47 protein-coding genes and 1 riboswitch (2 of these 48 cut by a window edge) are annotated in these 56,987 nt (G+C 70.3%); of the genes, 14 read left to right on the forward strand and 33 right to left on the reverse strand.

What is annotated here, in order from left to right; genetic code table 11:
- On the reverse strand, positions 1 to 1,922 hold the 5' portion of the coding sequence (locus tag ACZ6ZQ_RS14250; RefSeq protein ID WP_469768821.1) for a phosphocholine-specific phospholipase C. 172 nt of this gene lie to the left of the window's left edge; the window shows 1,922 of its 2,094 coding nt (coding positions 1-1,922); its start codon is at positions 1,920 to 1,922; the stop codon falls past the left edge of the window.
- A 193-nt stretch (positions 1,923 to 2,115) separates the two neighbouring features.
- Here ACZ6ZQ_RS14250 and ACZ6ZQ_RS14255 point away from each other — a divergent pair, with 193 nt between their 5' ends.
- The gene (locus ACZ6ZQ_RS14255; RefSeq protein WP_469768822.1) at positions 2,116 to 3,036 is read left to right on the forward strand and encodes a hypothetical protein; all 921 of its coding nucleotides are present in this window, start codon (positions 2,116 to 2,118) and stop codon (positions 3,034 to 3,036) included.
- 197 nt (positions 3,037 to 3,233) lie between these two features.
- Here ACZ6ZQ_RS14255 and gatB read toward each other — a convergent pair whose 3' ends face one another.
- The 4 genes from gatB to gatC are packed head-to-tail and all read right to left on the reverse strand — an operon-like array spanning position 3,234 to position 6,803.
- Positions 3,234 to 4,748, reverse strand: coding sequence for an Asp-tRNA(Asn)/Glu-tRNA(Gln) amidotransferase subunit GatB (gene gatB / locus ACZ6ZQ_RS14260; protein ID WP_469768823.1), 1,515 nt, complete (start codon positions 4,746 to 4,748; stop codon positions 3,234 to 3,236).
- 16 nt (positions 4,749 to 4,764) lie between these two features.
- Complete coding sequence (locus ACZ6ZQ_RS14265) at positions 4,765 to 5,004, reverse strand: hypothetical protein (RefSeq protein ID WP_469768824.1); 240 nt, start codon at positions 5,002 to 5,004, stop codon at positions 4,765 to 4,767.
- Positions 5,001 to 6,500, reverse strand: a complete 1,500-nt coding sequence (gene gatA / locus ACZ6ZQ_RS14270; RefSeq protein WP_469768825.1) for an Asp-tRNA(Asn)/Glu-tRNA(Gln) amidotransferase subunit GatA — start codon at positions 6,498 to 6,500, stop codon at positions 5,001 to 5,003. The genes ACZ6ZQ_RS14265 and gatA overlap by 4 nt, the downstream gene beginning before the upstream one ends.
- A 6-nt stretch (positions 6,501 to 6,506) precedes the next feature.
- On the reverse strand, positions 6,507 to 6,803 hold the full coding sequence (gene gatC / locus ACZ6ZQ_RS14275) for an Asp-tRNA(Asn)/Glu-tRNA(Gln) amidotransferase subunit GatC (RefSeq protein ID WP_016642027.1): 297 nt from the start codon (positions 6,801 to 6,803) through the stop codon (positions 6,507 to 6,509).
- A 264-nt stretch (positions 6,804 to 7,067) separates the two neighbouring features.
- Here gatC and ACZ6ZQ_RS14280 point away from each other — a divergent pair, with 264 nt between their 5' ends.
- A complete protein-coding gene (locus ACZ6ZQ_RS14280) occupies positions 7,068 to 7,925 on the forward strand; it encodes a phospholipase domain-containing protein (RefSeq protein ID WP_469768826.1) in 858 nt (285 codons plus the stop codon).
- A 62-nt stretch (positions 7,926 to 7,987) separates the two neighbouring features.
- Here the strand turns inward: ACZ6ZQ_RS14280 and ACZ6ZQ_RS14285 are convergent, their stop codons facing one another.
- From ACZ6ZQ_RS14285 to mnmA, 6 genes are all read right to left on the reverse strand, one after another.
- On the reverse strand, positions 7,988 to 10,120 hold the full coding sequence (locus tag ACZ6ZQ_RS14285; RefSeq protein ID WP_469768827.1) for a putative bifunctional diguanylate cyclase/phosphodiesterase: 2,133 nt from the start codon (positions 10,118 to 10,120) through the stop codon (positions 7,988 to 7,990).
- 240 nt (positions 10,121 to 10,360) lie between these two features.
- Positions 10,361 to 12,544: an NAD-dependent DNA ligase LigA gene (gene ligA, locus ACZ6ZQ_RS14290; RefSeq protein ID WP_469768828.1), complete on the reverse strand. Its 2,184-nt coding sequence runs from the start codon at positions 12,542 to 12,544 to the stop codon at positions 10,361 to 10,363.
- Positions 12,545 to 12,576: 32 nt separating this feature from the next.
- Positions 12,577 to 13,572: a methionine synthase gene (locus ACZ6ZQ_RS14295; protein ID WP_469768829.1), complete on the reverse strand. Its 996-nt coding sequence runs from the start codon at positions 13,570 to 13,572 to the stop codon at positions 12,577 to 12,579.
- Positions 13,569 to 14,258, reverse strand: coding sequence for an SDR family oxidoreductase (locus ACZ6ZQ_RS14300; RefSeq protein WP_469768830.1), 690 nt, complete (start codon positions 14,256 to 14,258; stop codon positions 13,569 to 13,571). The genes ACZ6ZQ_RS14295 and ACZ6ZQ_RS14300 overlap by 4 nt, the downstream gene beginning before the upstream one ends.
- Before the next feature lie 16 nt (positions 14,259 to 14,274).
- A complete protein-coding gene (locus ACZ6ZQ_RS14305) occupies positions 14,275 to 14,814 on the reverse strand; it encodes an LOG family protein (RefSeq protein WP_469768831.1) in 540 nt (179 codons plus the stop codon).
- Between the two features lie 242 nt (positions 14,815 to 15,056).
- Positions 15,057 to 16,193: a tRNA 2-thiouridine(34) synthase MnmA gene (mnmA, locus tag ACZ6ZQ_RS14310; protein WP_469768832.1), complete on the reverse strand. Its 1,137-nt coding sequence runs from the start codon at positions 16,191 to 16,193 to the stop codon at positions 15,057 to 15,059.
- A gap of 61 nt (positions 16,194 to 16,254) precedes the next feature.
- On the opposite strand from mnmA, the gene ACZ6ZQ_RS14315 reads away from it, so the two are divergent.
- Positions 16,255 to 16,932: an N-acetylmuramoyl-L-alanine amidase gene (locus tag ACZ6ZQ_RS14315; protein ID WP_469768833.1), complete on the forward strand. Its 678-nt coding sequence runs from the start codon at positions 16,255 to 16,257 to the stop codon at positions 16,930 to 16,932.
- 77 nt (positions 16,933 to 17,009) lie between these two features.
- Here the strand turns inward: ACZ6ZQ_RS14315 and ACZ6ZQ_RS14320 are convergent, their stop codons facing one another.
- From ACZ6ZQ_RS14320 to ACZ6ZQ_RS14330, 3 genes are all read right to left on the reverse strand, one after another.
- Complete coding sequence (locus ACZ6ZQ_RS14320) at positions 17,010 to 18,173, reverse strand: cysteine desulfurase family protein (RefSeq protein ID WP_469768834.1); 1,164 nt, start codon at positions 18,171 to 18,173, stop codon at positions 17,010 to 17,012.
- Positions 18,174 to 18,241: 68 nt separating this feature from the next.
- Positions 18,242 to 18,514, reverse strand: coding sequence for a DUF4190 domain-containing protein (locus tag ACZ6ZQ_RS14325; protein ID WP_469768835.1), 273 nt, complete (start codon positions 18,512 to 18,514; stop codon positions 18,242 to 18,244).
- 17 nt (positions 18,515 to 18,531) lie between these two features.
- On the reverse strand, positions 18,532 to 18,690 hold the full coding sequence (locus ACZ6ZQ_RS14330) for a hypothetical protein (protein WP_453660869.1): 159 nt from the start codon (positions 18,688 to 18,690) through the stop codon (positions 18,532 to 18,534).
- 93 nt (positions 18,691 to 18,783) lie between these two features.
- Between ACZ6ZQ_RS14330 and ACZ6ZQ_RS14335 the strand changes: the two genes are divergently transcribed.
- On the forward strand, positions 18,784 to 19,446 hold the full coding sequence (locus ACZ6ZQ_RS14335) for a TetR family transcriptional regulator (RefSeq protein WP_469768836.1): 663 nt from the start codon (positions 18,784 to 18,786) through the stop codon (positions 19,444 to 19,446).
- Positions 19,447 to 19,701: 255 nt separating this feature from the next.
- On the opposite strand, the gene ACZ6ZQ_RS14340 is transcribed toward ACZ6ZQ_RS14335, so the two are convergent.
- The 10 genes from ACZ6ZQ_RS14340 to ACZ6ZQ_RS14385 form a co-directional block, all read right to left on the reverse strand.
- A complete protein-coding gene (locus tag ACZ6ZQ_RS14340) occupies positions 19,702 to 20,562 on the reverse strand; it encodes a thioesterase family protein (RefSeq protein WP_469768837.1) in 861 nt (286 codons plus the stop codon).
- Between the two features lie 58 nt (positions 20,563 to 20,620).
- On the reverse strand, positions 20,621 to 21,280 hold the full coding sequence (locus tag ACZ6ZQ_RS14345) for a trimeric intracellular cation channel family protein (RefSeq protein WP_469768838.1): 660 nt from the start codon (positions 21,278 to 21,280) through the stop codon (positions 20,621 to 20,623).
- 79 nt (positions 21,281 to 21,359) lie between these two features.
- Entirely contained in the window at positions 21,360 to 22,619 is a 1,260-nt protein-coding gene (locus ACZ6ZQ_RS14350; RefSeq protein WP_469768839.1) for an ABC transporter ATP-binding protein, read from the reverse strand.
- The gene (locus ACZ6ZQ_RS14355) at positions 22,616 to 23,608 is read right to left on the reverse strand and encodes an ABC transporter ATP-binding protein (RefSeq protein WP_453668440.1); all 993 of its coding nucleotides are present in this window, start codon (positions 23,606 to 23,608) and stop codon (positions 22,616 to 22,618) included. The genes ACZ6ZQ_RS14350 and ACZ6ZQ_RS14355 overlap by 4 nt, the downstream gene beginning before the upstream one ends.
- Positions 23,609 to 23,612: 4 nt before the next feature.
- Entirely contained in the window at positions 23,613 to 24,575 is a 963-nt protein-coding gene (locus ACZ6ZQ_RS14360) for an ABC transporter permease (RefSeq protein WP_469768840.1), read from the reverse strand.
- A complete protein-coding gene (locus ACZ6ZQ_RS14365; RefSeq protein ID WP_469768841.1) occupies positions 24,575 to 25,579 on the reverse strand; it encodes an ABC transporter permease in 1,005 nt (334 codons plus the stop codon). Before ACZ6ZQ_RS14365 ends, ACZ6ZQ_RS14360 begins: the two co-directional genes overlap by 1 nt.
- A 93-nt stretch (positions 25,580 to 25,672) precedes the next feature.
- The gene (locus ACZ6ZQ_RS14370) at positions 25,673 to 27,343 is read right to left on the reverse strand and encodes an ABC transporter substrate-binding protein (RefSeq protein ID WP_469768842.1); all 1,671 of its coding nucleotides are present in this window, start codon (positions 27,341 to 27,343) and stop codon (positions 25,673 to 25,675) included.
- A 323-nt stretch (positions 27,344 to 27,666) separates the two neighbouring features.
- Positions 27,667 to 28,446, reverse strand: a complete 780-nt coding sequence (locus tag ACZ6ZQ_RS14375) for an enhanced serine sensitivity protein SseB C-terminal domain-containing protein (RefSeq protein ID WP_453668736.1) — start codon at positions 28,444 to 28,446, stop codon at positions 27,667 to 27,669.
- A 115-nt stretch (positions 28,447 to 28,561) separates the two neighbouring features.
- Positions 28,562 to 29,302, reverse strand: a complete 741-nt coding sequence (locus ACZ6ZQ_RS14380) for an enhanced serine sensitivity protein SseB (protein WP_469768843.1) — start codon at positions 29,300 to 29,302, stop codon at positions 28,562 to 28,564.
- A gap of 607 nt (positions 29,303 to 29,909) precedes the next feature.
- A complete protein-coding gene (locus tag ACZ6ZQ_RS14385) occupies positions 29,910 to 30,590 on the reverse strand; it encodes an AAA family ATPase (protein WP_469768844.1) in 681 nt (226 codons plus the stop codon).
- A gap of 127 nt (positions 30,591 to 30,717) precedes the next feature.
- Positions 30,718 to 30,815, forward strand: a riboswitch (glycine riboswitch).
- A 150-nt stretch (positions 30,816 to 30,965) separates the two neighbouring features.
- Between ACZ6ZQ_RS14385 and gcvT the strand changes: the two genes are divergently transcribed.
- The 4 genes from gcvT (at position 30,966) to ACZ6ZQ_RS14405 (ending at position 35,329) form a co-directional block, all read left to right on the forward strand.
- Positions 30,966 to 32,081, forward strand: coding sequence for a glycine cleavage system aminomethyltransferase GcvT (gene gcvT, locus ACZ6ZQ_RS14390; protein WP_469768845.1), 1,116 nt, complete (start codon positions 30,966 to 30,968; stop codon positions 32,079 to 32,081).
- Between the two features lie 56 nt (positions 32,082 to 32,137).
- On the forward strand, positions 32,138 to 32,512 hold the full coding sequence (gcvH, locus tag ACZ6ZQ_RS14395; protein ID WP_469768846.1) for a glycine cleavage system protein GcvH: 375 nt from the start codon (positions 32,138 to 32,140) through the stop codon (positions 32,510 to 32,512).
- Between the two features lie 23 nt (positions 32,513 to 32,535).
- On the forward strand, positions 32,536 to 33,795 hold the full coding sequence (gene glyA / locus ACZ6ZQ_RS14400) for a serine hydroxymethyltransferase (protein WP_469768847.1): 1,260 nt from the start codon (positions 32,536 to 32,538) through the stop codon (positions 33,793 to 33,795).
- A gap of 166 nt (positions 33,796 to 33,961) precedes the next feature.
- The gene (locus tag ACZ6ZQ_RS14405) at positions 33,962 to 35,329 is read left to right on the forward strand and encodes an L-serine ammonia-lyase (protein ID WP_469768848.1); all 1,368 of its coding nucleotides are present in this window, start codon (positions 33,962 to 33,964) and stop codon (positions 35,327 to 35,329) included.
- A 126-nt stretch (positions 35,330 to 35,455) separates the two neighbouring features.
- Here ACZ6ZQ_RS14405 and ACZ6ZQ_RS14410 read toward each other — a convergent pair whose 3' ends face one another.
- Complete coding sequence (locus ACZ6ZQ_RS14410; protein WP_469768849.1) at positions 35,456 to 35,671, reverse strand: EF-hand domain-containing protein; 216 nt, start codon at positions 35,669 to 35,671, stop codon at positions 35,456 to 35,458.
- Positions 35,672 to 35,786: 115 nt separating this feature from the next.
- Here ACZ6ZQ_RS14410 and ACZ6ZQ_RS14415 point away from each other — a divergent pair, with 115 nt between their 5' ends.
- The 3 genes from ACZ6ZQ_RS14415 (at position 35,787) to ACZ6ZQ_RS14425 (ending at position 38,570) form a co-directional block, all read left to right on the forward strand.
- Entirely contained in the window at positions 35,787 to 36,425 is a 639-nt protein-coding gene (locus ACZ6ZQ_RS14415; RefSeq protein WP_469768850.1) for a GNAT family N-acetyltransferase, read from the forward strand.
- Between the two features lie 200 nt (positions 36,426 to 36,625).
- On the forward strand, positions 36,626 to 37,402 hold the full coding sequence (locus ACZ6ZQ_RS14420; protein ID WP_469768851.1) for a tRNA-dependent cyclodipeptide synthase: 777 nt from the start codon (positions 36,626 to 36,628) through the stop codon (positions 37,400 to 37,402).
- Complete coding sequence (locus ACZ6ZQ_RS14425) at positions 37,383 to 38,570, forward strand: cytochrome P450 (protein WP_469768852.1); 1,188 nt, start codon at positions 37,383 to 37,385, stop codon at positions 38,568 to 38,570. The genes ACZ6ZQ_RS14420 and ACZ6ZQ_RS14425 overlap by 20 nt, the downstream gene beginning before the upstream one ends.
- Before the next feature lie 103 nt (positions 38,571 to 38,673).
- On the opposite strand, the gene ACZ6ZQ_RS14430 is transcribed toward ACZ6ZQ_RS14425, so the two are convergent.
- The 6 genes from ACZ6ZQ_RS14430 to ACZ6ZQ_RS14455 form a co-directional block, all read right to left on the reverse strand.
- Entirely contained in the window at positions 38,674 to 39,846 is a 1,173-nt protein-coding gene (locus ACZ6ZQ_RS14430; protein WP_469768853.1) for a YncE family protein, read from the reverse strand.
- On the reverse strand, positions 39,846 to 40,574 hold the full coding sequence (locus ACZ6ZQ_RS14435) for a polysaccharide deacetylase family protein (protein WP_469768988.1): 729 nt from the start codon (positions 40,572 to 40,574) through the stop codon (positions 39,846 to 39,848). The genes ACZ6ZQ_RS14430 and ACZ6ZQ_RS14435 overlap by 1 nt, the downstream gene beginning before the upstream one ends.
- Positions 40,575 to 41,044: 470 nt before the next feature.
- Entirely contained in the window at positions 41,045 to 41,560 is a 516-nt protein-coding gene (locus ACZ6ZQ_RS14440; RefSeq protein WP_469768854.1) for an ATP-binding protein, read from the reverse strand.
- A gap of 262 nt (positions 41,561 to 41,822) precedes the next feature.
- Positions 41,823 to 42,590 (reverse strand): enoyl-CoA hydratase/isomerase family protein, encoded by a 768-nt coding sequence (locus ACZ6ZQ_RS14445; protein ID WP_469768855.1) that lies wholly within the window; start codon positions 42,588 to 42,590, stop codon positions 41,823 to 41,825.
- A 153-nt stretch (positions 42,591 to 42,743) separates the two neighbouring features.
- Positions 42,744 to 43,991, reverse strand: coding sequence for a L,D-transpeptidase (locus ACZ6ZQ_RS14450; RefSeq protein ID WP_469768856.1), 1,248 nt, complete (start codon positions 43,989 to 43,991; stop codon positions 42,744 to 42,746).
- A 207-nt stretch (positions 43,992 to 44,198) separates the two neighbouring features.
- Positions 44,199 to 45,425 (reverse strand): L,D-transpeptidase, encoded by a 1,227-nt coding sequence (locus ACZ6ZQ_RS14455; RefSeq protein WP_469768857.1) that lies wholly within the window; start codon positions 45,423 to 45,425, stop codon positions 44,199 to 44,201.
- A gap of 200 nt (positions 45,426 to 45,625) precedes the next feature.
- Here ACZ6ZQ_RS14455 and glgX point away from each other — a divergent pair, with 200 nt between their 5' ends.
- From glgX to ACZ6ZQ_RS14470, 3 genes are all read left to right on the forward strand, one after another.
- Positions 45,626 to 47,950, forward strand: coding sequence for a glycogen debranching protein GlgX (gene glgX, locus ACZ6ZQ_RS14460; RefSeq protein WP_469768858.1), 2,325 nt, complete (start codon positions 45,626 to 45,628; stop codon positions 47,948 to 47,950).
- A gap of 107 nt (positions 47,951 to 48,057) precedes the next feature.
- The gene (locus ACZ6ZQ_RS14465) at positions 48,058 to 50,034 is read left to right on the forward strand and encodes an ABC transporter ATP-binding protein (RefSeq protein ID WP_469768859.1); all 1,977 of its coding nucleotides are present in this window, start codon (positions 48,058 to 48,060) and stop codon (positions 50,032 to 50,034) included.
- Positions 50,031 to 51,896, forward strand: coding sequence for an ABC transporter ATP-binding protein (locus ACZ6ZQ_RS14470; protein WP_469768860.1), 1,866 nt, complete (start codon positions 50,031 to 50,033; stop codon positions 51,894 to 51,896). Before ACZ6ZQ_RS14465 ends, ACZ6ZQ_RS14470 begins: the two co-directional genes overlap by 4 nt.
- Positions 51,897 to 51,969: 73 nt before the next feature.
- On the opposite strand, the gene ACZ6ZQ_RS14475 is transcribed toward ACZ6ZQ_RS14470, so the two are convergent.
- Positions 51,970 to 56,469, reverse strand: a complete 4,500-nt coding sequence (locus ACZ6ZQ_RS14475; protein ID WP_469768861.1) for a caspase, EACC1-associated type — start codon at positions 56,467 to 56,469, stop codon at positions 51,970 to 51,972.
- Positions 56,470 to 56,472: 3 nt separating this feature from the next.
- Positions 56,473 to 56,987, reverse strand: the 3' portion of a protein-coding gene (locus tag ACZ6ZQ_RS14480; protein ID WP_469768862.1) for an effector-associated constant component EACC1. 4 nt of this gene lie beyond the right edge of the window; 515 of the gene's 519 nt are visible here — the last part of the coding sequence; the start codon falls outside the window, past its right edge; its stop codon occupies positions 56,473 to 56,475.

The following is a 56,987-nucleotide window of genomic DNA, read 5'->3' on the forward strand; positions in this document are numbered from 1 at the left end:
CGGAGGTCCTCCTCGTCGACGTACCCGAGGGGGCGGACGGTGAAGGTGACGGCCCGGTCCCCGTTGTTGCGGAGCGTGAGATGCAGATCGCGGTCGTGGTGGTCGATGCGCGAGACGACCTCGGCGCCGCCCCTGACCGGGCCGGCGAACTCGCGTCGGAAGCCGTTCGGCCCGGTGATCGTGAACCGGTAGGCGCCCCCGGTAAGGGGCACGCTCCATTGCGCCGTGCCCCTTACGTCCTTGTGCTGCGGGACAGGGAACTCACCGGCGTACGGGTAGAGCGCGAAGTGTGCGCTCGCGCGCCCCGTGTTGCTGAGCGCGACTGTCAGCGCGTCGTCGCCGAGCTTCGCGAAGGCGTCCGGCTGGTACGGCAGCGGGCGCGCGGGCCGGGTACCCGGCTCCTGCACGGGCGTGTGCTGCACCAGCGGCGGCTGCGGCCGCCAGCGGCCCGTGAACGGCGGGATCGCGCCGGGCTGCTCGACCTCGGGCTGCGGCCGGCCGCGCCGGAAGTCGAAGGCGGAGGTCAGATCGCCGGTGACGGCGCGCCGCCAGGCGGTGATGTTGGGCTCCTCGACACCCGTCCACTTCTCCAGGAACCGGACCACCGAGCTGTGGTCGAAGACCTCGGAGCAGACGTAGCCGCCGACGGTCCACGGCGAGACCACGAGCAGCGGGACGCGGATGCCGAGGCCCGTGGGCCTGCCCTGCCAGTGCTCCTCGGTGTTGTCGGCGGGCGGCACCGGCGGCGGCACGTGGTCGAAGAAGCCGTCGTTCTCGTCGTAGTTGATCAGGACGACGGTGTGCCGCCACACGTCGGGGTGCGAGCCGAGGGCGTCCAGCACCTTGTAGACGAGGGTGGCGGAGGCGATCGGCGACGAGGAGCCCGGATGCTCGGAGTCGACCGCGGACGGCACCAGGTACGACACTTCGGGGAGCGTGCCAGCGGCCACGTCCGCGCGGAACTGGTCGGCGAGGCTGCCGGTCTCACCGCGCCGCAGCCCGCGCTCGAAGAGCGAGCGCTCCTCCTTGGTGAGCGTGGCCACTCCCTCCTCCAGCGCGGCCAGCAGCCGGGCCCGCTCGGCGGCGTCGGAGGTGTCGCGGACCTTCGCGTAGAAGGCCTCCATGAAGGTGAAGTCGCCGGCCTTCGCGAGAGCCTTCCGGGCGATCTTCTTGAAGCTGGTGAAGAACTCGATGTTGTTGTCGGTGAAGTTCTCCCACTCCTGGTACGTCTTCCAGCTGCGGCCCGCCTTCTCCAGCCGCTCGGCGTAGGTGGGCCACGGGTATCCGGGGTGGCTGCCCTCGGCGTACGCGGCGTTCGTCACCGCGCGGCTGCCGTCGGCCTCGAAGCCGGTCCAGCCGCTCCACAGATGGTTGCGGTTGGGGCTCGTCGACGTATGGATCGACGAGTGGTACGCGTCGCAGATGGTGAACGTGTCGGCGAGCTCGTAGTGCAGCGGGATGTCACGACGGTCGTAGTACGCCATGGTCGCCGCGGTTTTGGCCGAAACCCAGCCGTCCATCCAGCCGTCGTGCCAGGCCTTGGCTCCGCCGCCCCAGGAGTGATCGAGGTCGCCGATGTACTGGAGGTCCTTCTTCTGCGTCTCGGCGGCGCCGCGCACCGGGAAGGGCAGCACGGCGCCCAGGGGACCGGGCTGCTCGAAGACCGGCTTGCCGGAGGGCAGTTCGACGGCATTGCGGTCACCGAAGCCACGGACGCCGCGCAGGGTGCCGAAGTAGTGATCGAAGGAACGGTTCTCCTGCATCAGGATCACCACGTGCTTGATCGCGTGCAGCCCCCCGGAGGGCGGCTGGGCGGCGAGCGCCTCCTGCAGGGACGGCGGCAGCAGGGACCCGGCCGCCGCGGCACCGAGGGCGCCCCCGCCGAGTGCGAACAGCCGTCGACGTGAGATGTCCGTGGCCAAGTGATCCTCCCGAGTCGCGCGTTACCGCCCGGAAGCTAGTGAGAGCAGATGGCGGAGGAAAGTCCCGGGGACGTCAGCGGAATGAACGTCCAAGGGGCCCATCGGAGAGTCCAGGCGAAATCTCGCCACCGGACGGCCGGTCGGCGGCGCCTGACATGGCAGCGTTGTCACTGACGCCTGCCACCATGAGTACATGACCAATACGGGGGCATCCACGGAGGCATCCAAGACCGCCGGAGTCACCACGCCGGCCGCGGCGGCAGAAGTCGCGCAGCAGCTGCACGACGCCCCGGAGGGACACTTCGGCCGGCCGCCGGTCGAGGTCGTGTCGTACCGGCCGGGGGCGGCGTCGGTGGAACGGCGCGAGGCGTTCCGGGAGGTGTACGACGCGCTGGTGGCCAGGATCGGCGAGCCGACGCTGTACGGGGGATCGGCGCGGGGGCCCAGTGTCCGGTGGCGCGACGACAGCCGGCTGGTGCTGCTGTCCGGCGACCGCTTCGGCGCCCGGCTGTCGGTGCACCGTCCGGAGGAGCTGGAGGACGATGAGCGCCGGCGCTTCGAATGGGGCGGCGCCTGGTCGGTGGACGAGCCGGAGGACTTCGATCTCCTGCCGTACAGCTGGCAGTTGTACCGGAACGGGCCGGGTGCGCGACCCGTGGCACGTCCCGGCGCCCGGCTCGCGAGCCGCTGGGACCATCTGGAGACCGCGCTGGAGCTGATGCTCGCGGCCTGGGCCGAGCAGCTCCCGGTGCAGGTGCCGGGCGACTGGGCGGGCTTCACCATCCGTTGCAGCCGGGACTGGGGGCGTGATCTGGTCGTCTCGTACAGCCCGGGCGAGGGGCTGGGGGTGGCGGTCGACGACCGGGACGCGGAACAGGGCCCGGAGCGGGAGCGGCAGATGCGGGAGCGTGGCTGGCAGACCCGCGACAAGGGCTGGTGGCAGTCGGCCTTCCCGGATTCGGAGGAGGGCGCGGCGGCCGCGGCGGCGCGGCTGGCGGTCGGTGAGCTGCGGGTGCGCGGGGCGGTCACTCCGGACGAGCTGGTGGCCCGGGACGTCGGTGTGAACGACCGCGGCGAGCTGTCGCTCCCGGGCCTGGGGATACGGACACACTGAGGCCCCTCCCTCCCCGGACAGCTTCCGTACGGGCCATCGGGAGCGCTTCGCCGACAGCCGAAGTGCCGCCGGGAACGCCAGTGCCATCAGCGCCTGCACCGCCGCGGCCGCCGCGCACAGCAGAGCGGAACGGCGGACAAGCGGAAGGGCGGGACACCGCGCTCGGTGTCCCACCCTTCCGTCCGTACAGCTGCGGATCAGCCCTCGGTCACGCCGAGCTTCTCCAGGATCAGCTCCTTGACACGGGCAGCGTCGGCCTGGCCACGGGTGGCCTTCATGACCGCGCCGACCAGCGCGCCGACCGCCGCGACCTTGCCGCCGCGGATCTTGTCCGCGATGGCCGCGTTGCCGGCGATCGCCTCGTCGACAGCGGTGCCCAGCGCACCCTCGTCGGAGACGACCTTGAGGCCGCGCTTCTCGACCACGGCGTCCGGGTCGCCCTCGCCCGCGAGGACACCCTCGATGACCTGGCGCGCCAGCTTGTCGTTGAGCGAGCCGTCGGCGACCAGGGCGGTCACCCGGGCTACCTGCTTCGGGGTGATGGCCAGCGCGTCGAGGGAGACGCCCGACTCGTTGGCGTTACGGGACAGCTCGCCCATCCACCACTTGCGGGCGGAGACGGAGTCGGCGCCCGCCTCGATCGTGGCGACGATCAGGTCGACCGCGCCCGCGTTGAGGATCGACTGCATGTCGTGCTCCGAGATGCCCCACTCCTCGCGGAGCCGGTTGCGGCGCACGCGCGGCAGCTCGGGAAGTCCCGCGCGGAGCTCCTCGACCCACTCACGGGACGGGGCGACGGGAACGAGGTCGGGCTCCGGGAAGTACCGGTAGTCCTCGGCCTCCTCCTTGACCCGGCCGGACGTCGTCGAACCGTCCTCCTCGTGGAAGTGACGGGTCTCCTGGACGATCGTGCCGCCCGAGGAGAGCACCGCCGCGTGGCGCATGACCTCGTAGCGCACCGCACGCTCGACGGAACGCAGCGAGTTGACGTTCTTCGTCTCGGAGCGGGTGCCGAACTTCTCGGTGCCGTTCGGCCGCAGCGAGAGGTTCACGTCGCAGCGCATCTGGCCCATTTCCATACGGGCCTCGGAGACGTCGAGAGCACGGATGAGCTCGCGCAGTTCGGCGACGTACGCCTTCGCGACCTCGGGAGCGCGCTCACCGGCGCCGACGATCGGCTTGGTGACGATCTCGATCAGCGGGATGCCTGCGCGGTTGTAGTCCAGCAGGGAGTGGGACGCGCCGTGGATACGGCCGGTGGCGCCGCCGACGTGGGTCGACTTGCCGGTGTCCTCCTCCATGTGGGCGCGCTCGATCTCCACGCGGAAGACCTCGCCGTCCTCCAGCTGGACGTCCAGATAGCCGTCGAAGGCGATCGGCTCGTCGTACTGCGAGGTCTGGAAGTTCTTCGGCATGTCCGGATAGAAGTAGTTCTTCCGGGCGAAACGGCACCACTCGGCGATCTCGCAGTTGAGCGCGAGACCGATCTTGATGGCGGACTCGACGCCCACGGCGTTCATCACCGGCAGCGAGCCGGGCAGGCCGAGGCAGGTGGGGCAGGTCTGCGAGTTGGGCTCGGCGCCCAGCTCGGTCGAGCAGCCACAGAACATCTTGGTCCTGGTGCCGAGTTCGACATGGACCTCAAGGCCCATGACGGGGTCGTACGACGCGAGAGCGTCCTCGTACGACACCAGGTCAGTCGTGACGGTCACGGTGAAACTTTCCCTCTCAGCCGAGCAGGACGTCGTCGTCGCCCAGCCGCTTCAACTCGCGGTAGAGCAGGGCGATGCCGGTCACAATGGCGGCGGCGGACACGGCAGCGTCGATCAGCCGGAGCGTGTCGTGCTCCAGGCGGGCCTTCTTGACCTGCTTGGCGACGCTGATCGCACCGAAGGCGGTGGTGCCGATGGACAGGTAGGTGCCGGTCTTGGACTTCTTGAAGCCCTTGGCCTTCTGCAACGTGCTCACAGTGACGGTGCCTCCTCCAGCAGCGGGTGGCCCCACTTTTCCACGAAGGCGGCCTCGACGGCCGCACCCACCTTGTAAAGGCGGTCGTCCTTCATGGCGGGGGCGATGATCTGCAGACCGACCGGGAGGTTGTCCTCCGGAGCCAGGCCGCAGGGCAGCGACATCGCCGCGTTGCCGGCCAGGTTGGTCGGGATGGTGCACAGGTCGGCGAGGTACATCGCCATCGGGTCGTCGGCACGCTCGCCGATCGGGAAGGCGGTGGTCGGGGTCGTCGGGGAGACGATCACGTCGACCTGCTCGAAGGCCTTCTCGAAGTCCTGCTTGATGAGCGTGCGGACCTTCTGGGCGCTGCCGTAGTACGCGTCGTAGTAGCCGGACGACAGGGCGTACGTGCCGAGCATGATGCGGCGCTTGACCTCGTCGCCGAAGCCGGCCTCACGGGTGAGGGCGGTGACGTCCTCGGCGGACTTCGTGCCGTCGTCGCCGACGCGCAGGCCGTAGCGCATGGCGTCGAAGCGCGCGAGGTTCGAGGAGCACTCGGACGGCGCGATCAGGTAGTACGCGGAGAGCGCGAGGTCGAAGGACGGGCAGTCCAGCTCGACGATCTCGGCGCCCAGCTCGCGCAGCAGCTCGACGGACTCGTCGAAGCGCTGGACGACGCCGGCCTGGTAGCCCTCGCCGCGGAACTGCTTGACCACGCCGACGCGCATGCCGCTGACGCTGCCGTTGCGGGCCGCCTCCACGACCGGCGGGACCGGCGCGTCGATCGAGGTCGAGTCCAGCGGGTCGTGCCCGGCGATGACCTCGTGCAGCAGCGCCGCGTCCAGGACCGTACGGGCACACGGGCCGCCCTGGTCGAGGGACGAGGAGAAGGCGACCATGCCGAAGCGGGAGACACCGCCGTAGGTCGGCTTGACGCCGACGGTGCCGGTGACGGCGGCGGGCTGGCGGATCGAGCCGCCGGTGTCCGTGCCGATGGCGAGCGGGGCCTGGTACGAGGCGAGGGCGGCGGACGAGCCGCCGCCGGAGCCGCCGGGGATCCGGGTCAGGTCCCAGGGGTTGCCGGTCGGACCGTACGCGCTGTTCTCGGTCGAGGACCCCATGGCGAACTCGTCCATGTTGGTCTTGCCGAGGATCACGACGTCGGCGGCCTTGAGACGCTTGGTGAGCGTGGCGTCGTACGGCGGGATCCAGCCCTCGAGGATCTTCGAACCGACCGTGGTCGGGATGCCCTCGGTGGTGAAGATGTCCTTCAGCGCGAGCGGGACGCCGGCCAGCGGGCCCAGCTTCTCGCCGCGCTCGCGCTTGGCGTCGACGGCGCGCGCCTGCGCGAGAGCGCCCTCACGGTCGATATACAAAAAGGCGTTGACCTTCTCGTCCACGGCCTCGATCCGGGCGAGGTGCGCCTCGGTGACCTCGACGGCCGTGAGCTCACCGGCGGCGATCTTCGCGGCGATCCCGGCCGCTGTGAGCTTGATGATGGTGCTGTCCGTCATGACTGTTTAGTCCTCCCCCAGGATCTGCGGCACCTTGAAACGCTGCTGCTCCTGTGCCGGGGCGCCGGAGAGCGCCTGCTCGGGGGTGAGCGACGGACGGACCTCGTCCGCGCGCATGACATTGGTCAGCGGCAGCGGGTGGGAGGTCGGCGGTACGTCTTGGTCGGCGACCTCGGAGACGCGGGCGACCGCGCCGATGATGTCGTCGAGCTGTCCGGCGAAGTGGTCGAGCTCTTCGTCCTTCAGCTCCAGACGTGCCAGCCGGGCGAGGTGAGCGACCTCCTCGCGCGTGATGCCAGGCATGCAGCGATCCTCAGGGGTGAGTGTGATGGTTTTGGCCCAATCCTATGGGCCAGGCGCCGGTGCCCGCGAAACGCTTTCCCCCGCCGCACCGGCACACGCCCTCTCGGGCCGCCGCCCGCCCGCCGCACAGCCGCGTTCCGCCGTTCTCCCGTCACTGGTCATGTCCCGTTCATTTGGCGCTGAGGACTGGCTCACTGGCTCAAGTTGTCCAAACAACTTCTGGCACCGGGGTCCGCCTCCCGGGCGGAGAGGACCTTCAGTCCGGTGTCCCCAGTCATCACCGCCGCCGCGTCCGGCAACGCCCTGTCGTTGATCTCGCCCACGAGCCCGCGCGAGGGGGACCGGCTGACCTTCCGCTGGTCCACCGACGCGCCCCACGCCAGGAACTGGATCGGGATCTACGACGGCGACCGCAAGCCGGGCGTCGGGTCCTCGCTGGTCTGGTCGTACGTCACCGAGGCGTCCGGCGACATCACCCTCGACACCACCGGCCTCGGCGAGGGCACCTACACGGCCTATCTGCTCGCCAAGGACGGGTACGGCATCCTCGCCAGGACGGGGCGACAGCCACGAGAAGCTGCTGCGGCTGATCCTCGCCCAGGGGCTCGACGCCGTGGCCCTCCAGGAGACCGGCGGCACCGCTGCCGGGCCGCTCGCCGACGCCCTGGGGTGGCACGCCCACGACACCCCGGCCGGGGTCGGGCTGATCAGCCGCTTCCCGCTCGCCGCCATATCGGCGCCGCTGGCACCTCGGAGACCGATGGCCGGTACGACTTCACCGTGATGGGCGCGGACGGCATCGTACGCCGCTTCTCCGGCACGGTCGTACGCAAGGGGCGCGAGGCGGGCGCCCCCGTGCCGTCGGTGACGGCTTCGCTGCACGGCCGCCGTCCCGAACGGGCCACGGTGGAACTGCGCTTCACCAATCAGGGTGCCACGCAGGTCTCCTTCACCGTCACTGCGGACGGCGATCCGAAGGCGGCCCGTACGGTGTGGGTGGGGCTGGGTGGCCGGTCCTCGGTGAGCTTGCAGGTGCGCGACGGACGCTACGACCTGGAGGTGACGGCGGCGAGCGGAACCCGTTTCCGGCAGCGCTACGCGGGAACGGTGCACGCCGGCTGACCACTGCCCCCGCCCGGACCTCCCGGTCCATCGGGACTCCCTGGCCTACCGGGACCTTCTGGTCACTGCACGACGTGGCCCGACGGGCTGTCGGCTTCCACCGTGGAGCCGGCGGGGAGCTCCGCGGCGGGGCGGCGCCAGCCGTGCTCGCCGCGGGCCCTCAGCCAGGCGGTGGTCTCCTGCGGGGGCATCGCCGCGGCGACGAGCCAGCCCTGGACCGCGTCGCAGCCGAGGTCACGCAGCCGCTCCCAGGTCTCGTCGTCCTCGACACCCTCCGCGACCACGAGCAGCCCGAGCGAGTGGGCGAGATCGACGGTGCAGCGGACGATCTCGGCGTCCTCGTTGTCGACCGCCAGCCGGGCCACGAACGACCGGTCGATCTTCAGCTCGCTGACGGGCAGCCGGCGCAGATGGACGAGCGACGAGTAGCCGGTACCGAAGTCGTCCAGCGACATTTTCACGCCGTGACCGGTCAGCCCGGCGAGGGTGTCGGCGGCGCGCTGGGGATCCTCCAGCAGCACGTGCTCCGTTATCTCCAGCTGCAGCGCCCCGGCCGGGACGCCGTGCCGGGCGAGCCGGGCCGCGACCGCGCCCGCGAAGCCCGGAGTGTGGACGTCACGCGGCGACACGTTGACGGCGACCGGCACGAAGAGGCCCTGGGCGCGCCATTTGGCGACCTGGCCGAGGGCCGTCTCCAGGACGTACTCCGTCAGATGGGGCATCAGCCCGGAGGACTCGGCGATGGCGATGAACTCGTCGGGAGGGACCCGGCCGCGCTCCGGGTGCACCCAGCGCACCAGCGCCTCAAGACCCGCGACATGACCGTCGAAGCCGACTTTGGGCTGGTAGTGCAGCTCCACATCGCCCGCGTCCAGCGCCCGGCGCAGATCGCCGAGCAGTCCGAGCCTGTCCGGCGTGTTCGAATCGCGTTTGGATTCGTACACCTCGACGCCCGTGCGATCGCGCTTGGCCTGGTACATCGCCACATCGGCGCGCCTGAGCAGCCCTTCGGCGTCCAGGGCGTGATCGGGGAAGACCGCGAGACCGGCGCTCGCCTCCAGGACGAGTGTCAGTCCGTCGAGGTCGAGGGGCGAGGAGAGTTCGGCGACGAGATGGCGGGCCACGCGCTGGGCGCTGGTGGTGGAGTCGGCCCTCGGCAGGAGCACGGCGAACTCGTCGCCGCCGAGCCGCGCGGCCTCCGCGCCCCGCGGCAGCGCCAGCTTGAGCCGTTCGGCTATCTGGAGGAGCAGCCGGTCACCCGCGAGATGCCCGAGCGTGTCATTGACCGAACGGAATCGGTCGAGGTCGATCAGAACGAGAGCGGACCGGGCGCCGACGCCCTCGGCCTCCTCCAGCGCCGCCCAGGTGCGCTCCAGCAGCCACTGACGGTTGGGCAGTCCGGTGAGCGGGTCGCGCAGCTGCTCCTCGGCCCGGGCGCGGGCGATCCACAGCGTGGAGTCGAGGGCGATCAACGGCACCGCGAACAGCGGCAGCAGGATCGGCAGGGCGGTCGCGACCACGCAGATCAGCGGGGCGATGCCGAACAGTGCGACGGCGACGAGCCCCTGACGCAGCAGGGCCGTACGGGCGACGGTGGGCAGTCCGCCGCCCTGCGGTGCCAGCACGTACCAGAGCAGCACACGGGTCACACCGAGATACGCCGCTGCCGCGAGCACCACCTCGGGGACGACGTCGAACCCCCATTCCAGGGGTTGCCACGGCTGTTCGACCGTCGGTGCCTCGCCGAACGCGACGAGGACCAGCGCGGCGGCTCCGATGCCCAGGATGTCGGCCGCGCCGTGCAGAATGCCCTGCCTCCAGCGGTGCCGGCGGGCGGTGCCGACGAGCATCACGACGGCCAGGCTGACCAGGCCTGCGGGCACCCAGCCGTACAGCAGCAGCACGGCGACGGTGAGGGCGGCACCGGAGCCGGTGCCGCCCCACCATCGGTCGCGGCCGAGCGCGACCAGATGGCCGACGATGATGCCGGTGAGCACGGCGAGGGACCAGCCCTCGGTGCCGCCGGGGAACAGCGCGTTTCCGTCCCGTAGGGCCATGAACAGACCGGTCGCCAGGACAAGGGCGGCGAGTCCGGTCACGACGAAGGGCAGCGTCGAGGCGATGCCCGCGACGAACGCGAACCCCGCGATACCACGCGGCCGTGAGACCGGGGCGGCACTCTCGGTCGGTTTCATTCCGTCCCTCTCACAGCCGGCGGTGCCGATGCCACGCGGTGGCCTCTGCTGTCATGCCAACACGGCTGGAACCTCACCACGCAGGCAGGCACGACAGGCGCACACCTCAACAGTAGGCCGCAGATGGCTCTGACGGGCAGCGCTCTACAGCTCTTGCCCGAATGCGACCCGGCCACCCTTATCCATCTGGTATGCGCCAAACGGGTGACCCTCGTGGGGAGTTCAGCTCGCGCATTCGTGCTATTCGGTGACCGGAACCGCGGCGTCGCGAGCGGCCTCCGGGCCCTGATCAAGCAGCACAGCGAAGCCTTCCTCGTCCAGTACGGGCACCTTCAGCTGCATGGCCTTGTCGTACTTCGAACCGGGGTTGTCACCGACCACCACGAATCCGGTCTTCTTCGAAACGGAACCCGTCACTTTCGCGCCGAGGCTCTGGAGCGCTTCTTTTGCGCCATCCCGCGTGTGGTTCTGGAGCGTTCCGGTGACAACGACAGTGAGGCCTTCCAGCGGTCGCGGCCCTTCGTCCTCACCGGCGCCCTCCTCCTCCATCCGGACGCCCGCAGCCCGCCACTTGCGCAGGATCTCCCGGTGCCAGTCCTCCTCGAACCACTGCTTGAGCGAGGCCGCGATGGTCGGCCCGACGCCCTCGACGGCTGCCAGCTCCTCCTCGGTGGCCTGTTCGATCCGTTCGATGGACCGGAATTCGCGGGCGAGGGCCTCGGCCGCCACCGGTCCGACATGGCGGATGGAGAGGCCGGTGATGATGCGGGCGAGCGGGCGCTCCTTGGCCGCCGCGACGTTCTCCAGCATCGTCAGAGTGTTCTTCTTCGGCTCACCCTGCTGGTTGGCGAAGACCGTGACGATCTTCTCCTCGCCGGTCTTGGGGTCACGCTTGGGCAGTCCGCTGTCCTGGTCGAGCACATACGCCTTGATGGGCAGCAGCTGGTCGACGGTCAGATCGAACAGATCGCCCTCGTCCACCAGCGGCGGGTCGGCGGGCTCCAGCGGCTTGGTCAGCGCCGCGGCCGCCACATACCCGAACGCCTCGATGTCCAGGCACTTGCGGCCCGCGAGATAGAAGAGACGCTCACGCAACTGGGCCGGGCAGGTCCGGGCGTTGGGGCAGCGGAGGTCGATGTCCCCCTCCTTCATGGGCCGCAGCCCCGTGCCGCACTCGGGGCACTCGGCCGGCATCACGAACTCCTGCTCGCTGCCGTCCCGCAGATCGACGACCGGCCCGAGGATCTCCGGGATGACGTCGCCGGCCTTGCGGAGCACCACCGTGTCGCCGATGAGGACGCCCTTGGCCTTCACCACGTCCTGGTTGTGCAGCGTGGCGAACTCGACCTCGGAGCCCGCGACCGTGACCGGCTCCACCTGCGCGTACGGAGTGACGCGGCCCGTACGGCCCACGCCCACCCGGATGTTGACCAGCTTGGTGTTGACCTCCTCCGGCGCGTACTTCCACGCGATGGCCCAGCGGGGCGCCCGGGAGGTCGAGCCGAGACGGCCCTGGAGCGGGATCTCGTCGAGCTTGACGACGACGCCGTCGATCTCGTGCTCCACGGAGTGGCGGTTCTCACCGAAGTACGCGATGAACTCGCGGACCTCGTCGAGCGATTTCACCACCTTGTTGTGCCGGGCGGTCGGCAGGCCCCATTCGCGGAGCAGCTCGTACGCCTGCGAGAGCCGGTCGATCTCCAGGCCCTTGCGCGCGCCGATGCCGTGCACCACCATGTGCAGCGGAAGGGTCGCCGTGACCCTGGGGTCCTTCTGCCGCAGCGAACCCGAGGCGGAGTTGCGGGGGTTGGCATACGGCTGCTCGCCGGACGCCACCCGGCGCGCGTTGAGCTCCTCGAAGGCCTCCATCGGGAAGTAGACCTCGCCGCGGATCTCGACGAGATCCGGGACACGGTCACCGCTCAGCCGGTCCGGAATATCCTTGATCGTCCGCACGTTCGGGGTGATGTCCTCGCCGGTGCGGCCGTCGCCCCGGGTCGCGGCCCGGGTCAGGCGGCCCTTCTCGTAGGTCAGATTGACCGCGAGGCCGTCGACCTTCAGCTCGCACAGGAAGTGGTACTCCGACGTCCCGACCTCTTTGGCGATGCGGTCCGCCCAGGCAGCCAGCTCGGCCTCGTCGAAGGCGTTGTCGAGCGAGAGCATCCGCTCGCGGTGGTCGACCTTGGCGAGCTCCGTCTCGTACGCCCCCGCGACCTTCTGGGTCGGCGAGTCTGGCGTGCGCAGCTCCGGATACTCCTCCTCCAGCGCCTCCAGCGACCGCAGCAGTTTGTCGAACTCGGCGTCGCTGATGACCGGCTGGTCCTTCACGTAGTACCGGAAGCGGTGCTCCTCGACCTGCTCGGCCAGCTGGGCATGCTTCTCCCGTGCCTCGGCGGGCACCGGCCCCTGCTGTTCGACAGCCACCTTCGTCCTCCGTTACCTCAGCCCTCAGTCCATTACTCAGGGTTGTCCGCGAGCGATCTCGCCGCCCGGACACAGTGCGCGAGAGCCGCACGCGCGTAGGCAGGCGAAGCACCGGCCAGCCCGCATGACGGGGTGACCACCACGGACTCGGCGAGAGTCCCCGGATTCAGCCCCAGCCTGCGCCACAACGTCCTGACACCCATGACGCTACCGGCAGGGTCTGACAATGGACCGTCGGTGGATGCCACAACTCCCGCGAAGAGCTTCGTGCCGCCCTCCACGGCCTCACCGATCGCTTCCTCGTCACGCTCGGTGAGCAGGCCGAAATCGAACGAGATGCCCGCGGCTCCGGCCCGGCGCAGCAGCGCGAACGGCACGTCAGGCGCGCAGGAATGCACGGTCACCGGACCCTCGGCGACGCCCGTCACGTCCCGCAGCGTGCTCTCGACGATCTGCCGGTCGACCGCGCGGTGGGTCCGGTATCCGCTGGCGGTCCTGATCTGCCCACGCAGGACGGCCGTGAGGGACGGCTCGTCGAGCTGCAGCACCACCTGGGCGCCGGGGACACGCCGCCGCACCTCCGCGAGATGGGTACGCAGGCCCTCGGCGAGCGAGGCGGCGAGGTCACGGCACGCGCCGGGGTCCGCCAGGGCGGCCTCGCCGTTCCTCAGCTCCAGGGCGGCCGCGAGCGTCCACGGGCCGACGGCCTGGACCTTCAGCGGCCCCTCGTACCCCTGGGTGAACTCCTCCAGGGCGTCCAGGTCCTCCCCGAGCCAGGACCTGGCGCGCCGGGTGTCCCGGCCCGGCCGGTCGCTCACACGCCAGCCGCTGGGCTCGACGTGCGCGTACAACTCGACGAGCAGGCCGATGGTCCGCCCGATCATGTCGGCGCCGGGCCCGCGGGCCGGCAGCTCGGGCAGGTACGGGAAGTCCTCGAAGGACCCGGTGACGGTCTTGGCCGCCTCGCGCGCGTCGCCGCCGGGCATGGAGCCGACCCCGGTCGCGGGCCCCCAGACGTAGTCGCTCATCGCCCCGGCCGGACCGTCAAGTCGTTGACCTCCGCGTCGCGCGGGAGGTCCAGGGCCATCAGGATCGTCGTCGCCACCGACCCCGGATCGATCCACTTCGACGCGTCGTACTCCTTGCCCTCCTGCTGATGCACCTTGGCCTGCATGGGGCTGGCCGTCCGGCCCGGGTAGACGGAGGTGACCCGCACTCCGTTGGCCTTCTCCTCCTGCCGCAGCGCGTCGGCGAGCGCCTTGAGGCCGTGCTTGGAGGCGGCGTACGCGCCCCACTCGGCATGGGCGTTGAGACCCGCGCCGGAGTTGACGAAGACCACCGTGCCCTGGGACACCCGGAGTTGGGGCAGGACCAGCCGGGTCAGCTCCGCAGGCGCCACCAGATTCACATTGAGCTGGGCCTGCCAGGTCTTCGGCGTGAGATCGCCGACCCGGCCCAGGTCCACGATGCCCGCGATGTGCAGCAGCGAGTCGAGGCGCTCGGGCATGGTCTGGTGGGAGAACGCCCAGGAGAGCCGGTCGGGCGTGCCGAGGTCGCCGACGAGGGTGCGAGAGCCCGGATAGGCCGCGGCGAGCTCCTTGGCGCGCCCGGCGTCGCGGGCCAGCAGGACGAGCTCGTCGCCTCGCTCGTGCAGCCTGCGCGCGACGGCCGCGCCGATGCCGGAGCCCGCTCCGGTGATCAGATGTGTAGCCATGCCAGCAATGCTCGCACTACCGGATACCTGCCGACTCCTCGAGGTAGGCGAGCGCCCCGACGCCGTCGTCGGCGAAGAAGACCAGGTCGGTGAGGGGAAGGGGCAGGAAGCCCTCGTCCTCCATACGGCGGAACTGCTGCTTCAGGCCGTCGTAGAACCCCGCCGTGTTGAGCAGCACCACCGGCTTGGTCGTCCTGCCGTGCTTCTTCAGCTCCAGGATCTCGGTCGCCTCGTCCAGCGTGCCCGTACCCCCGACCATGATCACGACCGCGTCGGACTTGGCCAGCAGCAGTGCCTTGCGCTCGGCGAGGTCCCGGGCGATCACCATCTCGTCGGCGCCAGGCCTGACCTTGTCCGCCAGGAACTCCACCGAGACACCTATGAGGCGTCCGCCCGCCTCCTGCACACCGTCCGCGACGATCTTCATCAGACCGACGTCGGAGCCTCCCCAGACCAGGGTGTGTCCGCCCTTGCCGAGCAGCTCGGCGAACTCGCGCGCGGGCCGGGTGTAGCGGTCGTCGAGGTCTGCGGCGGAGAGGAAGACGCAAATATTCATGCGGCCACGGTACGGGCAGCCTCTGACAATCCCCCTGCGGTCGGGCCGCCGGAGAAGTCCTGGGGAAATCCCGTCCGTCGCCGATGAGTTCGGGAGGCGACACCGGTCCGGGAGCCGTGGACAGCTCGAACGATGAGCAAACGATGAGCAAGAGTGGGACGACGATGCCGAAGGACAGCGCCGCCCCCGCCGGCGGTGCGTGTGCCTGCGGGGGTGCATGTACCGGTGCCGGCGCCGGAGGACTACTTCGCGGCGTAGTCCGCCGTCGCGTGCCGCGCCGTCGTGGCGATCGTCGCCGAGCCCACCACGCGCGCGCCGTCGTACAGGACGATCGCCTGGCCGGGCGCCACGCCACGGACCGGCTCCGTGAAGGTGACGCGGAGCTCCGAGCCGTCGACGAGCTCGGCCGTCACCTCGGTCTCGCCACCGTGGGCCCGGAGCTGCGCCGTGTACGTACCGGGGCCGGAGGGGGCCGTTCCGCACCAGCGGGGCTTGATCGCGGTGAGTGCGCCGACCTCGAGGGCCTCGGCGGGGCCCACCGTCACCGTGTTGTCGACGGGTGAGATGTCCAGGACGTAGCGCGGCTTGCCGTCGGGGGCGGGGTGGCCGATGCGCAGCCCCTTGCGCTGGCCGATGGTGAAGCCGTACGCCCCGTCGTGGGTGCCCAGCTTCGCGCCGGACTCGTCGACGATGTCGCCCTCCGACTTGCCGAGGCGGGAGGCGAGGAACCCCTGGGTGTCGCCGTCGGCGATGAAGCAGATGTCGTGACTGTCGGGCTTCTTCGCCACCGCGAGGCCGCGGCGCTCGGCCTCCGCGCGGATCTCGTCCTTGGTGGTGAGGGTGTCGCCGAGCGGGAACATCGCGTGGGCGAGCTGCTTCTCGTCCAGCACGCCGAGGACGTAGGACTGGTCCTTGGCCATGTCGCTGGCCCGGTGCAGCTCGCGGGTGCCGTCGTCCCGTACGACCACCGTCGCGTAGTGACCCGTGCACACCGCGTCGAAGCCCAGGGCCAGGGCCTTGTCCAGCAGGGCGGCGAACTTGATCTTCTCGTTGCACCGCAGGCACGGGTTCGGGGTGCGGCCCGCCTCGTACTCCGCGATGAAGTCCTCCACGACGTCCTCGCGGAACCGCTCGGCGAGGTCCCAGACGTAGAAGGGGATGCCGATGACGTCCGCGGCGCGGCGGGCGTCGCGCGAGTCCTCGATGGTGCAGCAGCCGCGCGCGCCGGTACGGAACGACTGCGGGTTCGCCGAGAGCGCCAGGTGCACCCCGGTGACATCGTGCCCGGCTTCGGCGGCGCGGGCGGCGGCGACGGCGGAGTCCACACCGCCGGACATGGCGGCGAGCACACGGAGGGGGCGCTGGGGTGTCTGAGTCATAGCCCTACCAGAGTACGGGTCGGCGGGAACCGAAGGCCTGCGAGTGGACGTTCTGGAGATCATGGGGAGCGAAGAGGGGCGGCGCGGCGTCGGCCGGCGGACCGTGCTGATCAGCGGCGGAGCCCTGCTCGTCGGGGCGGGTGTGGTGGCCCGGGACGAGCTGAGTCGTCTCTGGTGGCGGCTGCCGGGCATGGAGAAGAAGCGCGTGGAGGGTGAGCTGGACCACGCGGGCGCGGTGTGGACGGCGGCCGCCCGGGCGAACTGGCGGCGCGCGGACCGGCCCGCGGACTACACGATCGACCGGGTCGTGATCCATGTCGTCCAGGGCAGCTATCCGACCGCCCTGAAGGTCTTCAAGGACCCCGGGCACGGCGCCGCCGCGCACTATGTGGTGGGCAAGGACGGGCGCGTCGCCCAGATGATCCGCGAGCTCGACGTCGCCTTCCACGCCGGGAACCGGGATGTGAACGAGCGGAGCGTCGGCATCGAGCACGAAGGCTTCGTCGACCGGCCGCAGGACTTCACGGACGCCATGTACGCGGCGTCGGCCCGGCTGACCGCGGGGATATGCGAGCGGTACGGGATACCGGTGGACCGGGAGCACATCATCGGCCATGTCGAGGTGCCGGGCACGGACCACACCGACCCCGGTCCGCACTGGGACTGGGACCGGTACATACGACTGGTACGGGAGGCCGCGGCCGCTCCTCCGAAGCCCAGGACGACGACCGCCGGCTGAGTCCCGCCGCGGGGAAGCCCCGCCGCCGGCCCAGGCCCCGTCGGCGGGGGAAGCCTGCCGCCGGCCGCGCCCTGTTCTCAGCTGAGCCCTGCCGTACGGGCCCGCTCGACCGCCGGGCCGATCGCCTTCGCGACGGCCTCGACATCTTCCTCGGTGGAGGTGTGGCCGAGGCTGAAGCGGAGCGTGCCGCGGGCCAGGTCCGGGTCGGTGCCGGTGGCGAGCAGGACATGGCTGGGCTGGGCGATGCCGGCCGTGCACGCGGAGCCGGTGGAGCACTCGATGCCCTGCGCGTCCAGGAGCAGGAGCAGCGAGTCGCCCTCACAACCGGGGAACGTGAAATGGGCATTGGCCGGGAGCCGGTTCTCGGGGTCGCCGCCGAGGATCGCGTCCGGTACGGAAGTCCGTACGGCATCGATGAGCTTGTCGCGCAGTCCGCCGATCTCGCGGGCGAAGTCCGCACGGCGCTCGGCGGCGAGCCGCCCCGCCACGGCGAAGGCGGCGACGGCGGGGACGTCGAGGGTTCCGGAGCGTACGTGACGCTCCTGGCCACCGCCGTGCAGGACGGGCACCGGGCTGTACTCGCGGCCGAGCAGCAGTGCGCCGATGCCGTAGGGGCCGCCGATCTTGTGGCTGCTCACGGTCATCGCGGCGAGGCCGGACGCGCCGAAGTCGACGTCGAGCTGGCCGAGGGCCTGGACCGCGTCGGAGTGCAGCGGAATGCCGAACTCCGCAGCTGTCGCGGCCAGTTCACGGACCGGCAAAACGGTGCCGATCTCGTTGTTGGCCCACATCACGGTGGCGAACGCCACATCGTCCGGGTCGCGTTCGATGGCCTCGCGCAGCACCTCGGGGTGGACGCGTCCGTACCTGTCGACGGGCAGATACTCGACGTTCGCGCCCTCGTGCTCGCCGAGCCAGTGCACGGCATCGAGGACGGCGTGGTGCTCGACGGGACTGGCGAGAATGCGGATGCGGCGCGGGTCGGCGGCGCGGCGGGCCCAGTACAGGCCCTTCACGGCGAGGTTGTCGGCCTCGGTGCCGCCGGAGGTGAGGACGACCTCGCTGGGGCGCGCCCCGAGCGCCTCGGCGAGGGTCTCGCGGGCCTCCTCGACGGTACGGCGGGCCCGCCGGCCCGCGGCGTGCAACGAGGAGGCGTTGCCGGTGACGGCGAGCTGGGCAGTCATCGCCTCGATCGCCTCCGGAATCATCGGAGTGGTCGCGGCGTGGTCGAGGTAGGCCATGGTGAACACGATTCTACGAGCCGCCCGGCGGCCGGCTCTCGCCCCGGGTGGCCTTACCGCCCAGCCGGTCAGCCGGCCAGGTTCCAGGTGACCATGCCACTGCCGGTGACGAGCGTGACGAGGACGACGAGGTCGGCGGCGCCGAGAGCCAGGCCGAGCAGGGCGCGTCCGCGCCGGGCGGTGCCACGCCACAGGGCGAGGCCGGCCAGGACGATGGCGACGGGTCCGAGCACGGCGTTCATCACTAGCAGTCCGACCAGGCCGAGCACGAACGACGCGACGGCCATGCCGTCGGCGTCGCGCGTTCCGGTGAACCGGCGGGCGGGGGTGGCGAGTTCCATGGTTCCCTTCCTCGGAGTCACCGGGCCGCGCGGCGCGCGAGACGTTCACGCACGGCGAACCCGAGCAGCCAGGCGCCGATGACGGCGGCAGCCACGGTGGACGCGGACAGCGGGATCTGGGCCACGGCGCCCAGAACGATGCCCAGTAAGGCGACAGCGGCGACGAGGGCGATCATGTTCGTTCCCTCCCCTTCATTCGGAGTACGAGTGTTTACTGACTTCCCAGTCTAGTCTTCCGAATACCAGAGAACGGTTGTTTACTGAATGGCATGAGTCACACCGTCGGCATCCGCCAGGCCCAGAAGTTGAAAACCCGTCAGGCCCTCCTGGACGCGGCCCTCGGGCTGCTGGAGCACCAGAGCCTGAGCAGCCTCGGACTGCGCGAGGTGACACGGGCCGTCGGGGTGGCGCCGACCGCGTTCTACCGGCATTTCGCGGACCTGCCGGAGCTCGGCGTGGCGCTGGTCGAGGAGACGCTGGGCAGTCTGCACGGAATGATCGGCGAGATCCTCGCGGATACCGGCGACAGTGAGGTGCGGATCGACCGCACTGTGGACCTCATCGCCCGTCATGTCCGTGAGCAGCCCGCCCACTTCCGCTTCATCGCACGCGAGCGGCACGGCGGGGTGGCTCCGGTGCGCGCGGCCATCGCGGCCCAGCTCCACCGCTTCACGGAAGAGGTGGCGGCGGCACTCGCGCGTGAGCCGGCGTCGGAGGGCTGGAGCGAGGAGGATCTGCGGATGCTGGCCGGGGTCTATGTCGAGCACATGGTGATGACCGCGTCGGCGTTCCTGTCGGCGCAGGAGCCCGGACCGCCCGGCTCTCCCGGCGAGCCCGACGAGCAGCAGGTCGCGCGCACGGCCCGAAACCGCCTGCGCCTGGTCTCGCTGGGCCGCCGCCACTGGCTGCAGGCGGGCTCCCGTACGGACTGAGCCGCGCTCGTCGGCGTCCCCGCACTCGTCGGCGTCCGCGCGCGCATCCGGTCGGTGTCCGCGCCCCCCTCAGGGGAGCGCGGGTCTGCCGCAGCAACAGGACGAAGAGGAGACGGTCGGACTTCACGCGGCCGGCATGCCGTCAGGCGGCCGGACGGGGTGATACCCGTCTGATTGTTACGGGCGGCCCGGATCGGAGGTCCGGGAGGAGACCTCCGGTTCCGCCTGCCCCGACGGAACCCGACGCAACACGCCCTAGGCGCGCCGCAGCGGCGCCTTCGCCAGTTGGCGGGACTGGGCGACCAGGCGGTCGGCGCTGTCCCAGACCTCGGCGTCCTCCTCCAGGAAGCCTCCCGCGAGGTTGCGCGTCGTGATGGCGACGCGCAGCGGGCCCGGCGCCGGGCGGCAGCGGATGTGGGTGGTGAGTTCCACGGTGGGGGTCCAGCCCTTGAGGCCCAGCTCGAACGAGGTCGGCGGCAGCGCGTCGACCGTCAGCAGAAGCGAGAGCGGGTCGGCGTCGCGGCCGTCGGCGAGGCCGAACCAGCCGCGCATCTCGCCCTTGCCGGACGGCGCGCCGACGGCCCAGCCGATGGTCGCCGGGTCGAGCTTGATGGTCAGCCGCTCGGTGATCGCGGAGGAGCCGGGGATCGGCGCGGGGCCGTCGGACGGGCCGAGGCAGTGCTCGTACGGCGGGATGGCCGGCGGCGTCGCGGTCGTACGGACGTCGTCGGGCAGCCGGTCCAGGTCGCCGTACGTGGCGAGGACACGGATGCGCTCGATCTCGGTGCCGTCCTCCGCGTACTGGAACAGGGAGGCCTGACCGGTGGAGAGGGTGCGTCCGGCGCGGATGATCTCGGTGCGGACCACGGCGGGGCCGGGTACCGAGGGGCTGAGGTAGTGCGCCGAGACTGTGAACGGGTCGGGGTGCGGCAGCGCCTCCCCGAGGGCGCGGCCGAGGAGCGCCAGCAGATAGCCGCCGTTGACGGCGCTGATGATCGTCCAGCCCGCGGAGAGCTCCGCGTCGTAGACGCCGGGTACGTCCGGATCCCGGAGAGTGACAGCGGTGTCGCGGTCGAACTCGCTGTTACCGATGGTTGCCTGTGCCACCTGTGCCATACCTGAACCGTACAGCAGGAAACTACTAAGCGGTAGCTTTGGCTGGATTACGGGATTCTCACGCTTCTTCGGCGGCGGCCGAGCGGCGGTTCCAGGCGCGGGGCGCACGCCAGTGGAGGCGCATCGCGAGCAGGCGGAGGAGGAACGCGGTCACCACGGCGAGTCCGCTGGTGAGCGCGTTCAGCACGTCGAAGCGGATGCAGAGGACGACCATCGTGGCTCCGACGATGGCGGGGACGGCATACAGATCGCGGTCCCAGCGCAGCAGCGACGGCACCTCGTTGGCGAGTATGTCGCGCAGGACACCGCCGCCGACGGCGGTGGCGAGACCGAGGGTCGCCGAGGCGGTCAGACCCAGGCCGTACTCGTACGCCTTGGTCGTCCCGGTGACGGCGAAGAGGCCCAGGCCGGCGGCGTCGAAGACATTGACCGAGCCCTGGATGCGTTCGACCTCGGGGTGCAGGAAGAAGACGAGCGCGGCCGCGACGAGCGGCATCACGAAGTACCCCAGATCCGTGAACGCGGCGGGCGGTACGGCCCCGATGACCAGATCACGGAACAGTCCACCGCCCAGCGCGGTGGCCTCGGCGAGGACGGCGATGCCGAAGACGTCGAAGTTCTTGCGTACGGCGAGGAGTGCGCCGGAGATCGCGAAGACGAAGATCCCGGCGAGGTCGAGCGCATGCTGAACGGAGGGCGTGAACAGTTCGTGGAGCACCGCCCAATTGTGCCGCCTCCGCATCGGGGGCCTGGCACGCCCCCGGGGCCCGGGCCCCGGGGGCGTGCCAGGCTGCGGCTCAGCTCGGCTGCTTCGCCGGCGCCTGGGACGCCTCCCCCGAGTCGTCGGACTCCCCGGAGTCCCCAGGCTCCCCGGAGGCGTCGGAGTCCCCGGAGCCGGAGTCGGAATCGGAGACGGAATCGGGCCCGGAGTCGGAGTCGGAGCCGTCTGGGGCCGCCTCGTCGCGGGGCGCCGGGACCGCGTCCGCCGTCGCGACAACGTCCACCTCCGCGTCCTCGACGCCCTCGCGGACCGCCGGGACGACCTCGCCCGATGTCCGCGCGATCTCGCCGGACGCGATCTCCACCGCGAAGTGGCACGCAACCTTGTGGCCGGAGCCGAGGTCCTTCAGCTCGGGGCGTTCCGTGGCGCACAGCGTGTCCTGCTTCCACGGGCAGCGCGTGTGGAAGCGGCAACCCGCGGGCGGGTTCGCGGGGGACGGGAGGTCCCCGCGCAGCAGGATGCGTTCGCGGTGGTCCTCGACCTCCGGGTCGGGGACCGGGACGGCCGACATCAGCGCCTTGGTGTACGGGTGCTTGGGCTCGGCGTACAGCGCGTCGCTCGGGGCCTCCTCCACCAGGGAGCCGAGGTACATGACCCCGATGACGTCCGAGATGTGCCGTACGACCGCGAGGTCATGGGCGATGACGAGATACGTCAGGCCCATCGACTCCTGGAGCTCCTCCAGCAGGTTGATGACCTGCGCCTGGATGGAGACGTCCAGCGCGGAGACCGGCTCGTCGCAGATGATCACGTCCGGTTCGAGCACCAGCGCCCGCGCGATCCCGATGCGCTGACGCTGTCCGCCGGAGAACTCGTGCGGGTAGCGGGACAGGGCGTTCGCCGGCAGCCCCACCCTCGCCAGGATCTCCTTGATCTTCTCCCGGCGCTCCTCCTGGTTCGCGCCGATGCCGTGCGCGGCCATGCCCTCGGACAGGATCGACTCGATGTTCTGTCGCGGGTTCAGGCTGCCCAGCGGGTCCTGGAAGACCATCTGCAGCCGCCGTCTGAACGACCGCATCTCCTTCTCGGGGAGCTTCGCCAGGTCGGTGCCGTCCAGCACCACCTCGCCGTCGGTGATGTCGACAAGGCGCAGCACCGCCCGCCCGAGCGTGGTCTTGCCGCAGCCGGACTCGCCCACGAGGCCGTACGTCTGGCCCGCCTCGACCGACAGCGAAACGCCGTCGACGGCGTAGACATGGCCGACCGTACGGTCGAAGAGGATGCCCTTCTTGACGGGGAAGTGGACCTTCACTCCGTCGAGTTCGAGCAGGCTCATGCCGGGACCTCCGTTTTGGGCAGGACCGGGTTGACGCAGCGGGCCTGGTGTCCGGCTTCGCGTGGTTCGGTCAGTTCGGGCGTGCCGGTCAGGCAGCCCATCTCGTAACGGTCGCAGCGCGGCGCAAAGGCACAGCCCTCGGCCCAGGCGATCTGGTCGTTGATGGACCCGCGGATGGGGTTGAGCGGCTCGCCGCGCGGCGCGTCGAGCCGCGGGATGGAGCCGAGCAGCCCGTGCGTGTACGGATGCGTCGGGTGCGCGAACAACTCGCGCCGGCCCGACGATTCGACGACCTTGCCCGCGTACAGCACGTTGACCTGGTCGCACAGCCCCGCGACGACCCCCAGGTCATGGGTGATCATCAGCAGCGCGGTGCCCTCCTCGTCCACCAGCTCCTTGAGCAGCTCCAGGATCTGCGCCTGGATGGTGACGTCGAGCGCGGTGGTCGGCTCGTCGGCGATGAGCAGCCGCGGCGCGCAGGCCACCGCCATGGCGATGAGGGCGCGCTGCCGCATTCCGCCGGAGAGCTGGTGCGGGTACTCCTTGAGCCGCCGCGTCGGGTCGGGGATACCGACCCGGTCGAGCAGGTGCGCGGCCTCCTTGCGGGCGGCCTCGCCCTTCAGGCCCCGGTGGCGCTGGAGGATCTCGGTGACCTGCACGCCGATCGGGACGACCGGGTTCAGCGAGGACAGCGGGTCCTGGAAGATCATCGCGAGCTTGCTGCCGCGCAGATCACGGATCTTCGAGGGGCTCATCGACAGCAGGTCCGCGCCGTCGAAGTCGGCGCGTCCACCGAGGGTGACGCCCTTGCGCGGAAGCAGGCCCATGAGCGCCAGCGACGTCACGGACTTTCCGCAGCCCGATTCGCCGACCAGGCCGACGACCTGGCCCTCGTCGACGGAGAAGGAGACTCCGTTGACGGCCTTGGAGTCCTTGCGGCCGCGTCCGCCGAAGGTGACGGTGAGTTCGTCCACGTTGAGCAGTGGCATGACATCAACCTCGCAGCTTCGGGTCGAGGGCTTCGCGCATGGCCTCGCCGAGCAGGGTGAAGCCGAGTGCGGTGATGATGATGCCGACCGCCGGATACATGGACATCATCGGCTCGTTGTCGAAGAAGCGCTGGGCCTGGGAGAGCATGACCCCCCACTCCGGGACGGCAGGGTCGGGGTTGCCGAGACCGAGGTAGGACAGCGCAGCGGCCTCGATGATGGCGGTGGCGAGGCTGAGGGTCGCCTGGACGATCACCGGGCTCAGCGAGTTGGGAATGATCTGCGTGAGCACGATGCGCCGCTTGCGGATGCCGAGGGCGCGCGCGGCCAGCACATAGTCGCTGCCGCCCTGTGCGAGCATCGAACCGCGCAGCAGCCGGGCGAAGATGGGAATCTGCACCACGCCGACGGCGATCATCACGGTGGTCAGCGACTGTCCCATCACCGCGGCGATGGACACGGCGAGCAGCAGCGAGGGCAGCGCCAGCATGATGTCGGTGACGCGCATGATGGCGTCGTCGAACCGCTGTCCCGCGCGGCCGCCAAGGGTGGCCGCCGCGCCCGACACGGCGCCGATCACGGCACCGATGACCAGGCCGATGAGCATGGAGACCACACCGACCAGCAGGGTCTGGCGGGCGCCCACGAGCATCCGGGAGAACAGGTCGCGGCCCAGGTGGTCGAGCCCGAACCAGTTCTCGCCGCGTGCGCCGACGAACTTGCCCTGGTTGGGGAAGACCTCACCGCGCCAGGCCTGGTCGGTCGGTGTGTGGGGGGCGACCCACGGGCCGACGACCGCGACCACGACGAACGCCGCGATGATCACCGCCCCGATGATCGCCATCTTGCTGCCGCGCAGCCGGCGGAACGCCTCACGCCACAGGCTCGCGCCGGTGGAGGACTCGGTCTTCGCGGTGAGTTCCGCGAGCCGGTCGATCTTTGACGTCTTGGTGGTTGCCAGGCTCATCAGTGCACCCGCACCCTCGGATCAATGACGCTGTAGGCGAGATCGACCAGCAGGTTGATCAGCACGTACATCGTCGCGATGAACATGATGAAGCCGACGAGCACCGGATAGTCGCGGGCATCGATCGCGGTACGGATGAAGGAGCCGATACCGCCGAAGGAGAACACCGATTCCGTGAGCACCGCACCCGACAGCAGGCTGCCGGTGAGCAGGCCGACGGTGGTGACGACGGGCAGCAGCGCGTTGCGCAGGATGTGCCGGCCGCGGACGACCTTCCGCTCGAGGCCCTTGGACTCGGCGGTGCGGATGTAGTCCTCGCCGAGGACCTCCAGCACGCTTGCGCGGGTCATCCGGACGATGACGGCGAGCGGGATGGAGGAGAGGGCGAGTGCGGGCAGCACCAGGTGCATGATCGCGTCCCAGGAGGCGTCGAACTCACCGGTGAGGATGCCGTCGAGGACCGCGAACCCTGTGACGTCGGTGGCGTCGATACCGGTGGTCAGACGACCGTAGCTGGGGAACAGGTGCAGGTTGACCGCGAAGACGCCCTTGAGCAGCAGGGCGAGGAAGAAGACCGGGATGCAGATGCCGATGAGCGATCCGGAGACGGAGGCCACGTCCAGCCAGCCGCCTCGCTTGCGTGCGGCGAGGTAGCCGAGCGGAATGCCGGCCACCACGGCGATCAGCATGGCGGCCAGGCTGAGTTCCACCGTCGCCGGGAATCTGAGGACGAATTCGTCCCACACCGGCTGTCCGGTCTGGGTGGAGGTACCGAGGTCCAGTTCGAAGATCCGCTTGAGGAAGCGTCCGTACTGGACGTAGAGCGGCTGGTCGAGTCCCAGCGCCCGGTTGATGCGCGCCACTTCGGCTTCGGTCGCCCGCTCCCCCAGGATCGCTGAGGCGGGTCCGCCGGGCAGCCGGTTCAGCCAGACGAACAGCAGAACCGACAGGCCGAGCAGGGTGGGTATCAGCTGTAGCAGTCGTCGTACGACGAGTCGCAACACCCCGCATGCCCCTTTCTTACGTGTCGAACGTGAGTGGATGCGGGTCCGCCCGGCCAACGGTCTTCCGTGGCCGGGCGGACCCCTTGGGGTGTCTTACTTGAAGGAGACCTCGGCGAAGTTCTCCTGCGTCAGCGGGGAGACCTTCGGCGGGTTGACGTTCTTGCCGAACGCGATGGCCGGCGGCGAGGACGAGATCGGCAGACCCGGCAGGTACGCCATGATCGTCTCGTTGGCCTTCTTGTAGAGCCCCGTGCGCTTGGTCGGGTCGGCCACGACCGAACCGGCCTTCACATCGGCGAAGACCTTGGCGTCCTTGAAGCCCCACTGCTTGTCGTACTCGGCGAACCAGGTGCCGATGAAGTTGTAGCCGTCGTTGAAGTCACCGGTCCAGCCGAGCATGTGCAGGGCGCAGGAGCCGGCCTCGGTGGCGTCCAGGTAGTCCGGGTTCCACTTCATGGGCTTCGGGGTGACCTTGATGCCGGCCTTCTCCAGGTCGGCCTTCATCAGCTCGAACATGTCCTGCGGGGCGGGCATGTACGGGCGGGTGACCTCGGTCGGGTAGCAGAACTCGATGGAGAGGTTGCTCTCCTTCGCGGAGGCCAGCAGCGACTTGGCCTTGGCCGTGTCGAACGGGTACTTCGTCACGTTCTCGGAGAAACCGGCGACCGTGTCGGGCATGAACTGCGTCGCGACCTTGCCGCCTTCGGGCAGCTGGGTCTTGACCAGGTTCTCGCGGTCGATGGCGTGCGCGATGGCCTGGCGGACGGCGGGCTTCTTCAGCGCCGGGTTCTTCTCCTGGGACATGCCCAGGTAGAGGAGGTTGAAGACGTCACGGGTCGGCACCTTGAAGCCGGCGCTCTCGAGCGTCTTGATGTCGGCGGGCGCGACCAGGTCGTAACCGTCGATGTCACCGGCCTGCAGCGCCTGACGGCGGCCGTCCTCGGTGTCGATCGTGCGGATGACGAGGTTCTTCACCTTCGCCTTCTCGCCCCAGTAGTCGTCGAAGCGCTCAAGGGAGACTTCCTTGTTGCCCTTGTTCCACTTCGTGATCTTGTACGGGCCGGTGCCGGCGACCGTGCCGGCCTCCTGGCTGTACTTGGGGTACGTGATCGCGTCGCCCTTGGCGCTCGCCTGCTGCTTCTCGTACTCCTTGATCGCCTTCGGCGAGTGGATCGCCAGGGCCTGGAGCGAGAAGCCGCCGGGCAGGTTGGCGGAGGTCTCGTTGACCTCGATGACCGCCGTGTTCTCGTCCTTCGCGGTGCAGGACTTGTAGTTCTGCTTCGGCGCTTCCTTGTCCTCGTTCTTCTTGAAGCCGCCCATGATGGTCTGCCAGTAGTACGAGACCGCGCTCGACTGGTACGTGCCCGTCCAGTTGAACCAGTGGTCGTAGTTGGCGCAGACCGCGGCCGCGTTGAACGCCTCGCCGTCGTGGAACTTCACGCCCTTGCGCAGGTTGAACGTCCAGACCTTGCCGGACGGGTCGCTCGACCACTTCTCGGCGAGACCGCCGACGAGCTTGCTGCCGCCCGACTCGTGCTCCAGCAGCGCCTCGAAGGCCTGACGGGTGACCCGGAACGTCTCGCCGTCACTCGCGAGGGCCGGGTCCAGGGAGCCCGGGTCGCCCGGGGCACCGAAGACAAAGGTGTCCTTGTCGCCACCCTTGTCGCCGTCCTTGCCGCGGTCACTCGAACAACCCGTGGCGATGAGGCCGACCGCAATGGCCGCCGTTATCGCCGTAACGGCTCTGGACTTGAATATTCGCATGGTCCACCCCTGGAATGCGCCGGGTCAGGTCTTGATTGGCCGAACACTACAGACGAGTCCCAACAGGGAGAACAGTCCGCATAGCGGTGATGCACACCTGAGACCCGGACACTCACCAAATCGGTCCGATCCGGGACATCGGACCTCGTCCGGTTAACTTCCGGGACACAAAGAGCTGTTGGGCAGGGCCCGCGGGCTTACGGAACAGCGGCGCCCGCAGGCGTGTGGATCAGCGGCCTGCGGGCGTTCGGAACAGCGGAACTGCGGGCGTACGAAACAGCGGAGCTGCGGGGTACAGATCAGCGGAACTGTGGGCGAACGGATCAGCGGAACTGCGCGGGAGGGTAGCCGTATCCGGACGGCTGCGGCGGCGCGGCGTGGGCCTCGCGGTCGTAGAACGGGCGGGCGTTGGCCCGCAGCCACATGGTGACCGGGTCGTAGTCGTCGGACATCGCGACGGTGGAGACGGGGAGGCCGTCGGGCACGGCGGCGATCGACTGCTGCATCATGGCGCGCACGGTGTCGACGGACTGCTGGCCCGTGTCGTACAGATCGAGACCGATGGCGAGGTACGGGGCGCCGAGTGCGGGCTGCACCCAGGCTCTGCGCAGCGAACGGACAGCGGGGGTGCGGTGGGCGTTCTGCGTGAGCAGGGCGTAGAACTGGGGGATCTCGATGGCGGGCTCGGTGAGCCGCAGGGGTCCTGCGGGCATCCGGTCGAGGCCGGTGGCGATCCGGCGCAGATCGAGCCAGGGGATACCGACCCCGCCGCCCGGCGCATGCGGGTTGAGCCAGAGGCCGTAGCGATCGGGGAAGAGGGCACGGGCGACGTCGGTGCCGGTGACCACTTCGTGCGCCCTGGTCCAGCCGGACGCGGCGAGTTCCTGGGCAGAGGTGACACAGGGGGCGTAGGTCTCGCCGTCCACCTCCATGTTCCCGTACTGGGCGTCGGGGGAGCCGGCCTGGCCGTGCCAGAGGAGCATCCAGATGCGGTCCTCGGCGAGGGCGTGGAGCAGGGCCTCGTACGCGTCGTAGCGTCCGGGAGTCACCTGGCGCAGCATGTGCTCGGCCTGCCCGGCCGCCGCGGTGCCTGACGCGCTCACTCTCGGTCCCACCCCTCTTCGATCCGCCGTTCCCTGACGCCGCCCTGGGCACAGGAGTGCCGCGGGCAACGTCATCAAACCAGCTTAAGCGGCCGTCCTGACACAAACTTGACGACTATGCGTACTGCCGGGTGTAGAAGGGCCTGACCCGGTTGAGCATCCAGTCGCCGACCGGGTCCTGGGCGATGTCCAGCAGGACCAGGTTGACCGGCCACCTCACGGCGACCCGGCCGAGGGCCCGGCCGAGTGCGTCCATGGGGGCGGTGCGGTCGGGGCCCTCGAAGGCGGAGAGCTGGACGCCGATGAAGAGGACCGGAGCGTCGCCCTCGATGCTGGCCAGCACGCGCCGGGCGGTCTGCACGACGCCGGTCCCCTCGAACTCGCCGGCCGCGGCGGCGAGGAAGTCGACCGGCTCCTCCTGCCAGTCCGGCTCGAAGAGCCGGACCCGGCCACCGCTCGCCGGACCGTCCAATGGGGTGCGCCCGACCCGGCAGAGCTCGGCGACGGCCGGCGGCGGCAGCGGTACGCCCACGGCGCCTCCCGGATTCACGGCGATGCCGAGCTGTGGGGGCAGCCCGCGCGCGAACTCGACCGCGGGTGCGACGGTCCCGGAGATCCGGTCGCCCACACAGGCGAGGAACTGCTGCTGGGAGCTGTAGACGGGGACGTAGGGGGCGCCGTCGATGTCCAGGGTCGGCAGATCGAGGCTGGGGCTGTCCGGTCCGCCGCCGTTCGGCAGCGGGACCCACACGGCGCTGCGGCCCAGCACCTCGACGAGCCGGCCACCCGCGGCGGTGTTGCCGACGGAGGCGGCGAGCGCCTCTTCCAGCTCATTGGCGGGCCATGTCGTGTCCACGTGCGATCCCTGCTTCCCCGTCCGGCCCTCGGGCGGGCCGCGATGTCCTGCGAAAGCAGGGTAGCGGTAGTGCGGGCCGGAACCGCCGGGGGCGAGCCCCCGGTACCGCCGGGCGGGCGGGCGTGTCCATCCCCAGTCGCCGGTCAGGCCGAACGGAGCCGCGCCATCATTGAGGCGCTGGGGCGGGGTCCGGGGCGGAGGCCGGGGCATGGCCTGGGCAAGCCACCGGCCATCCCCGTACGGCCTTCGGCCGTGTCCTCAAACGCCGGACGGGCTGGAGAATCGAGCCCCGCTGGGGGTCGCCCCACGCCCGCAGGGCGTAGGGCGAGTTTGAGGCGCGGGGTCCGGCGCCCCAGCGCGGGATCCAGGCCAACGCCCCAGCGCCGGATCCGGGGCAGCACCCCGGCGCCGGATCCGGGGCAGCACCCCGGCACGGGATCCGGGGCAGCGCCCCAGCGCGGGAACCAGACCGGCGCCCCAGCGCCGGATCCGGGGCAGCGCCCGAGCGCAGGGTCCACGGGCAGAGCCCAGCGCGAGAACCAGGGCAGCGCCCCAGCACAGGGTCCACGGGCCGGCGCCCCCGCGCGTTCGGGCGCGGAGACACCGGTCAGACCGGCGCCTCGAAGCCGATGCGGCGCAGCGTTCGCGCCGCATCGCGGTCCAGCAGGACCGCCGAGGCGCAGCCCGCGGGCAGGCGGCCGCGCTGGGCGTCGCGGACCAGGCGGCCCACCGCCCGGCGGTGGCGGGCGAAGGCGTACCCGGAGACTCCGCGGCCGCGCTCCCGCTGGCCCGCGCGGGCGACGTCCGGGGTGACGTCGAGCAGGACCAGATGGAGCGCACGGCCGCGGCGACGCGCCTCGTGGGCCAGCCAGCGCCGTACCCAGGACTGGGTGCCGCAGTCGTGCACGATCACGCTCGCGCCGGAGCGCAGGGCCCGCCAGAGCCCGCCGTAGTGGGCGACCCGGACCAGGGGGCGGTACACGGCGTACGGCAGCAGCCTGGGCATCCGCCGGTCCCAGCGGTCCCTGGTGTCCTGTGAGTCGATCCCGCCGTCCTCGGCCGCGCGCCGTATCAGCGTGGACTTGCCGCTGCCCGGCAGCCCGGAGATCACCACCACGTCTCCCGGGCCGAAGACCAGGCTGCGCGGGCCGCGCCCCGCGCCGTCCCGCAGATCGCGCACGACGGGTGCGGGCGCCGCAGCGCCCAGCAGCCCGCGCGAGCGCACGCCCGGCCGGGCGGGCACTCCCGCCGCCGGGGTCAGATATGCACCGCTCCGCTGCACCGTCATCGCTCTCCCCCTGTCAGGTCACTTCGACCCTGCCCCAGAAGCTTAAAGAAAAGGTAATGACCAACAAGTGATTTGCCGATCGGAGCGCCCGTGCAATGATGTGCCCGCCAACTGCATACCGGCCGCTTGAATCCGCGCGGGAGAGTCCTGGCCACTGTGTGTGCCGGGCGCCGAAGGAGCAAGTCCCTCCCTTGAATCTCTCAGGCCCCGTACCGCGCGCGATGAGGCAGATCTGAAAAGCGGGCCGCAGCTCCTGCGGCTCCACCCAAGGTGCAAGTCATGACCTCCCCCACGTGTGGTCGTGATGAACCTCTCAGGTTTCGATGACAGATGGGGAGGATCGTCCTCGCCAGTCATGCCCTGGGAGCCCCATCCATGAGCAACGCCCCCCGTCTCACCGCCCTCGATGCCCTGCATCGCTCACTGGGCGCGACCATGACCGATTTCGCCGGCTGGGACATGCCGCTGCGGTACGCGAGTGAGCGCGACGAGCACAAAGCCGTACGGACCAAGGCCGGTCTTTTCGACCTCTCCCACATGGGTGAGATCACCGTCACCGGGCCGCAGGCCGCCGCCCTTCTGGACTACGCGCTGGTCGGCAACATCGGCGGCGTCGCCGTGGGCCGCGCCCGCTACACCATGATCTGCCAGGAGAACGGCGGAATCCTCGACGACCTGATCGTCTACCGGCTCGGCGAGACGGAATACATGGTCGTCGCCAACGCCTCGAACGCACAGATCGTCCTCGACGCCCTGACCGAGCGCGCCGGAGGCTTCGACGCGGCCGTACGGGACGACCGTGACGCGTACGCGCTGATCGCCGTCCAGGGCCCCGAGTCCCCCGGCATCCTGAAGTCGCTCACGGACGCCGATCTGGACGGGCTCAAGTACTACGCGGGCCTGCCGGGCACGGTCGCCGGCGTCCCGGCGCTGATCGCCCGTACCGGCTACACGGGTGAGGACGGCTTCGAGCTGTTCGTGGCCCCGGCCGACGCCGAGAAGCTGTGGCAGGCGCTGACCGACGCGGGCCAGGACGCCGGCCTGATGCCCTGCGGCCTGTCGTGCCGCGACACGCTGCGCCTGGAGGCGGGCATGCCGCTGTACGGGCATGAGCTGACCACCTCGCTCACCCCGTTCGACGCGGGTCTGGGCCGGGTCGTGAAGTTCGAGAAGGAGGGCGACTTCGTGGGCCGTACTGCCCTGGAGGCCGCCGCCGAGCGTGCGGCCACCAACCCGCCGCGCAAGCTGGTCGGTCTGATCGCCGAGGGCCGCCGGGTGCCGCGCGCCGGGATGTCCGTCGTCTCCGGCGGCCAGGTGATCGGCGAGGTCACCTCCGGAGCCCCGTCCCCGACCCTCGGCAAGCCGATCGCCATCGCCTATGTGGACGCGGCGCACTCCGAGCCCGGCACCGAGGGCGTGGGAGTCGACATCCGCGGTACTCATGAGCCGTACGAGGTCGTGGCGCTCCCCTTCTACAAGCGCCAGAAGTAATCCCTCCAGCAGCCCCCCATCAGCAGCACTCCCCCGCGTACAGGAGAATTCAGGCCATGAGCAACCCCCAGCAGCTGCGCTACAGCAAGGAGCACGAGTGGCTGTCGGCCGCCGAGGACGGCGTGTCGACGGTCGGCATCACGGAGCACGCGGCGAACGCCCTGGGCGACGTCGTCTACGTCCAGCTCCCGGAGGTCGGTGACACGGTGACCGAAGGTGAGACCTGCGGTGAGCTGGAGTCGACCAAGTCGGTCAGCGACCTGTACTCCCCGGTGACCGGCGAGGTCGTCGAGGCCAACCAGGACGTCGTGGACGACCCGTCGCTGGTGAACTCCGCCCCGTTCGAGGGCGGCTGGCTGTTCAAGGTGCGCGTCTCGGAGGAGCCGAAGGACCTGCTCTCCGCCGACGAGTACACCGACTTCGCCAGCTGACCAGAAACCTTAGGGATCGCGTGATGTCGCTTCTCAACACCCCTCTCCATGAGCTCGACCCGGACGTCGCCGCCGCCGTCGACGCCGAGCTCCACCGTCAGCAGTCCACCCTGGAAATGATCGCCTCGGAGAACTTCGCTCCGGTCGCGGTCATGGAGGCCCAGGGTTCCGTCCTCACCAACAAGTACGCCGAGGGCTACCCGGGCCGCCGCTACTACGGCGGCTGCGAGCACGTCGATGTCGTCGAGCAGATCGCCATCGACCGCATCAAGGAGCTGTTCGGCGCCGAGCACGCCAATGTGCAGCCGCACTCGGGCGCCCAGGCCAACGCCGCCGCGATGTTCGCGCTGCTGAAGCCGGGCGACACGATCATGGGTCTGAACCTCGCCCACGGCGGGCACCTGACCCATGGCATGAAGATCAACTTCTCCGGCAAGCTCTACAACGTGGTCGCCTACCACGTGGACGACGCCACCGGCCAGGTCGACATGGCCGAGGTCGAGCGGCTCGCCAAGGAGTCCAAGCCGAAGCTGATCGTGGCCGGCTGGTCCGCGTACCCGCGCCAGCTGGACTTCGCCGCGTTCCGCCGGATCGCGGACGAGGTCGGCGCGTACCTGATGGTCGACATGGCCCACTTCGCGGGCCTGGTCGCGGCCGGTCTGCACCCGAACCCGGTGCCGCACGCCCATGTCGTGACCACGACCACCCACAAGACGCTGGGCGGCCCCCGCGGTGGTGTGATCCTCTCCACGGCCGAGCTGGCCAAGAAGATCAACTCCGCGGTCTTCCCGGGTCAGCAGGGCGGTCCGCTGGAGCACGTGATCGCGGCCAAGGCGGTCTCCTTCAAGGTCGCCGCCTCGGAGGAGTTCAAGGAGCGCCAGCAGCGCACCCTCGAGGGCTCGAAGATCATCGCCGAGCGTCTGGTCCAGGACGACGTCAAGCAGGTCGGCGTCTCGGTCCTGTCCGGCGGCACGGACGTCCACCTCGTCCTCGTCGACCTGCGACACTCGGAGCTGGACGGCCAGCAGGCCGAGGACCGGCTCCACGAGGTCGGCATCACGGTCAACCGGAACGCCGTCCCGAACGACCCTCGCCCGCCGATGGTCACCTCGGGTCTGCGGATCGGTACGCCGGCGCTCGCGACCCGCGGCTTCCAGGCCGAGGACTTCCGCGAGGTCGCCGACATCATCGCCGAGGTGCTCAAGCCCTCGTACAACGGTGAGGCCCTCAAGGCACGCGTCTCGGCGCTGGCCGCGAAGCACCCGCTTTACCCTGGTCTGTAGGAGTCGCGGCAGCCGTTGACGGCTGCCGCAACAAACAGGACAACAACAAACGGGGCACCGCACGCACTCACCGGTGCATGCGGTGCCCCGCACCACGTACCGCCCGTTCGTTCTTCTGCGCCACCCTGGCAGACAACGGCGTCTACCACCCCCTAGGAGTACCCCCGTGGCCATCTCGGTCTTCGACCTGTTCTCGATCGGCATAGGCCCGTCCAGCTCCCACACGGTCGGCCCGATGCGGGCGGCCGCCCTGTTCGCCCGCCGTCTGAAGAACGAGGGCATGCTGGCCCACACCACCGCGATACGCGCCGAGCTGTACGGCTCGCTCGGCGCGACCGGCCATGGCCACGGCACCCCGAAGGCCGTCCTGCTGGGCCTGGAGGGGAACTCTCCGCGCACGGTCGACGTCGAGACCGCCGACGACCAGGTCGAGCAGATCAGGTCGAGCAAGCGGATCAACGTGCTCGGCGTGCACGAGATCGGCTTCGACTTCGACGAGGACCTGGTCCTGCACCGCCGCAAGGCGCTCCCGTACCACGCGAACGGCATGACCCTGTGGGCGTACGACGCCGACGGCGCGACGCTGCTGGAGAAGACCTACTACTCGGTGGGCGGCGGCTTCGTCGTCGACGAGGACGCGGTTGGCGAGGACCGGATCAAGCTCGACGACACCGTGCTCAAGTACCCCTTCCGCACCGGTGACGAGTTGCTGAGGCTCTCCCGCGAGACCGGTCTGTCGATCTCCGCGCTGATGCTGGAGAACGAGAAGGCCTGGCGGACCGAGGAGGAGATCCGCGAGGGGCTGCTGGAGATCTGGCGGGTCATGCAGGCCTGTGTCTCGCGCGGCATGTCCCGGGAGGGCATCCTGCCCGGCGGTCTGAAGGTCCGCCGCCGCGCCGCCACAACGGCGCGCAAGCTGCGCTCCGAGGGCGACCCGCTGGCGCTCGCCATGGAGTGGATCACCCTCTACGCGATGGCGGTGAACGAGGAGAACGCGGCGGGCGGCCGCGTCGTCACCGCGCCGACGAACGGCGCCGCGGGGATCATCCCTGCCGTCCTGCACTACTACATGAACTTCGTGCCCGGCGCCGACGAGGAGGGCGTCGTCCGCTTCCTCCTCGCGGCCGGCGCGATCGGCATGCTCTTCAAGGAGAACGCCTCGATCTCCGGCGCCGAGGTCGGCTGCCAGGGCGAGGTCGGCTCGGCCTGCTCGATGGCGGCGGGCGCGCTCGCCGAGGTGCTGGGCGGCTCGCCCGAGCAGGTGGAGAACGCCGCGGAGATCGGCATGGAGCACAACCTCGGCCTGACCTGCGACCCGGTCGGCGGCCTCGTCCAGATCCCGTGCATCGAGCGCAACGGTATGGCGGCGGTGAAGGCCGTCACGGCGGCGCGGATGGCGATGCGCGGCGACGGCAGCCACAAGGTCTCCCTCGACAAGGTCATCAAGACCATGAAGGAGACCGGTGCGGACATGTCCGTGAAGTACAAGGAGACCGCGCGCGGCGGCCTCGCGGTGAACATCATCGAGTGCTGAGCGGAAGGCCGACGAGAAGATCACCTGCAAGGTGGCCGACGTGACCCGTTGCGCGTTCTGACGCACGAGCGACCACGGCCCCCGGCGGACTCGCCGGAGGCCGTACCGGTGCGCGCACCGGTGGCATCAGCCCTTGTTGAGCGACGCCCAGAACTCGTCGAAGGTCAGCAGGCCGTCGCCGTTGCTGTCCTTGGACTTGATGACGGCCTCGGCAACCGTCTCGGTCACGTTGAAGTCGCCCAGCTGCGCCATGACGCTCTTGTACTCGGCGGCCGAGATCAGCCCGTCCCCGTTCAGGTCGTACCGGTCGAAGGCCTTGCGCGCCGTCTCGATGTCCGCCACTGGGTCCACCCCTTCTTGGTGCATAACTGACGGAGGTCAGGTTATCGGCGGGATCCACGATCCAGGCCTGGGGGGCGCTCCGAGGCCGGAGGCCGGGGTCGGCGACCATGGAGGCATGAGTGATGCGGTGGCACGGATCCTGGCAGCGGCGGCACGCGGGCAGTTCCCGCCGCCGGACGGCACGACCACCGTGGTGCCGCAGCCGAATCCGCGGGACGCCGGGGTGCTGGCCTTCACCGCGCACTCGGTGGTCTTCACGGACGAGGACCCCCAGTGGGTACGGGACACCCTGGCCACCGTCTCCGGCGATGCGCTCGCGGCGACGATGAACCCGGGCTTCCTGAGTGCGCTGATGGCGAGAACCGGCCGTTCGATGAACACCATCGACCTGCTGACGGTCGCCGACGCCCGGCCCGGACCGCCGGAGCCGGAACTGCGGGAGATCGAGGATCCGGCCCATCCACGGGTGGCGCGGGCCATGAAGTTCCGCGACGACGTACGGGTCTGGGCCGCGGACGGCGGCGTGCTGGTGCTGGGCCGTGGAGTCGCGGGGCGCTGGGAGGCCGCGATCGAGGTGGACCTGGAGGCGCGTGGCGCGGGCCTGGGGGTGCGCCTGGCGGTCGCGGCGCGCCATCTGGTCCCCGACGCGCATGTATGGGCTCAGCAGTCGCCGGGAAACGCCCGCAGCGTGCGGACGTTCCAGCAGGCCGGCTACCGGCCGGTGGGCTCCGAGGCCCTTCTGGTGGCCCACTGACGGACAAAGCCGATGGAGAAGGGTTCAATTACCTATCGGTAGCTCGAAACGTAGGTTTTTCGCCCCGCACCGCCGAATTCCCGCCAATCCAGCCTCCATGATTCATCACTCTCCGCCGCCGGGAGATAACTTCATGGCGTCGTCGCCACACCAGGAGCGCAGGGCTCCCAGGGACAAGCGGCGCAAGGGTGAATTCACCAGTGACGATCGCAGCTGACACTGACACGATTGGCGCCTTGGGCGCTGATTCCCCCTTCACCACCGAACCCTTCACGGTCGAGCCCTTCACCAGAAACTGCAGGATCATCTGGGACGAAGGCGATCACGTTCTCATCGGGGTCTCCCCCGGAAACAGCTATTTCAACGCCCGGCGTATCACCGAACTCACGCGCTGGGCGACGGCCCACTTCACAGAAGTGGATTTCGTCTACGCCGACCTCCATGTCGCCGAGATGTTCTCGGCACTCGGGCACACCGACGAGCACGCCGGCCGGCGCGCGGCCAAGGAACTCAAGGCCGTACGGCGGCGGATCCTCGGCGGAGTCGAGGCGGCGGCCGGACCGCCGGGCCGCCGGATCGGCGTGCACGCCCTGTCGGATTTCTCCGGCAATCAGGTCTACGAGCTGCTGCACCGGCGCGTGCGGCACTTCCTCGGCACCGACGAGGAATTCCAGAAGAGCTGCGCCAGGATGGTGGAGCAGTTCCTCGCCCCGAAAGTGGCAGGCGGTGGATCCATCAACGCTGCACAGCGCACCGCCTGCCTGGACTACATTGCGGCGGAGCTCCCCTTCTTCCTGGACACCCCAGGAATTCTCGAAGTGCCCTCTTCGGTCTCCTGCTATCACGCACTGATGCCGCTGACCGAACTCCTCTACGCCAAGGGCGGCGGACTGCGGGCCACCCGCAATCAGGCATATGCCGTGGTGCGTCCCCATGTCTCGGAAAGGACCCAGGAAGATGACCGTCGAGCAGCTTGACTTCCCGCTCTCCCGGCGCGGTGACGTGCTGCCCGCCGAATGTTCCTGGCTGCGGGAGAAGCGGCCGGTGGCGCGGGTGCGTACGCTCACCGGCGACGAGGCCTGGCTCGTGAGCAGCCATGCGCTGGCCGAACAGGTCCTGGAGGACGAGCGGTTCAGCCTCAAGGACACGGCAGCACCCGGTGTGCCCCGGCAGTACGCCCTGACGATCCCGCCCGAAGTCGTGAACAACATGGGCAACATCAACAGCGCCGGTCTGCGCACTGCCGTGATGAAGGCGCTCAACCCCCGGGCAGGCGGTGGCGCTCTCAAGCACTGGCTGCGCCTCAGGGCGGACGAGCTGATCGATGTGATGGCCGCGGAGGGCCCGCCGCTGGATCTGCGTGCCTGCTTCGCCGACCCGTTGTCGGCGGCGCTGCACTGCGAGGTCATCGGTGTGCCGTTCGACGACTGGCGCCGGCTGATGTCCGGACTGGACATCGCCTTCATGACCAGCGCCCAGCCCTTCGACGGCGCGTCCCTCAACTGGTACAAGGACCTCGACTACATGGTCGAGCAGCTCAATGCACCGGAGCCGGACGGCCTGCTGGGTGAGCTGGCGGCGCTGCGCCAGGACCCCGAATCGGCCCATCTGACGGACGAGATGCTCGCCATGGTCGCGGCGTCGCTCTTCGGCGCGGGCGCCGTGTCCACGTCCTCGTTCCTGGTGCTCGCGGTGCTCGCACTGGTGCAACGCCCCGAGCTGATCGGCTACCTGCGGGACCATCCGGACCGGATGGGCCGTGCCGTCGACGAGCTGCTGCGCTGGAATCTGTCGATCGGCGACGGCCTTCCCCGGCTCGCCCTCGAAGACGTCCGGCTGGGCGACGTCCTGGTCCGCAAGGGTGAGTTGGTGCTGGTGCTGGTGGAGGCCGCCAATTTCGACCCGGAGGTCTTCGAGGACCCGGAGCGGCTCGATCTGGAGCGTGAGCACAACCCGCATCTCTCCTTCGGCGGCGGCCGCCACTTCTGTCCCGCTTCCGCGCTGGGCCGGACCCATGCGGAGATCGCACTCGAGGCGCTGGTCCGGCGACTGCCGGGGCTCAGGCTCGCGGTGCCGGACGAGCAGCTGGTGTGGCGCACGGGGTTCATCAAGCGCCTGCCGGAGCGGCTGCCGGTGTTGTGGTAGCTGGGGCTCTTCCCCCCGCCCCTTCCCGTTCGATCGCCGGCGGGGCTCGTTCCGGGCCCCTCCGGCGATCGAGGGGCGGGGGGTGCGGGGGCTGAGCCCCCGCTCAGCGGAAGACGCCCGTGTGTCCCAGCGAATAGCGGCCCGGCTGCGGATAGACCGCGAGGCCGTGCGGGCCGCTGCCGACCGGGATACGGGCCAGTTGCTCCCCGGTCCCGGTGTCGATCGCGTACACCTCCGAGTTGTAGCGCCCGGACAGCCAGAGCACCCTGCCGTCCGCGGAGACACCGCCCATGTCCGGGGAGCCGCCGCCCGGCAGCCGCCATTTCTTCGTCAGCCTGTCCTGCGCGAAGTCGAAGACCGAGATGGTGCCTTCGCCGCGGTTGGTGACGTACATCTCCTTGGAGTCACGGCTGACGTAGAGGCCGTGACAGCCCTTGCCGGTGGGCAGCAGGTTCGGCGTGGTGAACTTCTCGCCGTCCAGCACCCACATGCCGTGGGCGATCATGTCGGCGATGTAGAAGGTCTTGCCGTCCGGCGAGATCTTCACGTCCTGCGGCATCGCGCCGCGGAACGGCAGCTTCTGCTGGCCGATGACCTCCATCCGCTCGGTGTCGACCTTGAGCAGCTCACCGGAGAACTCGCAGGAGACGATGAAGTACCGGCCGTCGGCGGAGAAGTCCGCGTGATTGACGCCGTAGCAGGAGACCGGGGTGGTCTTGACCTTCCGCATCGTGTGCGGGTCACGGAAGACCAGTTCGCGGTCGAGGGAGGCCATGACGACGGCGTGGCGGCCGTTGGGCGTGAAGTAGAGGTTGTACGGGTCGTGGACCTCGACAGGCTTGCCCGCGATGCCGGTGGCGGGGTCGATCGGGGTGAGGGTGTGGCCGCGGTTGTTGTTCACCCACAGGGTCTTGAGGTCCCAGGACGGGACGACGTGCTGCGGCTGGGCGCCGACCGGGATGGTCTCGACGACCTTGTACGTCGCGGGGTCGATGACCGTGACCGTGTTGGAGTTGGTGTTGGGGACGTACACCCGGGACGGGAAGTCCCTGACCACTGGCGACAGCTGACCCGGCCGGTCGGCGGCGTAGACGTCCTTCGGGTCCAGGACGGGCGGCATTCCCGGCAGTCCGGCCGGGGCGGCGACCGCCTTCTTCGACGCGGGCGGGGCCTGTTCCGGTTCGTTCTTCTCCGCGGGGGCGCCACAGCCCGCGGCAAGGACGGCGAGCGCGGCGGCGGCAAGGAGAACCGTGGATCGTTCGGTGAGGTGCAGCATCAGGTCAGCAGCTCCGTGGTCGTCACCGCACGCAGTCCGCGGCGGTCCAGTTCGTCGAGGAGGGCAGGCAGTGCGGCGACCGTGTCCGGGTAGCCGAAGTGGAGACTCACCACCGAGCCGCGCCGGATCTCGCGGGTGACGGTGCTGGTGACGGCGGGAGCGCCGGGAGACGTGTGGTCGAGCGAGTCGACGTCGTAGGAGAGCGTGTGCGGGTAGCCCGCCCGGGCGGCCAGCCGCTGGACGAGCGGCGTGGCGTACCGCGTACGGGACGGGCGGAACCAGCTGCCGATCGAACCGGTGAGTCTGCGCAGCCGCTCCGCACAGCCGGTGATCTCGACGTATGCGTCGGCCTCGGCCATCGAGGAGATGTCGAGGTGGCGCAGGGTGTGGTTGCCGAGGTCATGACCGCCGTCGAGGATCCGCCGGGCGAGGGCGGGGTGTTCGTCCAGCCAGGTGCCGACGGCGAGGACGGTGATACGGGCGCCGGCCCGCTCGGCCTCGGCGAGCAGGGCGCGGGCGATGGCCGGTTCGCCCTGGCCATGGAAGGTGAGGGCGACGGCGGAGCGGCTTCGGGGGCCGTGCGCGATCTCGGCGGGCAGACCGGGGATGCGCGGGGCGCGGTGCCGGCGGCCGGCGGCCGGGCCGTGGCCGACGGGGCGGCGGGAGCCGCGGGGTCGGCGGGGCGATCCGGGGCGGGTGGCTTCGGGGCGGGGCCCGCCTCCGTACAGCCGGTGGCAAGGGCTCCGGCAAGCGCGGCGCCCGCTCCTGTGCGCAGTACGCCACGGCGGCCGATTCGGTTCACGTCACAGCACAGTAGGCGCGAGCAGGGCGGAAAATAACGATTGACCCAATTCAGGACGATCGCGGGTCGCACATCCACAACCCGCCCCGCGGCCAGCAGATCGAGGATTCACCCACGCCAACCCATATTCATTCATGGTTTTACAGGCGAGTGGCCCAGTTCACCTTTAATTCAAGGTTGGATTGCATGGGTATGTACGATTTCGTTCGCATACAGAGTTTTGGCGACGGGCCCCCCGTCTGCCATAGTCGGTGGCACGACCCCCATTGACCCGGGCCAGGTCGTCCAGAAGAAGCGGCCGCGGATACACCCCCAAGTCCACCGGCCGCACACGTGAAGCCTCCTCAGTGCCGCGCGACGGCATCAGGGGGCTTTCGTGCGCCCGGCGCCCGCGCGTCAGCGGTCGGAGACCCGCATCTCGAACCAGGTGGTCTTGCCGCGCGGCAGCAGATCGACACCCCACCGGTCGGAGAGCTTGTCGACCAGGAACAGCCCGCGGCCGCTGATGTCCAGCTCCTGCACGGGCATCAGACAGGGCAGCCCTCGCGAGGGGTCACGCACCTCGACACGGATCCAGCCGCGCCGGCGCAGCATCCGCAGCCCGAAGACCCGCGCCCCGGTATGACGCACGGCGTTGCCGACGAGCTCGGAGACGAGCAGGATCGCGTGCTCGGCGACCTGCGGGGAGAGCGCCCACTGCCGCAGCACCACACACTGCGTCAGCCTGCGGGCGGTGGCGGCGGATTCGGGACGGGACGGCAGCCGGATCTCCTCGTCCGTCGGATTGCCGAACAACTCGAGTGCCTTGAGCGCCCGTTCGTCCTCGACGGCCGGCATCCACCGCGCGGCGGTCGCGCCGCCGCGCGCCCGCGGTTGCTCCGTACCTTCCAGCCCCGCCATGCCCCCCATCATGGCCGCACGCGGCACCCTCCGGGGCCGTTCCACAGGAATCGATACCCCGGAACGAACCGTTCCGGGGTATCGAGTTGGCATATGACTCTGGCAGTGCGGGGATTGCGCGGCCCATCTGACCTGCGATGACGCACCGCTTACGAATGATCGCCGAGCGCGGTGGCCCGAATCGCCTTAAGGCTCCTTTAAGGTTCGATTAATGCGGCCGCCATGTTGACGCGACGCTTCGCTCTGCCCCAACTGCCTGGAGCGCGGCGGAACTTCAGAGGAACTTCGCCTTGCCCGGGCCCTCCTCGACGAAGCTGCGCATGCCCCGCTCACGGTCCTCGGTGGCGAACAGGCCCGCGAACCAGTTCCGTTCGATCGCGAGGCCCGTGTCGATGTCCGTCTCCAGACCGGCGTCGACGGACTCCTTGGCCGCACGCAGGGCCAGCGCCGGGCCCTGGGCCAGCTTCGCCGCCCATGCGTGCGCCTGCTCGTACACCTCGGCGGCCGGGACGACCCGGTCGACCAGACCGATGGCCAACGCCTCGTCGGCCCTCACATGACGGCCCGTGAAGATGAGGTCCTTGGCCTTCGAGGGGCCGACGAGCCGGGCGAGCCGCTGGGTGCCGCCCGCGCCCGGGATCAGCCCGAGCAGGATCTCCGGCTGGCCCAGCTTGGCGTTGTCCCCGGCGATGCGGTAGTCGGCGCACAGCGCCAGCTCGCAGCCGCCGCCCAGGGCGTAGCCCGTGACGGCAGCGACGACGGGCTTGGGGATCCGGGCGACGGCGGTGAACGAGTCCTGCAGGGCCTTGGACCGCTTGACCATGGCGGCGTGGTCCATCACCTGCATCTCCTTGATGTCCGCGCCTGCCGCGAACACCTTCTCGCCGCCGTAGAGGATCACGGCCCGGACGTCGTCGCGGTCGGTCGCCTCGGCGGCGAGGTCGCGCAGCCGGTCCTGGGTCGCGATGTCCAGGGCGTTCATCGGGGGGCGGTCCAGGCGGATGGTGCCGACGCCTTCGGAGACTTCGAGAGAAACGGTCATGGCCAGCAGGTTAGTGGCAGGGGGGTCTGGGGGATCCCCCCAGAAGACACAGCACGGCGACGGGCCCGGTGCCGTCGGGGGTTTGGGGATATCCCCCAAAATGTCCCGTACAGCACCGGACCCGTACGTACGTGTGTACGCGTTCTCCGGGGCCTACTTCGTCCACTCCGCCCAGGACATGTTCCAGCCGTTCAGCCCGTTCTCGGGGGCGATCTGCTTGTCCCTGGAGTTCTTCACGATCACCACGTCGCCGATGATCGAGTTGTTGTACATCCAGGCCGCCGGCGTACCGCTGTCGTACGCGCCGCGCACGTCACGCAGGCCGACACAGCCGTGGCTGACGTTCGCCGAGCCGAAGGTACCGGACGAGGCCCAGTAGTTGCCGTGCATGAAGGTGCCCGACGAGGACAGGCGCATCGCGTGCGGTACGTCCTTGATGTCGTACTCGCCGCCGAAGCCCACGGTGGCACCGTTCATCCGGGTCACCTTGTACTTCTCACTGATGACCATCTGGCCGTTGTACGTCGTCGTCGACGGGGCACCGGCAGTGATCGGGATGTTCTTGACGACCTTGCCGTCCCGCACGACCTTCATGGTGTGGGCACTGGCGTCCACGGTGGAGACCTGGCTGCGGCCGATGGTGAACTTCACCGTCTTGGACTGCTTGCCGTACACACCGGGCCGGCCCTCGACACCGTCCAGGTTGAGCTTGACGGTCACCTTCGTACCCGCGGCCCAGTACTTCTCCGGGCGGAAGTCGAGGCGGTCGTTGCCGAACCAGTGGCCCTCGACGGGGACCGACGGCTCGGCGGTCACCTTGATGGCCCGCTCGACGGCCTCGGGGTTGGTGATGCCCCGGGTGAAGTTGATGGAGACCGGCATGCCGACGCCGACGGTCGAGCCGTCCTCGGGCGTGTAGTGGCCGACGAAGGTATTCTTCGGGACGAGGGTGGTGAAGGTCGTGTCCTTCGCCGACTCACGGCCCTCGGAGTCCTTGGCGACCGCGTGCACCTTGTACTTGGTCGCCCCGGCGAGGTGCTGGAGCGGCTCCCAGCTCGCACCGCCCGCGGCCATCTTCCCCTCGACCGCGTTGCCCTTGTCGTCCTGGACGGCGACCGTGGTCAGCTTGCCCTTGTCGGCGGTCACCTTCAGCGCGCCGCTCGTGGCGACCGAAGCCGCGCCGTCCTTGGGCGCTATGGTCACGACCGCCTGCGAGGCCGCCGTGCCGACCTTGCCGCCGTCCTTCCCGACCTTGCCACCGCTGTCGCCGCCGGAGTCCCCGCCCCCGCCGCACGCCGTCGTCACCAGGAGCAACGCCCCCATGGCCAGGGCCGGCAGAGCGGTACGACCGCGCCTGCGCCCCGTCCGCACCGATGCCCCCGATATCGGCTGCCCGTTCAAGATCGCTGTCTCCCCTCGCACGGCCTGGCCCCGCCACGGCCCTTGGAGCCTGGCCGCATGTCCCGCCAGGCTCCTACCCCCACGCGCTCGACCGGCGCGCACTGCGATAGATAATCACACCGCAAGCCACGAGGGCTTCCCACAAATGTCACCGTTCAGTCGCAAACCTGCCCGGAAGACATGCGGGCCATGCAGGTTGGCCGAGGGTCAGCCCAGCGCGGAACCGGCCTTCCACTCGTCCCAGCTCATGTTCCAGCCGCTCAGACCGTTCCAGGGCGCGACCTTGCGGTCGCGGGAATTGACGACTTCGACGACATCCCCGATCAGGGTCCGGTCGAAGAACCACCCGGCCGGGGAGTCCTGGCTGCCGCCCTTCTCGTCGCGCAGTCCGATGCAGCCGTGACTGACGTTCCTCGAGCCGAAGACGGCGGGATCGGCCCAGTAGTTGCCGTGCAGGAAGGTGCCCGAGGTGGTGAGCCGCATCGCGTGCGGCACGTCCTTGATGTCGTACTCGCTCTTGCCCTTCTTGGTCTTGAAACCGACCGTGGCGCCGTTCATGCGGGTGACGTCGAACATCTCGCTGACCACCATCTTGCCGTTGTACGTCGTCGTCTTCGTCCCACCCGCAGTGATCGGCAGAGTCGCCAGCACCTTGCCGCCGCGGCGCACCACCATCGTGCGCTTCTCGGCATCGACCAGGGACATCTGCGAGCGGCCCACGGTGAAGCGGATGGTCTTCCGCTGGATGCCGAACGTGCCGGGCGAGCCCTGGACATCGCGCAGCCGCAGGTCGACGGTGACCTTGGTGCCGGGCTTCCAGTACTGGCGCGGCCGGAAGTCGAGCCGTTGCCCGTCGAACCAGTGGCCCACGACCTCCACCGGCGGAACGGCGGTGATGCGGATGCCGCGCTGCACGGCCGCGCGGTCCTCGATCCGCCGGCTGAAGGTGAAGGAGACGATCATGCCGGTGCCGACGGTGGCGCGGTTCTCCGGATTGAAGTAGCCGATGAACCGGTGCGCGGGCACGGCGGTGGTGAAGGTGGTGTGCCGGGCCGCCCTGCGGCCGTGGGCGTCCAGGGCCACCGCCTCGACGCTGTACTTGGCGGCCAGCGCGAGACGGGCGCCCGCTTCGGGCTGCCAGCGCAGCCCGTCCTCCGAGATCGAGCCGGGCACTTCGACCGGCTGGGCATCCTCGATCTGGGTGACCTTGACCCGCTCCAGCCGTCCGCCGGGCAGCCTCACCTCCACCTTGCCGTCCGCGGCGACGCCCTTCGCTCCGTCCTCGGGCGTCACCCGGATGGTGTCCGAGGGCGCCTGCGGCTTGCCGCCGACGTCCAGGTCGCCGCTGGTGCAGCCGGTCAGCGCGGCCAGCAGTCCTGTCCATACCAGGGCGGCGGCCAGAGTGGCCTTTGTCCGCCTCACTGCGTTGCTCACAGAGTCCACCTCGCGGGATCGCAAAGACACAGCACGTCCCGCCCAACGACCGCCACCCTCCAGGGGAAACGTGAGTGCGGGTCATGTTGGGAGTAGCACAGCGCGGGCAGAACAGGTGGGAGGACCACGCGCGGGGAGCCGCGGCCGGGACGCCGTGCGCCACATCCCGCGGGGCCCGACGAGCCGCGGGAGGCCGACACGTGTCGAGCGCAGCCGAGCAGGAGGCAGTTCGGGACGGGGAGCGGACCTCCCCTGCCGCGCAGCGGCGTCCGGCGCTGAACGGACGGCGCAGGGAGGCCGATGTCCCCGGGCCGCCGGTCTGGCCGGGGGCGCCGACCCCGCTGGGCGCGCGGTTCAGAGTCGGTGCCGACGGGGTCGCGGGCACCAACTTCGCGCTGTGGGCGGGCGGGGCCGAAGCCGTGGAGCTGTGCCTGTTCGACGACGCGGGGACGGAGACCCGGCTGCCGCTGACGGAGCTCACGCACGAGATCTGGCACGGCTTCGTCCCGGGCGTACGGCCGGGTCAGCGGTACGGCTTCCGGGTGCACGGCCGCTGGGACCCGTGGACCGGTGGCCGCTGGAACCCGGCGAAGCTGCTCCTCGACCCGTACGCACGCGCGGTGGACGGGGAATTCGGGGGCAGGGCCCGTGGCGGAGCCACTGACGGCCGCCGTGTCCCCCGGGTGGAGTACGGCCCCTTGCCGCCCGAGGTGTACGGCCATGTCCGCGACTGGCCGCAGCAGCATGTCGCCGACACCGTCCGCGACGACCGGGACTCGGCTCCGTACGTGCCGAAGGGCGTCGTCGTCCACGACGACGCGCCCGACGACGAGTGGGCCGACGACCGCCGGCCCAAGACGCCGTGGGCCGACTCGGTCATCTACGAGCTCCATGTGCGCGGCTTCACGAAGCTGCACCCGGACGTCCCGGAGGAGCTGCGCGGTACGTACGCGGGCCTGGCGCACCCGGCCGCGATCGGCCATCTCGTACGCCTCGGCGTGACCGCGGTGGAGCTGCTGCCGGTGCATCAGTTCGCGCACGAGGACCATCTGCTGCGGCGCGGGCTGAAGAACTACTGGGGCTACAACTCGATCGGCTATTTCGCGCCGCACGCGGCCTACAGTGCATCGGGGACGGCCGGGCAGCAGGTCGGCGAGTTCAAGCGGATGGTCCGGGCGCTGCACGCGGCGGGCATCGAGGTGATCCTCGACGTCGTCTACAACCACACGGCGGAGGCGGGTGAGCTCGGGCCGACCCTCAGTCTCAAGGGCATCGACAACCGCGGCTACTACCGTCTCCAGTCCGACGCCCGCCGCTACGCCGACTACACCGGCTGCGGCAACACCCTGCACGTCGTCCAGCCGCACGTGCTGCGGCTGATCACCGATTCGCTGCGCTACTGGGTCACCGAGATGGGCGTCGACGGCTTCCGCTTCGATCTCGCGGCGGCGCTCGCGCGGTCGATGCACGACGTCGACATGCTCTCCCCGTTCCTCGCGGTGATCGCCCAGGACCCGGTGCTGCGCCGTGTGAAGCTGATCGCCGAGCCGTGGGACGTGGGCAACGGGGGCTATCAGGTCGGCGCGTTCCCCCCGCTGTGGACGGAGTGGAACGACCGCTACCGGGACGCGGTCCGGGACTTCTGGCGCGGCGCGCTGCCCGACGTACGGGACCTCGGATACCGGCTGTCGGGCTCCAGCGATCTGTACGCCTGGGGCGGGCGGCGGCCGTACGCGTCGGTCAACTTCATCACCGCCCACGACGGTTTCACGCTGCGCGACCTCGTCTCGTACGAGCGCAAGCACAACGAGGCCAACGGGGAGGGCAACCGGGACGGCACGAACGACAACCGGGCGTGGAACTGCGGCGTGGAGGGCGAGACGGACGATCCGCAGGTCAACGCGGTGCGCCGACGGCAGATCCGCAATCTGCTCACCACCCTGCTGCTGTCCACCGGGGTCCCGATGCTGGTCGCGGGCGACGAGATGGGCCGTACACAGGGCGGCAACAACAACGCGTACTGCCAGGACAACGAGGTCGGCTGGCTCGACTGGTCGCTCCTGGGGCAACCCGGACCGAGCGGGCTGCTGGCCCTGACGTCGCGGCTGCTCGCGCTGCGCGGGGCGCATCCGGTGCTGCGGCGCCGGGCGTTCTTCTCGGGGCGGCCGCAGACCGCGGACGGGCTGCGGGACCTGGCGTGGTTCACCCCGCGCGGCACGGAGATGACCGAGCAGGACTGGTACGCGCCGGCGTCGACGCTCGGGCTCTTCCTCTCCGGCCGGGACATTCCCGGCCGGGACGCGCGGGGCGATCAGGTGACGGACGACAGTTTCCTGACGGTGCTGCACTCGGCGGACGCCCCGGTGGACTTCCGGCTGCCGGGGCCGCCGTGGGCCGAGGCGTACGAGCTGGTCGTCGACACCTCGCGGGAGGACCAGTCGTCGGCGCCGGGCACGGTGCACCGGGGCGGCGACGGGGTGACGGTGCCGGCACGGTCGGTGCTGCTGCTGCGGGTCGAGAGCTAGGCCTGTCCTCCGGATTCAGCCCGGCAAGATCCACCGGACGGACGTCAGGTACGGCCCCGCAGAAACTCGGTGGGCTGTGTCAGTGGTGAAACGTAGGCTCGCCCCTGATGCCCACCACAGATGAAGTCGCCGAGAACCGGTCCGCCGTGCGTTCGCTGCTCCGGCTGTGGCCGTACGTACGGCCGGTACGGGTCCGCCTGTTCAGCGCGGCGTGCGTCGCGATCGTCGCGTCCTGTCTGAGCCTGGTGATCCCTCTTGTCCTGAAGTGGCTCGTGGACGGGCCGGTCGCGGAGCGGGACGCGGGCGGGGTGTGGCTGGGGGCGCTGTATCTGCTGCTGCTCGGGATCGCGGAGGCGGTGCTCTTCGGCTTCCGGCGATGGCTGGTGGCTCGGCCGCTGGCCACGGTGGAGGCCGCGATGCGGGCGGATCTCTTCCGGCATCTGCAGCGGCTGCCGGTGGCCTTCCACGACCGCTGGGCGTCGGGGCAGTTGCTGTCGCGAGGGACGACGGATCTGATGCTGCTGCGGATGTTCCTGGCGTTCCCGCTGACGTTCCTGCTGGTCAACGGAGTGACGATTCTGGTCGGGGCGGCCATTCTGCTGATGCAGGAGTGGACGCTGGGGCTGATCCTGCTGGTGCCGGTCGCGCCGCTGGTGATCCTCCTGGCGATGTTCGAGAACCGGTACTCGTCCGTCGCCCGAACGGCGCAGGACCAGGTCGGGGATCTGACGACGGTCGTCGAGGAGAGCGTGCTCGGTATCCGCATCGTGAAGGGCTTCGGCCGCCACCGCAGCCAGTCCGCCGCCTTCCGCGAGCTCGCGCGGCGGCTGCGGGGCACCGAGCTGGTCAAGGCGCGCCTCCTGGCGGGCATCTGGTCCATCATCATGATCATCCCCGAGCTGGCGATCGGCACGGCGCTGGTCCTCGGCACCCTCCAGGTCGCGGACGGCGAGCTGTCGGCCGGCACGCTGGTCGCCTTTCTCTCGACGGCGCTCGCCCTGCGCTGGCCGGTGGACTCGATCGGCTTCCTGATCGCGATGAGCCAGGAGGCGGCGACGGCGACGGACCGTTACTTCGAGGTCCTGGACGCGGAAGAGGAGTCCCAGGAGGAGGCCGAGGCGTCCTCCCGGACCCACCACGGGCGCGCCGGGGCGGGCCGTCCCGGGAAGACTCCGGCTTCCGGGGCCGACAGCCCGGTAGCGGAACCGGCAGCGGAACCGGTAGGCCCGGCCGTCGACGGGGCCACCGGCGCGGACCTCGCAGCCGGCCGGGGAGCCGGGCACGTTTCGCATACGAGTGGCCGGTCGGCCCCTGACCCCTCCGGGCAACTTGCCGGGGGCGGGCTGGTCTTCGACGCGGTCGAGTTCCGTTACCCGGACGCGAGCCCACGGTCCGCGCCGGTGCTGGAACGGATCGATCTGCGGGTCCGGCCCGGCGAGACCATGGCGCTCGTCGGTGCGACCGGGTCCGGGAAGACGACGCTGACCGCGCTCGTACCGCGGCTGTACGAGGTGACCGGCGGGCGGATCACGCTCGACGGGCGGGACATCGCCGCGATGCCCCGCGAGGAGCTGCGGCAGCTCGTGTCCATGGCCTTCGAGGAGCCCACGCTCTTCTCGGCGAGCGTCGGTGAGAACGTGCTGATGGGCGCCGAGGACGCGGGGGACGAAGGCCTGCGGCGCGCGCTCGACGTGGCGCAGGCCGGATTCGTGGACACGCTTCCCCAGGGGGTCCACACCCAGGTCGGCGAGCAGGGGCTGAGCCTCTCCGGCGGCCAGCGGCAACGGCTCGCGCTCGCCCGCGCGGTCGTGGGGCGGCCGAGGTTCCTCGTCCTCGACGACCCGTTGTCGGCGCTGGACGTGCACACCGAGGCGCTGGTGGAGGCCGCGCTCCGGCGCGTCCTGGAGGACACGACCGCGCTCGTCGTGGCGCACAGGCCGTCCACGGTGCTGCTGGCCGACCGGGTGGCACTGCTGTCCCAGGGCCGGATCGCGGCCGTGGGCACCCACCACGAACTGCTGCGGGACAACGCCGAGTACGCCCGGCTGATGTCGGGCGCGCACGCCGAGGAGCGAGTCCGATGACGTCATCGACGACCACACAGCCGTACGCGGACGCCGACGACACGGCCGGGGAGCGCGCGGGCGGAGATCGGGACCCGTTCGACCGCGACGCCCTCCCCACGCCCGAGGGCGCCACCGGGGCGCTGCTGCGGTCGCTGCTGGCGCCCCGGCGGGCCAGGGTCGCGCTTACCGCGTTGTTGCTGCTGCTCCAGCAGGCCGCCGCGCAGGCCGGCCCGTTGCTCGTCGCGTACGCCATCGACAGCGGCGTCCCGGCGCTGCGCCGCGGTGACCACGGGCCGCTCGTGGCCGTGGCCGTCGGGTACGCCGTGTGCGCGGTGGCGTCCGGGGTGTTCCAGTACGCGTTCATCCGCGCCGCCGCCCGCGTCAACCAGGACGTCCTGCTCGATCTGCGCGGCAGGATCTTCCGGCACGCCCAGGCGCTCAGTGTGGACTTCCATGAGCGGTACACCTCGGGCCGGCTGATCTCCCGCTCCACGACCGACGTCGAGTCGCTGCGGGAACTGCTCAGCGAGGGCCTCCAGGAGCTGATCGGCGTCGTCCTCGCGTTCGTCTACATCTCGGCGATGCTGCTCTGGCTGGACCTCGGCATCGGGGGTCTGGCCGTGCTCAGCTTCGTACCGCTGTATCTGCTCGTCCGGCTCTACCAGCGGCGCGCCGCGGTCGTGTTCACCGAGCGGTCCTCCGCGATCGCGGCCGTCATCGTGAAGTTCGCGGAGACGATGAACGGCATCCGGCCGGTGCGCGCGTTCCGCCGCGAGCGCGCCAACGACGACCGCTTCCGCGCGCTGAACGAACGGCACGCCCGCAGCAACGGCGACGCCCTGCTGGAGATGGCCCGCTATGTCGTCGGTTCCCGGCTGGTCGCCAACACCGCCGTGGCGGGGATGGTGCTGTGGGGCGCGTCCCGGGTCGCCGAGGGGACACTGGCACTGGGTGTGCTGGCGGCCGCGGTGCTGTATCTGCGGCGGCTGTACGACCCTATCGACCGTCTCGGCATGTTCCTCAACTCGTACCAGTCGGCGGGCGCGTCGCTGGAGAAGATCGCCGGTCTGCTGGCCCAGACGCCGTCCGTGCCGGAGCCCGAGCGTCCCGTGCGGCTGCCGGATCTCGCCGGGGCCGCCGGCCCCGGCCGGGAGGTGGTCTTCGAGGACGTTCGGTTCGCGTACCGCACCGGCGGTGAGGTACTGCCCCGCTTCGGGCTGACGATCCCGGCGGGCCAGACCGTCGCGGTCGTCGGCTCCACCGGCGCCGGCAAGTCCACGCTCGCGAAGCTGCTGGCCCGCTTCTACGACCCCACGGACGGGCGGGTTCTCCTCGACGGCGTCGACCTGCGCGAGCTGGCCGTGCCCGAACTGCGGCGCGGGGTCGTGATGGTGACGCAGGAGGCGTTCCTGTTCTCCGGGACGGTCGCGGAGAACATCGCGATCGGGCGCCCGGACGCGACCCGCGAGGAGATCGAGCAGGCGGCGAAGGCGATCGGCGCGCACGACTTCATCAGCGGCCTGCCGGACGGCTACGACACGGACGTACGCAAGCGAGGCGGGCGGATCTCGGCAGGTCAGCGCCAGCTCGTCGCGTTCGCGCGGGCGCTGCTGGCCGACCCCGCGGTGCTCATCCTCGACGAGGCGACCAGCTCCCTGGACATCCCTGGCGAGCGTGCGGTTCAGCGCGCGATGACGACGGTGCTGCGCGGCCGTACGGCGGTGGTGATCGCCCACCGGCTGTCGACGGTCGAGATCGCGGACCGGGTGCTGGTGATGGAGCACGGCCGGATCGTCGAGGACGGCACCCCGGCCGAACTCACCGGCGGGGCGGGCCGGTTCGCCGATCTGCACCGGGCTTGGCGGGACAGCCTGGTCTAAGGGCTTGTCCGGTGGATCTTGCCGGACTCGCGAGCCCGGCAAGATCCACCGGACAGGCCCTGGCCGCGAGCTGCTATTTCTTGCAGGTGTCCTGGAAGGGAAGGCCGGGGACGTACTGCTTCCACTGCTCCTCGGTGAGGCCTCCGCCGGCCAGGCGGCAGGCCATGGCCATGGGGTCGGCACTGATGGCGGGCAGGTCGCGCAGGTCCCAGACGACGGCTGTGCCGTCGCTGCTGACGGTGACCATGAAGCGGCCGTCAGGTGTGAAGACCAGGTCGTCCACCGCGTCTCGGTGCCGAGTGAGGGTCGCGGCTGTGTGAGGACGTGCGAGGTCACCGATGTCCCACAGGGTGGAGTTCCCGTGCTCGCTCACCGCAGCGAGCAGATGTCCGCCCGGGTGGAACTCGTACCGGGAGAAGTCTCCGTCGGTGTCCGGGACGTCGCCGGCGAGCCGCGGCTTCTTCGGGTCCGTGATGTTCCACAGGTATGCGTCCCGGTCGGAGCCGCCGGTGGCCAGGAGCTTGCCGTCCCGCGAGAAGGCGGATGCGCCGTTGCCGTCCGGCAGCTGGACGGATTTGTCCGTCTTTCCGTCCAGCGGAACGAGATGGGTGTTCAGGGCGGGCAGGGCCAGCACCCGTGCGCCAGGACCGAAGCGGGCTTGATACAGCGGCTGTACCCCGGTCGAGGAGCTGATCTCCTTGGGACTCTTGCGGTTTGTGACGTCCCACATCACGGCCCAGCCGGGGGAGAAGAGCGTCTCCGCTCCATTGGCGACCAGGATGGAGCCGACCGGGGAGAAGTCCGCCCACACCGTCTCTGCTCGGCGCTGTATGACCGCTGCCTTGCGAGGCCGGGAGCGGTCGGTGATGTCCCAGAGCACGACCCGGCCCGCTCGGTCGGCGCTGGCCAGGGTCTTGCTGTCGGAGCTGATGGCGATGTCGTTGACGAACGCCCCGACATCCAGGATCGCCCCACGCTCCGGACGGCGGGGGTCGGTCATGTCCCAGAGGACGACGGCCTGGTCGTAGCCGCCGGTCGCCAGCGTCCTGCCATCCGGCGTGAGGTCCACCGCGCTGATGGCGGGCCCTCCGTTGTCGAGGGTCGCCACGGCATCCGGCCGGCCTCGGGCCGTGAGGTTCCAGCGGGCGAGTGACTTCGAGTCCGCGGAGGTCAGGGTCCGGCCGTCCGGGGCGAATGCCAGGGCTTCCACATACGACTTGTGGCCCTCCAGAGTCTCCGACTCGGTGGGGTGCGCCACATCGGTCATGTCCCAGAGCTTGACGGTGCCGTCGAAGCCTCCGGTGGCGAGGGTCCTCCCGTCCCGGCTGAAACTCAGGCTGTCGACGATGTCCTCGTGGGCGGTCCAGGCGGCCAGCTTCGCGGGTTCGGCGGGTTTGCGCATGTCCCACACTTGGACCAGGCGGCTGTCCATCGTCGCCAGCAGTCTGCTGTCCGGGCTGAAGGCCACATCCTCATCGATACCCTCCAGACGAACCAGTCGGCGGGGACGGGCCAGGCTGCTGACATCCCACAGGGTTGCGCCGGAGCGATGGACCACTGAGTTTCTGTCCTTGGGCTCTTCTGAGAAGACGACAAGTCCCGTTGCCGAGATGAGAATGCGGCCGTCCGGACTGAAGGCGACCGTGCTGGTGTCGTAGAGGCCGCGCTTGACGGCTAGTTGCTGCGGGTGGGCCTGGTCGGTGATGTTCCACAGAGCGACCGCGCCATCGGAATAGGTCTTCTTCTTGCCGTCGTCCCATCCCGTGGCTGCCAGGGTCCGGCCGTCCGGGCTGAAGGCGACTCCCGATGGCGATCCCTTCATGTCCGCGAGGCGAACGGTGGCGATGACGCGCGGCTTGTAGCGGTCGGCGAGCGTCCAGAGAATGACCCTGCCGTCCTCGCATGCCTGGGCCAGCATCCGGGAGTCCCGGCTGAACGCGAGGCCGTCGTAGTCCCCGCAGCCGGAGAGCGGTGCGAGCCGCCTTCTGTGGGAGGCATCGGTGACGTCCCACAAGGTGGCCGGGTCACCCAGCTTTCCCGCCGCCAGCGTCCTGCCGTCGTGGCTCAGTACGGGATTGTCGGCATCATCGGCTTCGGACCTGCCCGCGAAGCGTGTCTGTGCCAGCGTGTCGAACACGGCAGCGCGCGCCTCTGTCGTGGGCCGCAGCCGGTGTGCCGCGAGCCCCAGTCGCAGCGACAGCTCCGGCTCGGTGCCCCTGAGGTTGCCCGCTTCGGCCACCAGCGCCCGGAAAACCGCCAGACGCCGCTGTTCCTGCGCCTCGCCCCGCTGCACGAACGCGATCGCCCCCGCAACCAGCGCCACGCACAACGCGACTGCCACCGCGCCCAGCGTCTGCTTCAGCCGCCGTGTGCGGCGGGCTTCCCGCTCCCGCTCCGCGCGGGCCGCGGCGATGGCGGCGAAGAGGAACCTCTCGGCCCGGCCGGGCAGTCGGCGGTGCCTGAACCGCTCCTCACGCAGGAGTTCCTGGGCGGCGTGCAGCCGTGTGCCCCGGTACAGGAACGCCGGGTCGCGGTCGGCTGCCGCCCAGGCATCGGCGTCGTCCGAGAGCTGCTGGCGCAGCATCAGCTGGGTGCGGTCCTCGTCGATCCATGCCCGCAACCTGGGCCAGGCGCGCAGCAGTGCCTCGTGGGAGATCTGGGCGCCGGTGCGGTCCACGGTGATCAGGCGGGCGGCGGCAAGCCGGTCCCGGATGGCCGCGGTGACGGCGGCCTCATGGGTGGTGAGACCGTCGAGGAGAGCCTCTGGGGTCACCCGGCGGCGTACGACGGCGTCTCCGCCGTCGCTGGTGAGGTGGACCATGCGCAGCAGCAGCTCGCGCAGCGCCTCCTGTCCGGCCGGGTCGAGGTCGTTGTAGAGCCGTTCGGTGGTCGTGGTGACGGATTTCCAGATGCCGCCGGTGGATTCGTATCCGGCGAGCGTGAGCGTGACGCCGCTGCGCCGCCGCCAGGTTTCGCGCAGAGCGTGGGCGAGGAAGGGCAGGGCCGCGGTGTCGCGAGCGAGGTCGCTTCGATCCTGGCGGAGGTCGTGCAGGAGACGGTCGGTCAGGCCGGTCTCCAGCTCCAGTCCGACGGCGCGGGCAGGCTCTTCCACGGCTGAGCGCAGGGCTTCGTCGTTCATCGGGACGACGGTGACCTGTCCGTGCTCCAGGGCCTCGACGAGGGAAGGGTACGAATGGCACGTGCCGTAGTGGTCGGCACGCAGGCCGAGGACGACGCGGGGTCCGTCGGCGCGTGCAGCCGTGAGCAGGTCGATGAAGCGGGCGCGCTCGTCCGCGTCGCGGCAGCGGGTGAAGACCTCCTCGAACTGGTCGACCACCAGCAGCCGACACCGCTCCCGGCCGGGGAGCGGCTCCGGTAACCGGCCGTTCTCCAGGGCCTCCTGGGCCTCCTCCGGACGACGGCCGGCCGCCCGGGCCCACAGCTTTGCGAGTGCGCGCAACGGGTGCGGTCCGGGGGCCGGGAGGAGGAGTGCCGGCCAGGGAAGTGTCACGGGCGCGTGGCTCGGCCGGCTCGCCCGGCTCGCGTGGCGGCGCTCGAGCCCGGCCAGCAGGCCGGCCCTCAGAAGTGAGGACTTGCCGACGCCGGACGCCCCGACCAGGACGACCGGGCGGCCGGCCGCAGCGTCCGGGCCGTCGCCGCGCGCGGGCGCGTCCGTCCCGCACACGGCATCGATCAGTCGCCCGGTGAGTTCCTCACGGCCGAAGAAGTGCCGGCTGTCCGACGCTCCGAACGACTCCATACCCGGGTACGGGCACGGCACATCCGCGGGCGGTTCGCCGCGCGACCGGCCGGCGCCGGTGCCGTAGGCACGGTTGGGCGCGAGGATCAGCGACCCCAGTGAGCCGTCGCTCTGCCGGCGCGGCCGGATCGGCCCGTCGCGGAAGGTACGGTCGACGGCCTCGTACAGGCTGTCCATCGTGATCCACGGTCCCCGCCCGAACGGATCGCCCTCACGCAGCAGTTGGAGCAGCCGGCCGGTGAAGAGGGTGTGCCTGCGACCCTCCGGCGCGAAGGAGAGGTCGTAGCGGGACGTGGCACTGAGGAGGAAACTGCCGTCGGGCCGGGTGGTGAAGTAGGGCGCGTCCCCCGGTCCGCCCGCTGCCGGCGCCGTCGCCCGCCCCGAATAGCAGCAGTCCAGGACAACGATGCCGCCGGCCGCCGAGCCGCCGATGAGGCCCTTGAGCGTCTGGTACGGCACGCCCTGCGAGATCTGGTGCGGCGACCGGACGGCGTGTGTGGCGAGGTAGAGCTCGTCCTGCGGACCCAGCAGCCCGTGGCCGACGTAGTAGAGCAGGACGACGCCGGTCGCCTCGGCCACGACCTGTTCCACTGCGGCGATCACATCGGCCGGGGAGGCGTCCGGGGGGACGCGGTGGATGCGCTGCGGGTCCATGCCGCACACGTCGTGCAGCGTCGCTTCGAGGTCGTCGAGCGTGGTGGCCACGGCGGGCAGAGCGGGCAGCTCCGAATCCGGAACATGGCTCGCGCTTCCGATGAGTACGGCGTGCGCGCCTGTTCCGGCCGGCCAGGTGTCTTCGGCGTCGGCCGGCATGGCTCAGGACGCGGTCACGGGGTCGTCGCCCGGCCGTGGTGCGGGCCGAGCGGAACCGGCTCGATCCGGGCCGGGCGGCCGAGCGGGCTCGGCCTCCGCCGGGTCTCCCGTCCCCGAGACCGCGGAGTCCGTCGAGCCCGCAGATTCCGTCGCGTCCACGGGGTCCGCCGGGTCCAGGGCTGCTGCCAACTCCTGTGCGAGGGCGGCCGCCTGCTGAGGACCGCTTGCCTTCGCCCCGGCCGATGTCACGGTGACTTCGGTACCGTCCGGGCGGGTGACCGTGACGGCGCACTCGCCGCGTCGGCTGTGCAACCAGGCGACCAGCGCGCTCGCCAGGACCGTGACGACTCCCCCGGGTTCGAGCAGCGCGATCAGTACGTCGGCCGCCGTTCCGCCGCCCATGGCTCCGGCGGGGAGAGGTGCGGACTCGTCGTGGCGCACCCGGCCGCGCAATTCCGGCTCCGCGGCCAGCCAGCGCTTGAGGTCGTGGGCGCCGCTGCTGCCCGAGCCGTCGTTTT

It is taken from the genome of Streptomyces sp. NPDC053673 (genome assembly GCF_055585225.1).

Excerpts from the sequence above, each read along its gene's own strand:
- ACZ6ZQ_RS14370 (WP_469768842.1), bottom strand. The coding sequence starts at position 27,343 with ATGCGAATATTCAAGTCCAGAGCCGTTACGGCGATAACGGCGGCCATT.
- ACZ6ZQ_RS14430 (WP_469768853.1), bottom strand. The coding sequence starts at position 39,846 with ATGCTGCACCTCACCGAACGATCCACGGTTCTCCTTGCCGCCGCCGCG.
- ACZ6ZQ_RS14305 (WP_469768831.1), bottom strand. The coding sequence starts at position 14,814 with ATGAATATTTGCGTCTTCCTCTCCGCCGCAGACCTCGACGACCGCTAC.
- ACZ6ZQ_RS14440 (WP_469768854.1), bottom strand. The coding sequence starts at position 41,560 with ATGATGGGGGGCATGGCGGGGCTGGAAGGTACGGAGCAACCGCGGGCG.
- mnmA (WP_469768832.1), bottom strand. The coding sequence starts at position 16,193 with ATGACTCAGACACCCCAGCGCCCCCTCCGTGTGCTCGCCGCCATGTCC.
- ACZ6ZQ_RS14285 (WP_469768827.1), bottom strand. The coding sequence starts at position 10,120 with ATGAAACCGACCGAGAGTGCCGCCCCGGTCTCACGGCCGCGTGGTATC.
- ACZ6ZQ_RS14255 (WP_469768822.1), top strand. The coding sequence starts at position 2,116 with ATGACCAATACGGGGGCATCCACGGAGGCATCCAAGACCGCCGGAGTC.
- ACZ6ZQ_RS14300 (WP_469768830.1), bottom strand. The coding sequence starts at position 14,258 with ATGGCTACACATCTGATCACCGGAGCGGGCTCCGGCATCGGCGCGGCC.
- ACZ6ZQ_RS14350 (WP_469768839.1), bottom strand. The coding sequence starts at position 22,619 with ATGAGCCTGCTCGAACTCGACGGAGTGAAGGTCCACTTCCCCGTCAAG.
- ACZ6ZQ_RS14295 (WP_469768829.1), bottom strand. The coding sequence starts at position 13,572 with ATGAGCGACTACGTCTGGGGGCCCGCGACCGGGGTCGGCTCCATGCCC.
- ACZ6ZQ_RS14465 (WP_469768859.1), top strand. The coding sequence starts at position 48,058 with ATGCCCACCACAGATGAAGTCGCCGAGAACCGGTCCGCCGTGCGTTCG.
- ACZ6ZQ_RS14320 (WP_469768834.1), bottom strand. The coding sequence starts at position 18,173 with ATGGCCTACCTCGACCACGCCGCGACCACTCCGATGATTCCGGAGGCG.
- gatC (WP_016642027.1), bottom strand. The coding sequence starts at position 6,803 with ATGCCTGGCATCACGCGCGAGGAGGTCGCTCACCTCGCCCGGCTGGCA.
- gcvH (WP_469768846.1), top strand. The coding sequence starts at position 32,138 with ATGAGCAACCCCCAGCAGCTGCGCTACAGCAAGGAGCACGAGTGGCTG.
- ACZ6ZQ_RS14315 (WP_469768833.1), top strand. The coding sequence starts at position 16,255 with ATGGGGAGCGAAGAGGGGCGGCGCGGCGTCGGCCGGCGGACCGTGCTG.
- ACZ6ZQ_RS14325 (WP_469768835.1), bottom strand. The coding sequence starts at position 18,514 with ATGGAACTCGCCACCCCCGCCCGCCGGTTCACCGGAACGCGCGACGCC.
- ACZ6ZQ_RS14330 (WP_453660869.1), bottom strand. The coding sequence starts at position 18,690 with ATGATCGCCCTCGTCGCCGCTGTCGCCTTACTGGGCATCGTTCTGGGC.
- ACZ6ZQ_RS14475 (WP_469768861.1), bottom strand. The coding sequence starts at position 56,469 with ATGCCGGCCGACGCCGAAGACACCTGGCCGGCCGGAACAGGCGCGCAC.
- ACZ6ZQ_RS14340 (WP_469768837.1), bottom strand. The coding sequence starts at position 20,562 with ATGGCACAGGTGGCACAGGCAACCATCGGTAACAGCGAGTTCGACCGC.
- glyA (WP_469768847.1), top strand. The coding sequence starts at position 32,536 with ATGTCGCTTCTCAACACCCCTCTCCATGAGCTCGACCCGGACGTCGCC.
- ACZ6ZQ_RS14425 (WP_469768852.1), top strand. The coding sequence starts at position 37,383 with ATGACCGTCGAGCAGCTTGACTTCCCGCTCTCCCGGCGCGGTGACGTG.
- ACZ6ZQ_RS14445 (WP_469768855.1), bottom strand. The coding sequence starts at position 42,590 with ATGACCGTTTCTCTCGAAGTCTCCGAAGGCGTCGGCACCATCCGCCTG.
- ACZ6ZQ_RS14470 (WP_469768860.1), top strand. The coding sequence starts at position 50,031 with ATGACGTCATCGACGACCACACAGCCGTACGCGGACGCCGACGACACG.
- gatA (WP_469768825.1), bottom strand. The coding sequence starts at position 6,500 with ATGACGGACAGCACCATCATCAAGCTCACAGCGGCCGGGATCGCCGCG.
- ACZ6ZQ_RS14335 (WP_469768836.1), top strand. The coding sequence starts at position 18,784 with ATGAGTCACACCGTCGGCATCCGCCAGGCCCAGAAGTTGAAAACCCGT.
- gcvT (WP_469768845.1), top strand. The coding sequence starts at position 30,966 with ATGAGCAACGCCCCCCGTCTCACCGCCCTCGATGCCCTGCATCGCTCA.
- ACZ6ZQ_RS14385 (WP_469768844.1), bottom strand. The coding sequence starts at position 30,590 with ATGACGGTGCAGCGGAGCGGTGCATATCTGACCCCGGCGGCGGGAGTG.
- ACZ6ZQ_RS14355 (WP_453668440.1), bottom strand. The coding sequence starts at position 23,608 with ATGCCACTGCTCAACGTGGACGAACTCACCGTCACCTTCGGCGGACGC.
- ACZ6ZQ_RS14360 (WP_469768840.1), bottom strand. The coding sequence starts at position 24,575 with ATGAGCCTGGCAACCACCAAGACGTCAAAGATCGACCGGCTCGCGGAA.
- ACZ6ZQ_RS14415 (WP_469768850.1), top strand. The coding sequence starts at position 35,787 with ATGAGTGATGCGGTGGCACGGATCCTGGCAGCGGCGGCACGCGGGCAG.